This window comes from Pseudomonas sp. NPDC099000, assembly GCF_044759925.1.
Classification (GTDB): domain Bacteria; phylum Pseudomonadota; class Gammaproteobacteria; order Pseudomonadales; family Pseudomonadaceae; genus Aquipseudomonas.
In genome coordinates, this window is record NZ_JBIWAF010000013.1 from 57,387 (window position 1) to 114,741 (window position 57,355).

52 protein-coding genes are annotated in these 57,355 nt (G+C 58.2%); 17 read left to right on the top strand and 35 right to left on the bottom strand.

Features of this window, described 5'->3' with window-relative positions:
* Positions 1–135: 135 nt before the first annotated feature.
* From ACIQV9_RS16765 to ACIQV9_RS16805, 9 genes are all read right to left on the bottom strand, one after another.
* On the bottom strand, positions 136–1,395 hold the full coding sequence (locus ACIQV9_RS16765; protein ID WP_403103496.1) for a hypothetical protein: 1,260 nt from the start codon (positions 1,393–1,395) through the stop codon (positions 136–138).
* A gap of 53 nt (positions 1,396–1,448) precedes the next feature.
* On the bottom strand, positions 1,449–2,483 hold the full coding sequence (locus tag ACIQV9_RS16770) for a zonular occludens toxin domain-containing protein (RefSeq protein ID WP_403103499.1): 1,035 nt from the start codon (positions 2,481–2,483) through the stop codon (positions 1,449–1,451).
* Between the two features lie 3 nt (positions 2,484–2,486).
* Complete coding sequence (locus ACIQV9_RS16775; RefSeq protein ID WP_057709999.1) at positions 2,487–2,771, bottom strand: DUF2523 domain-containing protein; 285 nt, start codon at positions 2,769–2,771, stop codon at positions 2,487–2,489.
* A gap of 28 nt (positions 2,772–2,799) precedes the next feature.
* A complete protein-coding gene (locus ACIQV9_RS16780; RefSeq protein WP_403103503.1) occupies positions 2,800–3,837 on the bottom strand; it encodes a hypothetical protein in 1,038 nt (345 codons plus the stop codon).
* Positions 3,838–4,167: 330 nt separating this feature from the next.
* The gene (locus ACIQV9_RS16785; protein WP_159935446.1) at positions 4,168–4,392 is read right to left on the bottom strand and encodes a hypothetical protein; all 225 of its coding nucleotides are present in this window, start codon (positions 4,390–4,392) and stop codon (positions 4,168–4,170) included.
* A gap of 9 nt (positions 4,393–4,401) precedes the next feature.
* Positions 4,402–4,626 carry a hypothetical protein gene (locus tag ACIQV9_RS16790; RefSeq protein WP_403103506.1) on the bottom strand — a complete coding sequence of 75 codons (225 nt, stop codon included), beginning with the start codon at positions 4,624–4,626 and terminating at the stop codon, positions 4,402–4,404.
* Entirely contained in the window at positions 4,626–4,922 is a 297-nt protein-coding gene (locus ACIQV9_RS16795) for a propanediol utilization protein (RefSeq protein ID WP_403103508.1), read from the bottom strand. The genes ACIQV9_RS16790 and ACIQV9_RS16795 overlap by 1 nt, the downstream gene beginning before the upstream one ends.
* A gap of 269 nt (positions 4,923–5,191) precedes the next feature.
* Positions 5,192–5,404, bottom strand: coding sequence for a hypothetical protein (locus tag ACIQV9_RS16800; RefSeq protein WP_403103510.1), 213 nt, complete (start codon positions 5,402–5,404; stop codon positions 5,192–5,194).
* A complete protein-coding gene (locus ACIQV9_RS16805; RefSeq protein WP_403103513.1) occupies positions 5,401–6,531 on the bottom strand; it encodes a phage/plasmid replication protein in 1,131 nt (376 codons plus the stop codon). The genes ACIQV9_RS16800 and ACIQV9_RS16805 overlap by 4 nt, the downstream gene beginning before the upstream one ends.
* Positions 6,532–6,661: 130 nt before the next feature.
* Between ACIQV9_RS16805 and ACIQV9_RS16810 the strand changes: the two genes are divergently transcribed.
* The gene (locus ACIQV9_RS16810; protein WP_159935451.1) at positions 6,662–7,069 is read left to right on the top strand and encodes a helix-turn-helix domain-containing protein; all 408 of its coding nucleotides are present in this window, start codon (positions 6,662–6,664) and stop codon (positions 7,067–7,069) included.
* 544 nt (positions 7,070–7,613) lie between these two features.
* On the opposite strand, the gene ACIQV9_RS16815 is transcribed toward ACIQV9_RS16810, so the two are convergent.
* The 8 genes from ACIQV9_RS16815 to ACIQV9_RS16850 all read right to left on the bottom strand — a co-directional run bounded on the left by ACIQV9_RS16815 (position 7,614) and on the right by ACIQV9_RS16850 (position 19,412).
* On the bottom strand, positions 7,614–7,844 hold the full coding sequence (locus ACIQV9_RS16815; RefSeq protein ID WP_403103516.1) for a hypothetical protein: 231 nt from the start codon (positions 7,842–7,844) through the stop codon (positions 7,614–7,616).
* Positions 7,845–7,989: 145 nt separating this feature from the next.
* Positions 7,990–8,514, bottom strand: coding sequence for a cupin domain-containing protein (locus tag ACIQV9_RS16820; protein WP_403103519.1), 525 nt, complete (start codon positions 8,512–8,514; stop codon positions 7,990–7,992).
* 111 nt (positions 8,515–8,625) lie between these two features.
* Positions 8,626–11,523: an EAL domain-containing protein gene (locus tag ACIQV9_RS16825; protein WP_403103521.1), complete on the bottom strand. Its 2,898-nt coding sequence runs from the start codon at positions 11,521–11,523 to the stop codon at positions 8,626–8,628.
* 122 nt (positions 11,524–11,645) lie between these two features.
* Complete coding sequence (locus ACIQV9_RS16830) at positions 11,646–14,135, bottom strand: RND family transporter (RefSeq protein ID WP_403103524.1); 2,490 nt, start codon at positions 14,133–14,135, stop codon at positions 11,646–11,648.
* 31 nt (positions 14,136–14,166) lie between these two features.
* Positions 14,167–15,237 (bottom strand): YCF48-related protein, encoded by a 1,071-nt coding sequence (locus ACIQV9_RS16835; protein ID WP_403103527.1) that lies wholly within the window; start codon positions 15,235–15,237, stop codon positions 14,167–14,169.
* 68 nt (positions 15,238–15,305) lie between these two features.
* The gene (locus tag ACIQV9_RS16840; protein ID WP_403103530.1) at positions 15,306–16,664 is read right to left on the bottom strand and encodes a DUF1329 domain-containing protein; all 1,359 of its coding nucleotides are present in this window, start codon (positions 16,662–16,664) and stop codon (positions 15,306–15,308) included.
* Between the two features lie 38 nt (positions 16,665–16,702).
* Positions 16,703–18,718, bottom strand: coding sequence for a DUF1302 domain-containing protein (locus ACIQV9_RS16845; RefSeq protein WP_403103533.1), 2,016 nt, complete (start codon positions 18,716–18,718; stop codon positions 16,703–16,705).
* A gap of 127 nt (positions 18,719–18,845) precedes the next feature.
* Entirely contained in the window at positions 18,846–19,412 is a 567-nt protein-coding gene (locus ACIQV9_RS16850) for an RBBP9/YdeN family alpha/beta hydrolase (protein WP_403103536.1), read from the bottom strand.
* A gap of 259 nt (positions 19,413–19,671) precedes the next feature.
* Here ACIQV9_RS16850 and ACIQV9_RS16855 point away from each other — a divergent pair, with 259 nt between their 5' ends.
* A complete protein-coding gene (locus ACIQV9_RS16855; RefSeq protein ID WP_403103539.1) occupies positions 19,672–20,688 on the top strand; it encodes an AraC family transcriptional regulator in 1,017 nt (338 codons plus the stop codon).
* Between the two features lie 267 nt (positions 20,689–20,955).
* Here ACIQV9_RS16855 and ACIQV9_RS16860 read toward each other — a convergent pair whose 3' ends face one another.
* The 11 genes from ACIQV9_RS16860 to ACIQV9_RS16910 form a co-directional block, all read right to left on the bottom strand.
* The gene (locus tag ACIQV9_RS16860; protein WP_403103542.1) at positions 20,956–21,966 is read right to left on the bottom strand and encodes a YeiH family protein; all 1,011 of its coding nucleotides are present in this window, start codon (positions 21,964–21,966) and stop codon (positions 20,956–20,958) included.
* Positions 21,963–22,289, bottom strand: coding sequence for a Rieske (2Fe-2S) protein (locus ACIQV9_RS16865; RefSeq protein ID WP_403103545.1), 327 nt, complete (start codon positions 22,287–22,289; stop codon positions 21,963–21,965). Before ACIQV9_RS16865 ends, ACIQV9_RS16860 begins: the two co-directional genes overlap by 4 nt.
* Entirely contained in the window at positions 22,286–22,948 is a 663-nt protein-coding gene (locus ACIQV9_RS16870) for a DsbA family protein (RefSeq protein WP_403103548.1), read from the bottom strand. Before ACIQV9_RS16870 ends, ACIQV9_RS16865 begins: the two co-directional genes overlap by 4 nt.
* Positions 22,945–24,264 (bottom strand): MFS transporter, encoded by a 1,320-nt coding sequence (locus ACIQV9_RS16875; protein ID WP_403103551.1) that lies wholly within the window; start codon positions 24,262–24,264, stop codon positions 22,945–22,947. Before ACIQV9_RS16875 ends, ACIQV9_RS16870 begins: the two co-directional genes overlap by 4 nt.
* Positions 24,265–24,356: 92 nt before the next feature.
* Positions 24,357–25,409, bottom strand: a complete 1,053-nt coding sequence (locus ACIQV9_RS16880) for a 3-keto-5-aminohexanoate cleavage protein (RefSeq protein ID WP_403103554.1) — start codon at positions 25,407–25,409, stop codon at positions 24,357–24,359.
* A gap of 86 nt (positions 25,410–25,495) precedes the next feature.
* Positions 25,496–26,344 (bottom strand): TauD/TfdA dioxygenase family protein, encoded by an 849-nt coding sequence (locus tag ACIQV9_RS16885; RefSeq protein WP_403103556.1) that lies wholly within the window; start codon positions 26,342–26,344, stop codon positions 25,496–25,498.
* 14 nt (positions 26,345–26,358) lie between these two features.
* The gene (locus tag ACIQV9_RS16890; RefSeq protein WP_403103559.1) at positions 26,359–27,339 is read right to left on the bottom strand and encodes a quinone oxidoreductase family protein; all 981 of its coding nucleotides are present in this window, start codon (positions 27,337–27,339) and stop codon (positions 26,359–26,361) included.
* A gap of 114 nt (positions 27,340–27,453) precedes the next feature.
* Positions 27,454–28,269, bottom strand: a complete 816-nt coding sequence (ppk2, locus tag ACIQV9_RS16895; RefSeq protein ID WP_403103562.1) for a polyphosphate kinase 2 — start codon at positions 28,267–28,269, stop codon at positions 27,454–27,456.
* A gap of 82 nt (positions 28,270–28,351) precedes the next feature.
* Complete coding sequence (locus tag ACIQV9_RS16900; protein WP_403103565.1) at positions 28,352–30,133, bottom strand: SulP family inorganic anion transporter; 1,782 nt, start codon at positions 30,131–30,133, stop codon at positions 28,352–28,354.
* 240 nt (positions 30,134–30,373) lie between these two features.
* Complete coding sequence (locus tag ACIQV9_RS16905) at positions 30,374–30,571, bottom strand: YbdD/YjiX family protein (RefSeq protein ID WP_109631600.1); 198 nt, start codon at positions 30,569–30,571, stop codon at positions 30,374–30,376.
* A 15-nt stretch (positions 30,572–30,586) separates the two neighbouring features.
* Positions 30,587–32,644, bottom strand: coding sequence for a carbon starvation CstA family protein (locus ACIQV9_RS16910; protein WP_403103569.1), 2,058 nt, complete (start codon positions 32,642–32,644; stop codon positions 30,587–30,589).
* 353 nt (positions 32,645–32,997) lie between these two features.
* Between ACIQV9_RS16910 and ACIQV9_RS16915 the strand changes: the two genes are divergently transcribed.
* Both ACIQV9_RS16915 and ACIQV9_RS16920 read left to right on the top strand, forming a co-directional pair.
* Complete coding sequence (locus ACIQV9_RS16915) at positions 32,998–34,365, top strand: cache domain-containing protein (RefSeq protein WP_403103572.1); 1,368 nt, start codon at positions 32,998–33,000, stop codon at positions 34,363–34,365.
* Between the two features lie 33 nt (positions 34,366–34,398).
* Positions 34,399–35,031: a response regulator transcription factor gene (locus ACIQV9_RS16920; RefSeq protein WP_010460104.1), complete on the top strand. Its 633-nt coding sequence runs from the start codon at positions 34,399–34,401 to the stop codon at positions 35,029–35,031.
* Positions 35,032–35,041: 10 nt separating this feature from the next.
* Here ACIQV9_RS16920 and ACIQV9_RS16925 read toward each other — a convergent pair whose 3' ends face one another.
* Positions 35,042–35,566, bottom strand: a complete 525-nt coding sequence (locus ACIQV9_RS16925) for a transporter suffix domain-containing protein (protein ID WP_403103576.1) — start codon at positions 35,564–35,566, stop codon at positions 35,042–35,044.
* A 116-nt stretch (positions 35,567–35,682) separates the two neighbouring features.
* On the opposite strand from ACIQV9_RS16925, the gene ACIQV9_RS16930 reads away from it, so the two are divergent.
* The 3 genes from ACIQV9_RS16930 to ACIQV9_RS16940 are packed head-to-tail and all read left to right on the top strand — an operon-like array spanning position 35,683 to position 39,356.
* Positions 35,683–37,224 carry an efflux transporter outer membrane subunit gene (locus ACIQV9_RS16930; RefSeq protein ID WP_403103578.1) on the top strand — a complete coding sequence of 514 codons (1,542 nt, stop codon included), beginning with the start codon at positions 35,683–35,685 and terminating at the stop codon, positions 37,222–37,224.
* The gene (locus tag ACIQV9_RS16935; RefSeq protein WP_403103581.1) at positions 37,217–38,341 is read left to right on the top strand and encodes an HlyD family secretion protein; all 1,125 of its coding nucleotides are present in this window, start codon (positions 37,217–37,219) and stop codon (positions 38,339–38,341) included. Before ACIQV9_RS16930 ends, ACIQV9_RS16935 begins: the two co-directional genes overlap by 8 nt.
* A complete protein-coding gene (locus ACIQV9_RS16940) occupies positions 38,331–39,356 on the top strand; it encodes a DUF2955 domain-containing protein (RefSeq protein WP_403103583.1) in 1,026 nt (341 codons plus the stop codon). The genes ACIQV9_RS16935 and ACIQV9_RS16940 overlap by 11 nt, the downstream gene beginning before the upstream one ends.
* On the opposite strand, the gene ACIQV9_RS16945 is transcribed toward ACIQV9_RS16940, so the two are convergent.
* The 4 genes from ACIQV9_RS16945 to ACIQV9_RS16960 form a co-directional block, all read right to left on the bottom strand.
* A complete protein-coding gene (locus ACIQV9_RS16945) occupies positions 39,341–39,793 on the bottom strand; it encodes a hypothetical protein (RefSeq protein ID WP_403103585.1) in 453 nt (150 codons plus the stop codon). The genes ACIQV9_RS16940 and ACIQV9_RS16945 overlap by 16 nt on opposite strands.
* A gap of 173 nt (positions 39,794–39,966) precedes the next feature.
* A complete protein-coding gene (locus tag ACIQV9_RS16950; protein WP_403103587.1) occupies positions 39,967–40,263 on the bottom strand; it encodes a hypothetical protein in 297 nt (98 codons plus the stop codon).
* A gap of 160 nt (positions 40,264–40,423) precedes the next feature.
* Entirely contained in the window at positions 40,424–41,200 is a 777-nt protein-coding gene (locus tag ACIQV9_RS16955) for a transporter (protein WP_403103686.1), read from the bottom strand.
* A 266-nt stretch (positions 41,201–41,466) separates the two neighbouring features.
* Entirely contained in the window at positions 41,467–42,744 is a 1,278-nt protein-coding gene (locus ACIQV9_RS16960) for an OmpP1/FadL family transporter (RefSeq protein ID WP_403103589.1), read from the bottom strand.
* A gap of 522 nt (positions 42,745–43,266) precedes the next feature.
* Between ACIQV9_RS16960 and ACIQV9_RS16965 the strand changes: the two genes are divergently transcribed.
* Positions 43,267–44,880: a DUF1254 domain-containing protein gene (locus ACIQV9_RS16965; RefSeq protein ID WP_403103591.1), complete on the top strand. Its 1,614-nt coding sequence runs from the start codon at positions 43,267–43,269 to the stop codon at positions 44,878–44,880.
* A 46-nt stretch (positions 44,881–44,926) separates the two neighbouring features.
* Positions 44,927–47,314, top strand: coding sequence for a DUF3772 domain-containing protein (locus ACIQV9_RS16970; RefSeq protein WP_403103593.1), 2,388 nt, complete (start codon positions 44,927–44,929; stop codon positions 47,312–47,314).
* Here the strand turns inward: ACIQV9_RS16970 and ACIQV9_RS16975 are convergent.
* Together ACIQV9_RS16975 and ACIQV9_RS16980 are read right to left on the bottom strand one after the other, a co-directional pair.
* On the bottom strand, positions 47,259–47,660 hold the full coding sequence (locus tag ACIQV9_RS16975) for a hypothetical protein (protein WP_403103595.1): 402 nt from the start codon (positions 47,658–47,660) through the stop codon (positions 47,259–47,261). The genes ACIQV9_RS16970 and ACIQV9_RS16975 overlap by 56 nt on opposite strands.
* Positions 47,617–48,537 (bottom strand): helix-turn-helix domain-containing protein, encoded by a 921-nt coding sequence (locus tag ACIQV9_RS16980; protein WP_403103597.1) that lies wholly within the window; start codon positions 48,535–48,537, stop codon positions 47,617–47,619. Before ACIQV9_RS16980 ends, ACIQV9_RS16975 begins: the two co-directional genes overlap by 44 nt.
* 161 nt (positions 48,538–48,698) lie before the next feature.
* Between ACIQV9_RS16980 and ACIQV9_RS16985 the strand changes: the two genes are divergently transcribed.
* The 8 genes from ACIQV9_RS16985 to ACIQV9_RS17020 all read left to right on the top strand — a co-directional run bounded on the left by ACIQV9_RS16985 (position 48,699) and on the right by ACIQV9_RS17020 (position 57,355).
* Positions 48,699–50,057: a glutamine synthetase family protein gene (locus tag ACIQV9_RS16985; RefSeq protein WP_219097407.1), complete on the top strand. Its 1,359-nt coding sequence runs from the start codon at positions 48,699–48,701 to the stop codon at positions 50,055–50,057.
* Positions 50,058–50,200: 143 nt separating this feature from the next.
* Positions 50,201–51,289, top strand: coding sequence for a polyamine ABC transporter substrate-binding protein (locus ACIQV9_RS16990; protein WP_403103600.1), 1,089 nt, complete (start codon positions 50,201–50,203; stop codon positions 51,287–51,289).
* A complete protein-coding gene (locus tag ACIQV9_RS16995; RefSeq protein WP_403103602.1) occupies positions 51,286–52,578 on the top strand; it encodes an NAD(P)/FAD-dependent oxidoreductase in 1,293 nt (430 codons plus the stop codon). Before ACIQV9_RS16990 ends, ACIQV9_RS16995 begins: the two co-directional genes overlap by 4 nt.
* A 219-nt stretch (positions 52,579–52,797) precedes the next feature.
* Entirely contained in the window at positions 52,798–53,394 is a 597-nt protein-coding gene (locus ACIQV9_RS17000; RefSeq protein WP_403103604.1) for a paraquat-inducible protein A, read from the top strand.
* Positions 53,391–54,050 (top strand): paraquat-inducible protein A, encoded by a 660-nt coding sequence (locus ACIQV9_RS17005; RefSeq protein ID WP_403103606.1) that lies wholly within the window; start codon positions 53,391–53,393, stop codon positions 54,048–54,050. The genes ACIQV9_RS17000 and ACIQV9_RS17005 overlap by 4 nt, the downstream gene beginning before the upstream one ends.
* Positions 54,031–55,686: an intermembrane transport protein PqiB gene (locus ACIQV9_RS17010; RefSeq protein WP_403103608.1), complete on the top strand. Its 1,656-nt coding sequence runs from the start codon at positions 54,031–54,033 to the stop codon at positions 55,684–55,686. Before ACIQV9_RS17005 ends, ACIQV9_RS17010 begins: the two co-directional genes overlap by 20 nt.
* A gap of 16 nt (positions 55,687–55,702) precedes the next feature.
* Positions 55,703–56,263: a membrane integrity-associated transporter subunit PqiC gene (locus ACIQV9_RS17015; protein WP_403103610.1), complete on the top strand. Its 561-nt coding sequence runs from the start codon at positions 55,703–55,705 to the stop codon at positions 56,261–56,263.
* A gap of 87 nt (positions 56,264–56,350) precedes the next feature.
* Positions 56,351–57,355 carry an iron ABC transporter substrate-binding protein gene (locus ACIQV9_RS17020; RefSeq protein ID WP_403103612.1) on the top strand — a complete coding sequence of 335 codons (1,005 nt, stop codon included), beginning with the start codon at positions 56,351–56,353 and terminating at the stop codon, positions 57,353–57,355.

The window sequence follows — 57,355 nt, forward strand, 5'->3', positions numbered from 1 at the left end:
GATCAGGAGAGTGGTTCGCATAATGGACGTTACATTAAACGACCCACGGAGGCTGGGCCAGTTTCCGTAGGCCGCTCAACGTAACGCCCGTCATTATGCGTACCCTTGGATGCGAAGCCTGGGAGCTACTGTTGATCATTTGCGCCCAGGCTGGTCGACCAATACCGGCGTCAGAAAAAGAACGAGCTCAGTGCTGGTCGATACTGTCGAGCTGCTGGTGAACAACCATTTGAAGCCAGGGATTTTACCCAGGAACGGCACGCTCCTAACGACGGTTGTATCCAGATCCGAATAAACACCACCCACAGCAATGGTCTGGCCAAACGGTGAAAAAACCCGGGAAGTCAGCGAGGTTGTGTTGATCGGTGGCACGCCATTCATGGCATTGGAATAATCAGGCTCATCCTTTGAAAGGATGACATCCAGCAGCACGCCCTTATCGTTAACGATCGGAGTCACGTCGAGCGACAAAGCAGCCTGCTTGAAGGATGTCGACGTTGCACCATCGCCGGCCGATTGCTGATAAGGAACCTGAGAGCCTTTAACAATTTTGGCTTGATGACGGTCAGAGGTATAAACGCGAGGACTGGAAATCACCCTGCCCTTACCTTCCTGCTCCATCGCTGAAAGCCTGGCATCGAGCGTCAGAGCGCTTGAGACAATGCCAACAGCCCCGATGGCACCAGAGGCAAAGCCAAGCGGCACAGAGCCTGAAACAGTGCCAGCACCGCTGCCTACAGTGCCACCCCATTGAACACCCAGATTCTTGGAATACGAGCGATCCACCTCGACAATACGAGCCTGGATCATCACTTGCTTCCTGGAATAATCAACAGCAGCAATCAAGGTTTTGAGCTGCTCTAAACGCGCCTTGCTCATCCTGGCAACGATGACAGAAGAACCGTCTTCAAAATTCAGAGTCTCTCCAGGATCGAGAGGAAATGCTTTTATTGCGTCGGACGCCAAAATGTTATGCACCTTGAAGATCGAAACATCAAAAGAGTTGACGCCAAAGGAAGGACTACTTTGAATTTGCTGGTCTTGGGCAGCAACATATGAATTTGTTGAATATGAATCACCTGGGCGTGGATAACCACTAACACGAAGAAACTTACCTTCAACGGTATATAAAAGCCCCTTTGCCGAAGTCACATACTCAATGGCTTCATCCCAGGTCACATCCTTCATACGCATAGAAAGTGAACCACGGACATTTTCGTCCAGCACAAGATTCAAGCCCCTGTAATCGGCAAGAAGCTGTAAAGCGGACGAAACCTGAATAGTTTGAAAATCAAAAGTCAGTTGCTGAGGGACTGTTTCCGCTTGTGAAAAGGAAACAAAGAAAAACAGAAAGACAGAGACATAGAGGCCGCGAAGAAACTTACAGGTATTCATGGGATGAGTTCCGGCTGATTGGTCAATTAATTGGGCGCGGTCTTAGCGCTACGCTAAAGACCACCCCCAATTAATCCACCTGTGATTGGATTAGGTTTTTTTAATGACCAATTAGTGATCTTGAAACCATCAACCAAACAATAAGCCTCAGTAAAGTCTGGGAAATATCGACAATGAGAGAAAGAAATGTAACGAGTATTTCCATTGTTATCAGCTACCAGGGCAAGAGCTTCAGATACAGCCTTTGAAGATGGATCAGGCTTTGACGGATGAACAAAGCCAACAAGCCGCCAAGTGGTTGAAATCGGAAGCTCAGCAGGTGAACTAGGTTGCTTTAGTGTAGAAACAGACACTGAGTGCTTCACACCAGGTTGATCAGTAGTAAAGAACTTTTTGACAAAATAAACACCCAGGACAATGCAAACAACAAAACAACCCAGTGCCGACCACAAACCAAAAGAACGCAAAATACTTGAACGACCATCTGCCGAAGATTCATCACCCACGGCACCAGAGTTTGATTGAGTAGCAGACTTATAGAATGAATACACAGACTGCTTAAAGGTTCCGGCAGTGGTTCTGATTAACTTTGTTTTTGAAGGTGCATCACCAGTAACAGCACCATTGTAAATATCTACCTTGAAAGTCTTTTTTGTGATTTTTCGAATTCGATAGGTGGTCTCAATCAAAAGACGTACCCATGACGAAATTTGAGCAAGGTCTTGAGTCACAAGAACCATACGCATCGAATTGTTCTTTGCATCAACACGGTGCCTATGTTCAGCAAGCAAGGACTTATCAGTAAGGTTGGCTTGGTTCACATTTTTACCTGCGGGCCACCTCCTCCAACATTCGTCGATAATCGCAACAGATCCAGGTGGAATAATCTCGGAAAGGTCATCAAGCTCAAACCAATTATCAGGCAGTTGAGTAATGTTTCCTCCATAAACAGACAACAAATCATCAATGGACAACGGAATATTAGTAACCACATGCCTGTCTTGCTTAAGAGACGGAATTACAACGTGCTCAACGACGCCGTAGCTTTTACCGTGACCTGGTTTACCAACATAAGCATGGATTGCCATAAATCACCCAATAAACGGAATGCGACGAACAAGGAAGCGCAACAAATAGGCGCTGCTAACAACAGTAATCCCAAAAGGTAACTGCATCAAATTCATGAAGTACCAAACAGATGGAGAAATGTTAGTAAACAACTCTCCCGCACTTGTAAGTAATCCCATGATGAAACTGGAGCTAATCAACTCTAAAAGTGATTGCCAAAGCCAATCAGCAACTTGAATTATCAGGTCAACAAAAAATTGCAAAATCTCGCGGAGAATCGATAGAAGCCAATCACCGAAAGCAGACATAAACACCTCAAATTTTTAGCGGCTAAAATTACGCGGACAGGAAAATACGCAAGGCAAGGATTGACCAGGCCGCCAGAAATACAGCTGCAAGAATTGAGGAAACCGAATCAAACAATGCGCAATGCGCATCGAAAGTAATCATGGTTCCAAGGAGCTGAACAGTGGCGGTGGGACAGGCTGCCAGAGAGCCACCAGCAGCCATTTTCTGATTAAATTCAGTAAGAGCCTTACCGAATCCTGACTCATTTAAATCGGCTTCCATGCCACGGACAAAGGCATCGTAGTGAACAGCGTTAACCTCACTATCAAGAATTGAGTCCCCCACTAGTGATCCTGGATTATTGAAAGAAAGCTCACCGTCAAAACCGGAATCACCATCCCCACCGTTACCACCATCGCCATCGCCGCCGTCATTCCCACCACCAGGATTGGTGCCACCATCGCCGCCGTCGCCAGGATCAGTACTGGGAGTGAGAGGATCTCCAACGGACGGCGACTTATACCCGGACTCAGCACCGCACGAAGGACTCGCGGTATTAAGACCCACGAAGTAGTTACAAAAACCAGTGACTGTAGAGCCTGGAGACAGATAGCAGGTGCTACCGGAGGCGGAACTAGCCAGGTAAGAACAAGAGTTGTGACAAACATCAGCAGTAACAGAGCCAACTGACCACGCGACATAATATTTATCTCCTGATTTTATTGCAGCAGCATCGGGACCACGAGTCTCGACTGTTTCAGGGCAAACGGCAGCCTCCTTAACAATACCGACACTATCATTAAAAGGAGACCCATAAAAAGTCCAGGAATAAGCACAGCTAGCATTTGAAGTACCATTCATGGTGCAAGAGCCAGCAGTGTACCCAATTTTATTTGGGTTTGTATTAGCCGACTTAACCGCATTTACGAATGCGGTTATAAACGACTCAGGCGTGTCCTGGACACTGGCGGCAGAACATTCACTGGAATAAGAGGCCGCATATGAAGAATTGCACTTCCAGCCAGCAGAAGCGGTCGATGAGAACGCAGCGAGAAGTAAGAAATAAATGAGATAAAGATACTTCATATCACCACCCGGAAAAGACGGCAAACGAGCAACCAGATCCAATGCAGAACATGGCAAAATAATAGAGCTGATCCATTAGGAATATAACCTCAATGCCCAAGCAAGACCTGCGTAAAAAAGCCCCGTCATAAGGGCGCCGGATAAAAACGAAAAAATAAATGTTGTGGCAATAATCCTCTTAATCAAAAGTAAAGAAATAACACCTCTAGAAAAACGATTTGGAAATCTATGTAACGCAGTGTGCTTATAGAAACGGCGCATAATTCAACCCATTATATTAAGCAAAAAAAAGGACGCCCGAAGACGTCCAGGTCGAACAGGGATAAAGCCTTAACCGCGCAGGAAGCCCAGAACGATACGAGCGCCTTTGATACCGGCGTAAACACCAGCAAGAATGCCAGCAACAGCCAGAACACCAACTGAAATGGTGCTGAAGTCGATGGATGAAGTCAGACCGCTGTAATCCCAGGCAACAGGATCAGCAGCGAAAACTGAAGAAGCCGAAACAGCGAGAACAACAGCGGAAACAGCTACAGCACTAGATTTTTTGAACATGGGAAATCCTCAGGATTGTTTGATGAAGTTTAAAAACGCACGTATTCCCATCGACATAACCATAAAGCTGGCTACTAATGTGAATCCGGCGCCAAAAGCTTGAGCCAAAATAACTGGATCAAGTTGTGAAGGATCAAAAGGGACAGCATAAGGAACAGAAACCCAATCGACCGAGCACGAAGGAGCACCGCCCTGAATGATTAAATCACCAGGGCAATGCAATAAACCGGACATTACGTAGACTTCTGCGGTGTCGAAGAACCAGGAGCACCGGAACTAATACGACGACCTTGACGAGGATCGACTTCAAAAATCAGACGATCATCGCGAACTTGCGCGTTCACATCACATTCATACTTTCCAGGCTGAGGAACCTGCTGGGGAGTGTCAGCGTAAAAAGTGCATTTCTGCGGGTATGGAATATTTGGCAAGTGAGCATATGCTTCAAACATGCAATATGGTTTTCCCGACTTGGCAGCAGTACCACTGCGGTGATTGCCGGTTACTTCAACTACGATAACATTAGACATGTAATGCCCTTATCTCAGTGTTGGAAAGCCTGGAACGGTGCCGGGCTTACGGTATGCCCAACTGGGCGCAATAGCCTCAGGGTTACGCCTGAAGGTTTTGAATTTTCGTGAAGAGCGCTGACGTTCTACTTCTTGCTGAGCCAATGCAGATAGAAACAAGCGCATAAGACTATTAATCCCAGCACGTTCATCACATTGAGGGTTGTTGAGAGCATTTAGAAACTCCATTTCTACTGCAAAGCGTAGATTTTGATAAGCAACCCTATCCATCAGAAATTCACCCAGTCGACAATGCAGAGTGTTCCTTTTTCTTCGTAATCAAAAAACCACCGCTCTTTTAGAGCTTCTACAGCCTTGATCGCTTCTTCAACCTGCTGAGCAAGAATAGGATTGATAAAAGAGCTGCGCACTTGCTGCTGTTCAGCTAGACGACGACGCTGGCCAGCAGTAAGTACGGTGGCATCAAACTTAACTGTTTTCATGCAGCGACCTGCTGGAGATGATTTGCTCGTTGATACCAGGACGGAATAGCCAAGGTGGACTTAGTGACCTCACGGCACTGTCGCACAAATATTGGAGCAAATCGGCTGGTGTCACAGGCATTACGAATATTAATACCTATGCGATTAAGGCGAGCCGCATGATCCTGGACTTGTCGTTTCTTAAAATCGAAGCGCTGGCCATGCATCCATTGAATGGCATAAAGGGCAGTTGTATTCGCGGCGCGAGTAGTATCAACAATTTTCTCTGCTAACAGCTGCTCGCTAATACTAACGATATCCATCGCAGTCACCTTCAGCTTTTCATCAATTTTAAGAAACTCACAGTGGAGCTGGGCTAAACGCCCTTCATCAAATAAGCCCCAGTAACAAAGGGATTCACGCTGCAAGAATTCACATTTAAGCTCTTGCTCTAAGCGAACTACGCCTTCAATAAAGCAGTAATCACGAACACGCTGGACATACTTGTATTCAGCAGAGTCCTCACCAAAAATTCGCTTTATTTTTGGCAGACAGTTTTGATCCATTTCAAAAGTCTTGTCATAAGCCTTTCGATACTGCAAACGGCCACCCTGACCATTTCCTTTCGGAGTCCAGGCAACAGTACGACCATTCGGATATAAGAATCCGATAGAGTGACCAATGCGTTGACTTGATACACCACGCAAGTAAGCCAAAACATTGCCTTCGCCCAACGCAAAATTGGTTGTTAGGTCGATACGTTCGATTTTTGCGCCGTCAGCAATCCGATCGCCAGAGCTGGCACCCGAAGCGCCTTGGCGAATATCGAGGCGAGTACAACGAGTAAAACCAGGCAAGCCATATTCGCGAAGAAGCTGGTTGTAGACAGAAACGCACTGCTCAATGGTTGTAAAACCAAAAAGATTGTCCAGCCGCCCTACTCTGCTTGGATTGCCCTCAACTCGAATCTTTCGGCCTTGGACATGAATAGTGACGGAGGTCGAATAACTGGCTTCGTGTTTGAAACGAGGCTGCTTGGTGCTCAAGACTTCGTTGGTGTTCGAATCGACAGTCAGCGTAAAGATTCCGCATACGATCGGTAGATCATGCTGATGCTCCTGCGAAATTGTGAGCCAATCGATGAACATCCGAAATCCTTGTCAAGCCAATACACGACGCAGGCAAGACTACGTCATGTGTTAGGCTATTTGCAAGAGATACGTAGCAGCTTAACCATCGATGTGTGTTAGCTGTACAAAAACACAGGAGGTATAGTCAATGACTCATGAGCATTCAGATGAAGCGGCGATGAACATCGGAGAGAACATCAGAAACAAGCGAGCACTCAAAAAGGTGTCGCAAAAAATTGTGGCTGAGGCGGTTGGAGTAGCAGAAAACACAGTTGCCAGCTGGGAAAAGGGTAAAAACCTGCCGCCACCTGACAAAGTGATAGCGATTGCAAAGTACTTCAAATGCACCACCGATGAGATCTTGCTGAGCGATGAGGAACGAGGGTTGGAGATACAGATGTTGGGCCTACTCCGACGATTCGGAAGCCTGAACGAAACCCACAAACCTATAGCCCTCAATGTGATCGGCTCGATTCTCCAAGGCCTGGAAATGGAAGAGTACATGAAGGGTGAACGCAATGAAGGCAGCAAGAGATTAGGTGTGTTGGGGGACTAAGGATCGCGGGAAACCGCGGTAAAGTGGGGGTGTAACAGCACCCCCACTCGCTTCGCTCAAAAATCGCTGGAGGCGTCATGCTGGCAAAATGGATTTTCGTCCTCATGATCGACGGCAAGGTCACAGAAACGGCAATGCTGCCGTCTGAGAGTGAATGCCAGATTCGTTTAGTAAGGGTCGTGCCGCGACTAAGGGCTGTCGGGCAGAATGCGCTAGGGGCCTGCTACATCCGGGCAACCGAGCTGCGCTAGAAAATCGGACCTGTCGGGACCTGTCCGGCGATAGCGCTGGACGTCAGGGGACCGCGCAGGCTTCGCGGCAGACCGAGCAACAAGCCTTGGGCTGAACATGGCGCGAAGTGCCACCAGAGCGATCCTAGATGCTCTGGACGCGAAAGAAACCCTCAGTGATTTAGCGATCGCTGGGGGTTTTTTATTAGGCGTGAGAAAGGCCGGCGTTGCCGGGTATCGGCGCGGGGGTTGATTAGCCTGGCTGCCGATCGGCGAGGCGCCTAATGCCCTACGGGCGTCGAGGTATGGCGAATTCAGAGGTTCAGGATGGCAGCGCAGGCGTCCTGCAGGGCCTGTAGACGCTGGTCAAAATCGGCGGTTTCTCTGTCGATTTCGGCGAGTCGTGAGCGCATTTTTCTGGATTCAGCTATGACGCGCGGGTAATCGGCAAGCACGTAGGTGACAGCATCGAGAGGATCGCGGGACGGGGCATAAAGCGTGGCATCGCGGATAAGGTGATCGGGTATCAGGAGAGTGGTTCGCATAATGGACGTTACATTAAACGACCCACGGAGGCTGGGCCAGTTTCCGTAGGCCGCTCAACGTAACGCCCGTCATTACACGTAACAACATGTTTCGGAATTAGCCCGGTTGCACGCGGATTTTGAAGCGCTCAATCCACCAGGCCCCTCATTCTTGTGCCAGCTCTCCAATCAGCTGCGAATGCTCTGGGAACTGTTCGCTGAGCGTCTGCCGATTACCCAACTCCATATCCTCATAATCAAACCCAGGCGAAACCGCTTCGCTGATCAATCCGTATCCTGCCAATCCATCCATAAGCCGCGAAGCTTTCCAGACACCACCGGGTACGTGCAGCTGCAAACGTTGTCCGGCGATTATGTCGTTGCCCATCGCCACAGTTTTCAACGTACCGTCTGGAAAAATCAGGCTGTACTGAATCGAGTCGCCCAAATGGTAGTAATGCACGATGTCTGATTGGTTGAGATGAAAATGGCCTATTGGCGAATCCTTGGTCAGCAAATAGTAAATGGAGGTCATCAGGTAACGCGGTCCGCTATCAGTTTCAACCATGGCGTGGTGATCCGATTGGAAGGTCCTGCGGTAGAAACCACCTTCCGAATGAGGCTCCAGATCCAATGCTGCGATTAATGCTTCAGCGCCAGGAACGAGGGTCTTTAACACGGTACTGGTCATCTGGATTGAGCCCTGTCATAAAAAGTGTTTTTTATCTCATAAAGTTATAACTAAGCTAAACACTCATTTAGTTTAGTTATATGCCTGACTGCTGTAGTGTCGAAGACGCTATCAACACCCAACCAGTGAAGTTTCCAACAACGCCTCCAACCCCATCGGCTTGGCAAAATAATACCCTTGGGCCTGGCCTGCCCCGATTTCACGCAGCAAGACAAGCGTCGCTTCATCCTCGACACCTTCGGCCACCACGCTCAGGTCCAGCGATTCTGCCATCCGCACAATCGCCCGCACGATCGCACGACTACGGGCACTGGTGGTCAGTTCGAGGATGAATGACTTGTCGATCTTCAAGCCGCTGAAACGGTATTGATGCACATAGCTCAAGGATGAAAACCCTGCACCGAAGTCATCGAGCACCACCGACATGCCATTGTCGGCCAATTGCTGCATGTTCTGCCGGGCAATAGCCGGCTCGGCCACCAATGCACCTTCGGTCAACTCCAGGCAGATCCGCGACGGCGCGACCCGGTGCTGCGCCAACAGGGCAAGCACATCACTGGCAAAGTCCGGGCGCGTCATGCTGTAGCTGGAGCAATTGACGTGCACCGCAGGCCAATTGGCGTGCCGAGGTTGTGCCAGGATCACTGCAACGCTGCTGAGCATGTACAGGTCCAGTCGACCGATCAGCCGCAAACCCTCGACGTTCGGCAAAAAGTCACCCGGTGCGATCACGCGGCCGCCCGGCTGATGCCAGCGGATCAGCGCTTCAAGGGCCAGCAGTTCGCCAGTTTCAACGCTGACAATCGGCTGGAAATACGGCAGCAGCTCATCGGTACGTTTGAGCGCATTGCGCAAGGCCCCTTCTCGCTCGACCTGGTCCGAGACTTCACGGCGCACTTCCTGATTGAACACCGCGTAGCTGTCGCGACCGGCACTCTTGACCCGGTACATCGCTGCATCCGCGTCGCGCAGCAAGTCGGCCGGTTCGTGATGGAACTGATTGTCGGCGCTGACAATACCGATGCTGCAGGACGAAAAAACCTCATGGCCATTGATAAAAAACGGCAGGTCAAACGCCACCAGGATCCGTTCGGCGATTTCGATCACCACGTCCAGCGGCGCCTCGGGAGCGAGTACTGAAAATTCATCGCCCCCCAGTCGCGCAAGCATGTCGGTCTCACGCAGGCAATTGCGCAAACGGTGAGCGGTCTGCATCAACAGCAGATCGCCGAAATGGTGGCCGAGGCTGTCATTGACCATCTTGAAACGATCGAGGTCGATGAACATCACCGCCAGGTGCCCGCCTTCGCTGCCGAATCGCGACCAGGCCAGATTGAGCCGCTGTTGCAGGTAGGTTCGATTCGGCAGCCCGGTCAACGCATCGTGGGAGTTTTCGTGTTGCAGCTTGGCATTGGCGTGATCGAGTTCGCGGGTGCGGCTCTGCACCCGGGCTTCGAGCTTGAGGTTGGCGGCATGGATGGCTTCGGCGGCCGTGCGGCGCGACAACGCTGTATCGATATGCCGTGACACGAACGTCAGCAGTTCCTGGTCACGCAGGGTATAGCGCACCTGCGAGGTATAGCTTTGCACCGCCAGCACGCCACGCACCACATCGCCATCGAACAATGGAATGCCCAGCCAGGAGTAGGCTCGGACAGACTCATGGCCCAATTCGATTTCGCCCTGCGCAGCCAATCGCTCAGCCTCGCAGGGGTCCATCAGGCAAGGTCGACGCTGACGGATGACGTACTCGGTCAAGCCCCGGCGACCACGTCGTGCCTTCGGACAAGTCGTCTGGCGCTCATCAACATAATAAGGAAAGGTCACTTCACCGGTCGCGTCGTCGAACAGCGCGATGTAGAAGTTCTGCGCGAACAGCAGATCACCGACGATGCCATGCAAGGTTTGAAACAGCTCGGCCATATCGCCAGGCTGGCTCGACAGTTCAGCAATCTGGAACAGCGCGCTCTGCAGATGTTCAGCGCGCTCTCGCTCTGCCACTTCCTGCCTCAATGCTTCGTTGAGTGCCGAAAGTTCCAGGGTACGACGCATGACGATCCCTTCCAGGTTCTCGCGGTGCAGAATCCGGTCCAGCGCCATGGCCACGTGACGGGCCACCACCAGAAACAGCGCGCGGTCTTCAGCGCTGTAGGTACGGGAAACGTCGTAGACCTGCATGGCCAGCATGCCAAACACATCATCCGACGCATTTTTCAACGGTGCGCCCATCCAGAACTCGGGACGATCCCCCACGCAGTAGAAGCGGCCCTCCGCCTCAGCCGCGCGAATGCCGGCAGCGTCGATCAGCAACGGCTGGCCAGTGGTCAACACCTGGCCGGTCAACGACAGGTGCGAGACATCGAGGTATTCGTAGTGTTCGGCCTCCACGGCATCAACGTCGATGATGTCGACGTAATACGGGTAGTCAATCTTGCCGGTGTGCGGGTCATACAGTGCCAGATAGAAGTTCTCGGCATCGATCAGACTGGCCAGCAACCGGTGGACGCCCACCAGAAATACAAACCGGTCGCGGGTCGAACTGGCGAGGTAGGTAATTTCATACAGCACACGCTGAGTAATCTGCGCACGGGCCAGGGTGTTGGTCTGCACCTGAATGCCCAAGCGCTGGGCAAACTCTGCGAGCGCCGGCTCCTCGGCGTTATCGACTGGCGCGAGTAGCCAACCCAGCACACTTTCGCCTCTGCCGGTTGGCCAGCGGTGCAACTGCCGAGTCAGGCAAAAGGCTTCGAACTCTTCATTGGCAACGCTGGATGGCCACTGCGCCTGCGGGTCGCCCTGCCCGACCCAATGCATTTGTTCACCGGCGCGATAGACCACCCATGCGGTGGTGTGGCACCAGTGGCGCGCAGAGGCCAGCAATTGTTCGAACGCGTCGTCGTTATTGGCGTGGGCCATGCCGACAGTTTCCGAATTACCTTTTAGTTGAGCGGCGACAACGTCGCAATCGATCGATTGCCGCGGGGAGTCGGTCAATGGACGAACACTCATCAGCGCTCCCTGAGCCAAAACTGGCGATACTCATTTTTTATTTTCCAGCACGATGCCAGAGAGCCTCCCGTTTAAAGCTTATATACGTTTTTATCAATCGTTTTATTCGCTTAAGTGCCAACCTACGGGTGTGCCCCTACAAGTTCCGCCGGGCGTTCAGTGGCCTTTGATGGAACAGGCGCAATGTTCCGCAGCAGGAAATGCGACAGCGCCGGGATAAGGATCAACGCCCCGAGCATGTTCCAGAGGAACATGAAGGTCAGCAGGATGCCCATGTCGGCCTGGAACTTGATCGGCGACCAGGCCCAGCACACCACGCCGGCGGCCAGGGTGATGCCGACCAGCCCCACCACCCGGCCGGTGAACGACACCGCGTTACGGTAGGCCTGTGCCAGCGGCAAGCCCTGGCGCTGGTATTGCAGCTGCACGCTGAGCAAATACAGCGCGTAATCCACGCCGATCCCGACCCCCAAAGCGATCACCGGCAACGTCGCCACTTTCACGCCAATGCCCATGACCACCATCAAGGCCTCGCACAGTATCGAGGTCAGTACCAACGGCAGCAGCGCCACCAGCGTGGCGCGCCAGCTACGGAAGGTGATCAGGCAAAACAGCGTCACCGCCGCGTACACGTAAAGCAGCATCGTATGGTTGGCTTCACGTACCACAATGTTGGTCGCCGCCTCGATACCGGCGGTGCCGGCGGCCAGCAGAAATTGTCGGTCCTCGGTGCTGTTTTCCCTGGCGAATCTGTCCGCGATGGCGACTACCGCGTCCAGGGTTTCTGCCTTGTGGTCCTTGAGGAAGGCAATCACCGGCATGACCGAACAGTCGGTATTGAACAATTCCGGCGCATTGACCGAGGCCTGCTGCGCGGCATAGTTCAGCACGTTCTGGTTACGCTGGATGCTGTTCAGCTTGGGGTTGCCCTCGAACGATCCAGCGGTGATCTGGCGCACCGCGTTAACCAGCGATGAAGTCGCTTGCACACCCGGGAATTGTTGCAGCTCCCAGGCCAGGCGGTCAGCCAGGATCAACGTCTGATAGTTCAGGCAGCCTTCCGGCGGGGTCTTGATCATCACCGCGAACAGGTCGCTGGACAGCGCATAGTGGCTGGTGATGTAGGCGTTATCGCGGTTGTAGCGCGAGTCCGCGCGCAACTCCGGGGCGCCACTGTCGAGATCACCGATCTGCAGTTGCAGACTGACCACGAAGCCTGCGATACCCAACGCCACAGCACCGAGCACGATACCCATGGCCCACTTGCGGGTGGTGAAACGGTCGAGCAGATCCCACAGTCTGCCAAAGCCGCGACTCTGCGCAGCGCGGTTGTCGATCTTCAGTGCGCGCTCGGCAGCCTTGGCGCCAACACCGACATAGGACAACGCCACCGGCATCAGCAACAGCGATGTGAAAATCAGCACCGCGACGCCGATACTGGCGGTAATCGCCAGGTCCTGGATCACCGGAATGTCGATCAGCATCAACACCGCAAAGCCCACCGCGTCGGCCAGCAACGCGGTGACACCGGCGATAAACAAACGCCGGAAGGTGTACCGCGCCGCCACCAGTTTATGGGTGCCGAGGGCTATGTCCTGCAGGATGCCGTTCATCTTCTGCGCGGCGTGGGACACGCCAATGGCGAAGATCAGGAACGGCACCAGCACCGAGTACGGATCGATGGCGTAACCCAGCCAGGCCACGATACCCAACTGCCAGACCACCGCCGTCAGCGAACAGAAAATCACCAGCAACGTGCTGCGCAGGCAACGGGTGTAGAGGTAGATGATGACGAACGAAGTGACCACGGCCAAACCGAAAAACATCATCACCTGGATCAGGCCGTCGATCAGGTCGCCGATCAACTTGGCAAAGCCGATCACGCGGACCTTGTACTTGCCCTGCCCCTCCTCCCCCGCCTGGCGTGCCTTGCTGTCGCCGGCAAACTCGATCTTGTCGCGCAGTTGCTCTTCAAGCATCTGCGCGAACGCGTGGTAATCAATGCTGTGACCGGTTGCCGAGGTCTTGTCCTGCAGCGGCACGATCAACATGCTCGATTTGAAATCGCTGGCCACCAGGCTGCCGACGACGCCCGCGCGGTTGATATTCTGGCGTAGTTGTTCGATGTCTTCGGGGGAGCCCTGGTACGCATCGGGCATCACCGGGCCACCCTGGAAACCTTCCTCGGTCACTTCGTTCCAGCGCACCGAAGGGCTCCACAATGACTTCAACCAGGCGCGGTCAACGCCTGCGGTGAGGAACAAGTCGTCGTTGACTTGCTTGAGCACGGCCAGATATTCGGGGTCGAAAATATCGCCCTGGGTATTCTCCACCACCACCCGCACTGAGCTGCCCAGGCCGCGCAACGATTTGCGGTTCTCCAGGAAGTTTTTTATGTAGGGCTGGCTCTGCGGAATCATCTTTTCGAAGCTGGGACGCAGTTCCAGGCGGGTAGCCGCCATATAGCCCAGCACCAACGTGATCAACGCCATGAACAGCATGAACAGCGGGCGGTAATTGAATACCCAGCGCTCCAGCCGGTTGCCGGAGTGCCGATCGAAGTCACGCAAGTGGCGGATCACCGGCATGGTGTCTTGCTTGATGTTTGCCATGTCTGGGTACTCGCTCTTAGGGATCCGGTGATTACTTGATGTTCAGTGCGCGTGCACCACGACTGCCAACCAACACCAGGCTGCCGTCGGGCGCCTTGATGGCGCCGGCTGATGGAGACAGCTTTTGCTGAGGCACCAATGTCAGTTGCGTGCCGTCTACGTGGACCAGCATTTGCCCTGCCTGGCTAAACAGCAGGTATCGACCCTTGGCGTCCACCGTGGCAGTGGAGATGCTGACCTGCAGGCCGGTCTTGAGCAGGGTCCAGCTGGAACCGCCGTCGAGGCTGCGAAACACATGCCCGCGCAGACCGTAGACAAGCACTTCGCCGGGCCGGCCAATCGCTCCGAAAAAGCTGCCCTGATACGGCGAATCGAGTGCCGCGAAACGCTGGCCCGGGTCATCCCACTTGAGCAACAACCCCTGTTCGCCAACGATGTAGAGCGCATCCTCCGTCGAGGCGATGGCATTGAGGTGCAACCCTTGCGGGTTGTCGGTGCGGTCCTGGAACGGTGTCCAGTGATGACCGCCATCGTCGGTACGCAGAATCAGGTTGAACGCACCGACCACATAACCGGTTTTTTCGTTGGCGAACCAAACGTCGAGCAGCGGCTTATCGGCGCCCTCCTCGGTCAGCCGCTGGCCGTCGGCGGCGAGCGTTGCCCATTGTTCATTGGCCGGTTCGGCACGGGCCAGCGCACCGTAATGTTCAACCAGCAACGCACCGATCTGGCGGCCGTCCAGTTGTCTGGTCCAGGTTTCACCGGCATCGCTGCTGTGCAACACCACGCCATCGTTGCCGACCGCCCAGCCCTGGGTTGCTGAAGGAAAACTGACGGCATTGAGGTCGGCACTGACCGGTACGGCGGCCTGTTGCCAGTCTTTGCCGCCATCATCGGAATAGAGAATGTGGCCACGTTGTCCGACGGCGACCAGCCGCTCTCCTGCACGGGCGACGCCCAGCAACGGGCTGCTGACCGCCAGGGCGCTGGCCTTGGCCGGCTGGTCCAGCACATCGACGAAGCTGGTGGCGTGGGTGAAGCCCTGAAAAAGAGCAAGGGCCATGCCCAGCGCCAACTGCCGGTACTTTTTGTACGAACACATACGGCGTCCTCATGAAAAAACTGCGCCGGGCGCACGTCGCGTGCAGCCCGGCGTTGAAACAGGTCGCTTTAGCGAATACCGGCGCCCGCCAGGGACTCCGGCGACCACTGCGCCTTGGACAGCGAGTCGATGTAACGGATGCCGCCGTAAGGGCCCACCACACCGTTGATGTTGTAGGACCCGCCGATCAGGTCGTAGATCATGAAAGGCGTAGAGTCCGGTACCTGCTTGTCATAGCTCTGGCTGAGGAACGCGAAAGAACCACGGTAGAGCTGACCGCGCGCGTCGTACTGGTCAGAAGCCAGTGCGGCCCAGCTGTCTTCATCCAGGTAGAAGCGGCGCTTCTGATAGACGTGACGTGCACCCGCCTTGAGGTTGCCTTCCACCACCCACACGCGGTGTTTCTCCCAGCGTACGAAGTCGGGCGCAAGGTGATTGGGCGTGGTCAGGCTTTTCGGATCCTGGGCGTAGGTCAATTTGTAGGTGTTGTACGGCACGATCATTTCTTGCTTGCCGACCAGCTTCCAGTCGTAGCGATCCAGTGCGCCGTTGAACACAAACACATCGTCGTAAGTACCGGCGCCGGCAGTCCCCGGGTTCGGCGTGTCATACGCCAGGTTCGGTGCCAATTTCACCCGGCGCTGTCCCGGCAGGTACTGCCAGGCGCGGCGCGGCTGCTCCAGCGGGTTGGCCGCGTCCTTGAGCATGATCGACTCGCCGGCCCGACGCGCCGGCCCGGTGTAATACAACTTCATCTGGTAGTACACGTCAGTGCTGCTGATGGGCTGCGCCATATTTTCGTAGATCGGGTAAGTGATGAACGCCTGCCCCGTGGTCGCCAGGCTCGCCACCCCGGCCGAGTCGACGTTCCAGGAGTCGTACTTGGAGTTGATGTTGACGCCCTGATAACGCAGCAGGAAATTCCACATCGCCTCGCTGCCCGATTGCGGAATCGGAAACGGCACGCCAGGCAATACGTTATCGATGGCCAGCCCGCCTTCCAGGGACTTGGCGCCATTGGCGTTCTTCAGGCTGTTGTCCAACACCGCTTGCGGCAAAGCGACGGTGCGATGGGTCGGGTAGACATCGACGCGGTAGCTGGGGAAGCGCTTGGCCAGTTCAACGGTTGTGGCACTGAGCATGCCCTTGTACTGATCAACGTTCTTGCCATCGATCACCAACACCGGTTTCTCGCTGGCGAAAGGGTCCGGACGCATGCTGTCGCCGGCCTTGAAACTGGCCGGAGCCGTGGTCAACCCGCCAGCATAGGCAGGAATGGAACCGTCGGCGCTGGCGGCTTTTTCGGCGCCGATCAGGGTCAGGCTGCTGCCCAGCCGGGCGGCTTCTTGAGTCGAAACGGCGGCTTGTAGATGAACGGCAGCGGCCATGGCCAGGGACGCGGCCAGCAGAGTTGGGACGAATTTCATGGGTCATACTCCTGCTTAGTGACTAAGCATTGGGTGAATCAGAAGGTGGTTTTCAGCGTCAGGTACAGCGCGCCACGGTCTTCGGTGGTCGCACCGCCGCCCGAGAGGGCTGAATAGCCACCGGCGTAGCACGCATAGTTTTCGTTACCGCTGAAGGCGTTCGGTGTGGAGCCATCGCCACTTCCGGCGTTGGCGGCACCGGTGCTGTTGCCGCTGACATTGCACTTGTCAGCCTTGCCGAAGGCGTCCACGTACTTGAGGTCGACGAAGTACTTGTTGTAGATCGCCGCACCGACGCCAAGCGCATAGTTGCCGGTGTCTTTCGCGCCGCCGCCCGAGACCGGTGAAACCCCATCGAGGCCCACGTTGACGGACATCGGCAGGCTCATGTCCACGCCCGGGAATACCTGGTACCAGGTCGGCGTGAAGTTGACCGCGATGCCCCAGTTGTCACGGGTCGGTGCATCGAGACCGCGGTAAGTGCTCTTGCCCTTGTAGAGCGCCTCGTTCTTGCTATCGAGCTTGAGCAGGTTGCTGTAATACAGCTCGGCGAGCAGCACCGCCGAGTCGAACACCGGAGTCTTGGGCAGGGTCATCAGGCCGTTGATCGTCCAGTGCAGCGTGTCGCCGGTGGCGCTCATGCTGTCGCCATCGTGCGGGGTGTCGTAGATCACACCGGTAGCCGCGCTACGTGGAGGCAACAGACCGAGACCTCGCCCCAGCCCAAGCGGACTGCTGGTGCTGACAATCGCCGGGATACTGGCCAGCGGCATGTTATGGCGGATGTTCAGGTCACTGCCGACGCTGATACCGCCGATGTCCTTGGACAGGCTCAGGCCGACGATGTCGATCTTGTCGGAGTACGCCAGTTGGTAGGTGGTGGTGCTCAGCGAGTTCAGCGTGTTGACCACCGCCGGCACTTGACCTGCCGGGGCGGTGCCGTTGGCATTGGCCGAGCTCAAACCTCTGGCGTCGAGCCAGGCCTGAGGCAAAATGTCCGACGTCTGGCGGTAGTAAACGCCGAGGGTGCCGTCCAGCCAGGCGGGCGACCATTTGGCCATAAAGCCCCAATCGCCAGAGTTGCGCGGAGTCAGGTCATCGCCACGGCGCACGTTGGTCAATGCGTTGCAAGGTGCCAGGCCGCAACCCAACGGGCTGCCAGGGACTACTGAGTTGGTGTTGCCCAGCAGGAACGACTGCGCGCCGAAACCCACCAGATCAGAGCCGCCATAGTAGGTGCCCGCCTCAGGCAGGCGCGCGGCATCCCAATCGAGGAAATACTGGGCACCCACCGTCAGCTCGGGATTGACCGTGAAGGACATCGACACCTGATTGCGTGGGACAAACAGCTCCTTGGCCTCGGTGCCGGGCGATGCCGCCAGCTTGGCCAGGTCCAGGCCAGCCTGGCCGTAGCTGATCGAATGCACCGGGTTCAGGATGGTTTCGCCCCAGAACACGTTGTGTTGCCCGGCCTTGACGCTGAACAGCGACTCCTCGCCCACTTCGGTGCTGTAGAACACGAAGGCGTCGAGGATTTCACCGGAGGGACCGGTGTAGTAGCGCTGGGCGTAGTTGCTCAGGTGTGGACTGCCGTTGCCGACATTGTCGCGAGTCACGGGCGCCAGGCGCGGGTCATTGGCGACCAGGCCCGAAGTGCTGCCATTGCCGTTGACGAACGGATTGGAGTTGGAGCCGGTGTTTTCATAGGCTTTGTCGTACCAACTCGCGGCACTGACACGAAAACCCACGTGGTCTTTGTAGACCACATCCATCTCGGTCAGCAGGTCGACACGGTGGGTGATGTTGGTCCCGGCCTTGCGAAAGTTGTAGTCGCCGTCGTTGTTGTTCGGCGTTCCCAACATGCGCTTGTCCGCACTTTCGGTGCGTACGCCGTAGTTGTACTTCACGGTGTTATCAAAACGCACGGCCCAGTCAGGATTGCCGGTATCCAGCTCGACGGCGTGGGCCGCCGGCATGGATGCAGCGAGGATGGCCAGGGCCAACAGACTGTGACGCGAAGTGTGTGTGTGGCCGTGACTCTTATTGTTATGCATTACGGTGTCTCCGCCTTGTTGTACTTATTTTTAAGCGCAGCTTTCCTTGCACAGGCCCTGGTGAAGGGGCCGGCGTTTTTTTGCGTCAGAGCAGTTGCCGGACATGTCGCGGCCGGCCGATGCCTGACTAGCGATCCAGTTCGAGAATGAGTGCTTCGGCTTGTGGGCAATGGCCAAAGCCCGACGCAGGATTGAGGTGGCCGACCTCGCCGAGGTTGACCAGTTCGCTGCCCCAGTCGCGGGCCATCCGGGTGACGGCCTCGAGACTGGCCAGGTGATCGTTGGTGCTGCCCGCCACGATGCTGCGAAAAGGCAGCGCGCCGGCAGGCAGAGGGTCCCAGCCGTGGGTTCGAAGGGTTTCAGCGGACGGATAGCCCTGGGGCCAGGTGGCATCGAGGTCCGGCGGCGTGGCCAGCAACGCGCCCTTGATCGGGGCGCGATGCCGGGCCGCCCAGTGCGCGACCATCAGCACACCGGCGCTGTGGGCGACGAGAATCACCGGGCCGTCGATCTGCTCCAGTTCATGCTGGATCGCCCGGACCCGGGCCGCGCAGTCGAGCTTGTCGGTTTCAAGCGGCGGGACGCTGCGCACGTTGCTCAACCGGGCCTCCAGCAGCGTTTGCCAGTGCTCGGCAACGTGGTCGCGCAGACCCGGTACGATCAGAACGGTTGCGGCAGTTTGCAGTTTGTTCACTTGAACACCTTCGCCTTCACGATGACTCGACTGGCTGTGTTGCCAGAATCTTTTTGTAGGTCCGACATTAAAGAGCCCACACCCGGTTCGCTTTTCATTTGACGACAGCGATTTTACTTTTGATGACACCGGGTTTGCCGCTGATGGGTCGTCGTGGAGCAGCTGCAAATGCCTCTGCAAAAACTTTTCATTTCATGACGTGCTGGCTATAGTCGGCCACGCTCATTTCCATCGAGTCCCCACCAGGAAAGACTTCTGCATGACCAAGCTTGTTCGCGCCGCCGTCTTGACCAACTACCTGGAAGTGGCCCACTACCTGGCGCTCAACCCCCATGATTTGCTGGCGAACGTCGGACTGAGCAAGGCCCGCCTGCAAGCCCCCGAGCACCGTATTCCGATCGATTCGGCGGTGCGCCTGCTGGAGGATTCGGCGGCGGCCAGCGGTTGTCAGACCTTCGGCCTGAGCATGGCCGAATCGCGTCAACTCTCGGATTTCGGCGTCGTCAGCCTGCTGCTCAGCCATCAGCGAACGCTGCGCGATGCGTTGCACGTGTTGGTGAATTACCGCCATCTGATGAACGATTCCCTGGCGATCTTTGTTGAGGAAGCGGGCAGGATGGTGATCATTCGCGAGGAAGTGGTCACCGAGTCCCCCATGCCCTGTCGCCAAGCCAATGAACTGGCAATCGGTGTGATGTTCCGGCTCTGCGCCGCCCTGCTCGGTGCGCATTGGCACCCCTACAGCGTCAACTTCACTCATCAGGCTCCGGACAATCTGCAGCTGCATCGGCGCCTGTTCGGTTGCAACCTGGAGTTCGGCAGCGAGTTCAATGGCATCGTCTGCCCCGATGCCAGTCTCGACATGACCAACCCTCAGGCCGACCCGGCCATGGCCCGTTACGCCCAGCGCTACCTGGATTCGCTGCAGAGCCCCGAAGGACCGTCGACCCTGTTCGAAGTGCGCAAAGCCATCTACCTGCTGCTGCCCATGGGGCGCGCCACCATCGAGCAAATCGCCCAGACCCAGGGCATGAACGTGCGCACGCTGCAGCGTCGCCTTAAAGACGATGGCTGCGCGTTCAACGACCTGATCAACGAAGTGCGCCGCGACCTGGTGCTGCGTTATCTGGAGAACCCGAATTACTCGCTGGGTCGGATCGCCGACATGCTGGGCTATTCCATGGCGAGCTCTTTTACACGCTGGTTCATCACGCAATTCGGCATGCCGCCCGCCACCTGGCGCAGCATGCAAAAGCCCGATCCGACTAAACGCTGAACTCCTGTTGATCGTTCCCACGCTCCGCGTGGGAATGCCTCAAGGGACGCTCCGCGTTCCAGTGGGACGCAGAGCGGCCCGGGCTGCATTCCCACGCAGAGCGTGGGAACGATCTAACGGGTCGGCACCGCCACCTCAAAAAAAAACGGCGACTGCTGGTGCAGTCGCCGTAAAAAATCGGTGCTTGTGACACCGATCGAGTGCCGCACGACGCTGGAGTTAACGCAATGCGGCGGCTGTGGAACAGGGTGCGGCATGCCGTGGGACTTACATCCCCCAGCGCAGCAAAAGCAGCACAAGAACCACAAGGAACACGGTCTCCCCCACCATCAGCAGGATCGGCTTGAGGCCAACGGCGGCCAGTTCCTTGAGTCGGGTTTTCATGCCCAGGGCGCTGATCGAAACCACAAGGCACCAGCGCGACAATTCATTGATCGCCCCCTGCACCTGTGGCGCGACCCATCCGGTGCTGTTGATACAGGCCAGAACCAGAAAACCGACAGCGAACCACGGCAATAGCGGCGGCCGTTTGCCTGTGGGGTCGGCACCTTGCATTCGCGTAATCATGGCGGCGCAGACGATCACTGGCAGCAGCATCGCGACACGCATCAACTTGACGACCGTGGCCGTATCGCCGGTCTCCGTCGACATGCTGTAACCGGCGCCGACCACCTGGGCGACATCGTGGATAGTCGCGCCCAAAAACACCCCGGCCACCTGCGGCGACAACGACAGCCAGTTGGCAATCATCGGATAGACGATCATTGCCAGGGTTGAAAGCGCCGACACCCCAATCACGGTAAATAACGTGGCGCGTTCTTTCTGCGGATGGTTTGGCAGCGCCGCCGCCAGCGCCAATGCCGCCGAGGCACCACAGATTGCGGTCGCCCCGCCGGTGAGCATGCCGAACAAGCGCTGAAAACCCAGGGCCTTGGCCGCAATCACCGAGACGCCGATGGTCACGACCACCAGAATCACCACCAGGGCCACTGGCTTCCAACCCAGCGCCGCCATCTGTTCAAGGGTGATGCGCATGCCCAGCAACGCCACGCCGATGCGCAACACAGTGCGCGCCGTGAACTCGATACCGGCCTTGCACACGCCGTCACTCGCCAGGAAGTTGAGCGCCATACCCAGCAACAAGGCAAACAGCATCACCGGCGCACCGTAATGCTCGGACAGAAAGGACGCGGCCGCCGCAACGATCAGGCTGACGATGAAGCCGGGGGCCAACTCGCGCGTTCGGCTATGGAGTCGGGTTAGAACAAGGGCGCTCATGGCGCGGGCTCCTCGGGGACGATGACAATAAAGGCCTGGCCGTCGACGACCTCGACCGGGTAGTTGGCTACCTTGAGCTTGTTGGAGTTGAGCAAGTAGCCGCTGGCCAGATTGAAACGCAGGCCATGGGCGCAGCATTGAATCGTTCGCCCGTCGAGGCGCCCGCCACACAGCGAGGCGCCCTGGTGTGGACAGCTGTCATCGATGGCGAACAAATGCCCGTCAATGTTGAACAACGCCAGACTTTTGTCTTCGAACTCGAACAGCGCACGACCACCGGCCTGCGGGTGTTTGCCGGCAGGTACGGGAATGCGTCTGATCATGCCGGCTGCCGCTCGCGATCACTTTCCTTGAGTGCTTCATTCATGGCCCCGAGCAGCGCCTGAGCCGGTTGTGCTCCGATCACTGTCATACGGCCGTCGAACTGAAAGCCCGGCACGCCACTGGTCGCACCGGGGAATCCGTCAAAAGGCGTGGCGTCGCCCTTCAGGCAATCGAGCACCGTGTTCGTATCGACGCCGCAGGAGCGGGCAATCGCGAGCAACGTCTCACGGCAACCGAGGTTTTCGCCTTTGCGCAAATAAGCGGCGAACAGTCGTTCGAGCAACATTTCACGCTGAGTAGCATTGCCCAGCGCGCTGACACGCTCGAACAAGCGATGGGCGTCAGCGGTGTTGGGCATCGTCTCGATGCGGCCAAGGTCGATGGCTAGTCCAACTGCCCAGGCAGCCTGCTGAACCTGGGCCTGACGCACGGTCATGGCGCCGGCATTACCCAGACGCTTGCGATAGAAATCGGCGAAGGGTTCCCCTTCTACCGGCAACTGAGGCAGCAACTGCACCCCATGCCACGCCGTGGTGATCTGCACACCCGGATGGCGACTGCGAAACTGGACCTGCGCATGCTCCAATTGGCGCTTGCCGATCAGGCACCAAGGGCAAATGAAATCGAAAAACACGTCAATCCGTAAACGACCACTCACAACTTCACCTCGCACGCTGCTGTACCGGGCACGTCATCGACGCGCTCATCCCTCATCCGAGCGATGTCTTTGTGGTAATGACACAGGGCATAAAAGAACACCGCCGCCGCCAGGACACTGACGAGGGGCACCAGTTGGAAGGCGCCGTGCAGGCCGATCACATCGGACACTCGGCCGGTGATGAACGGCCCCGGTGCCAGGCCCAGCATGTTGTTGGCCAGGGTCAAGGTGGCGAAAGCCGTGCCGTGGACCGAGTAATGGGTCAGATTGGCAACCATGGCCCCGGCCGGGCCGGTGGTGCCCGCGGCAATCAGCATGCCCAGACAGATCATCCCCAGTTGCGCAGGCCCCGCCGGCAACGCGAAGGCCAGCGACAACAGCACGCAGCTGCCCAGGCAGTACGCGATGGCCAGGGACACCTTGCGCTCCGGTGAATGACGACACAGACGGTCACTGAGCATGCCGCACAGAATCATCCCCACGCCGCTGCACAGCACGATGATCGCCGCCATGCCCCCGGCTTTGTCCGTGCCCATGTCGTAGTAGCGATTCAGGTAGCTGGGCATCCACACGATGACCGTGCCGCCGACGAACAGTTGTAAGCCGCTGCCAACATAAGTCGCGATCACCGAGCGGCTGGAAAACAGCGTGCGCAACGGGTGCTTGATCTTCGCGGCGGCCTTGTTGACCAAGCGCTGCGGGGCGATGCGTGCTTCCTTGACGATGATCGGGTAAAGCATTGCCAGGACCAGGCCGAACAGCGCCATGCCGGCAAACGACCAGCGCCAGCCAAGCTTGGCCGCGATGGCGCCGCCCAGGGCCATGCCCAATACCGATCCAAACATACCGCCCGCCATGAAGGCACTGGCCAGTGTGGCTCGCATGTGTTTGGGAAACACCGAAATCACGACCGCGATGCCGACGCTGCCGTACGCCGCTTCGCCGACGCCGACCATGAACCGTGCAATGAACATCTGCTGATAGTCCTGCGCCATTGCGCAACCCAGCGTCGCCAGACTCCACAGCAAAGCCATCAGCGCCAGGCTCTTGACCCGGCCGAAGCGATCCGCCAGCAAGGACAGGGGAAATGTCAGCAGCCCCACCATCAGCGCGACAATGCCACTGAGCAGGCCGAGCTGACCGTCGCTCAGGGCCCATTCGCCCTTGAGCATCGGGAACACCGCGTTCAGCACCTGGCGCGACATGTAATCGGAAATCAACAACCCGAACGTCAGTGCGAAGACGATCCAGGCATACGGGCGCGCAACACCGACAGCACCGTCGTCATCGTCTGCGGCGATTGGGTGAAAGGCCATGCAGCCTCCTCAAAGCTTTGTTTTATTGTTGTTATCAAGCGTGTTGCAGTGCAGTGAGCGGGAGGCCACTGACCTCCCCCTTCGTCTGTCGATCAGCCGCGTTGCGGAACACCTTTCTGCCCAGCCTTGCGGTTGGGGGCCATGCCGTTGGCCAGCAGCGTTTCTTCAATGCTCTGGTACTGCACGCCGATGCGGTAGATCTCACGGGCTTCTTTGCCGGTGGCGATTTCGCGACCCAGTTCATGGGCGATGCGCACAGTCTGCTGGATCTGCGCAACTGAGCCGAAACGATCGCCCTTGTGATCAATGATAGTGTCTTCATTGCCCACACGCGGGTGCATACCCATGGCCATCGACATGGTGTTGAACGGCATGACGTTCTTGAGCAGCGACTCGGAGGTCAGGGTGCAACCGTCTGGCGCGCGGTGGATGAAGTTGAAGAAGTTGAACGGATTGGGGCCATCGAAACCGCCACCGATGCCGATCCAGGTCAGGTTCAACGGGCCCTTGTAGATGCCCTTGCGCACCAGACGCTCGAGGGTTTCCATCGCGTGCATGCCGGTCAGCTGGAAGTGCGGCTGGATGCCGTTGTCCATCAGACGCTTGAGGTGCTCGGCGACCCAGGCCGGGCCTGCCGGCACGGTCATCTCGCTGTACGCTGCCTGAAAAAGGGGGTTAGCCAGGGACGTGCCTTCCAGGTATTCCGGATAGAGCAGTTCCATGATGTTCATCTGGGTGGTGTTGATCGCCACGGTGACCTGATCGGGTTTTGGCGTCAGCTCGGCCAGCATGTGTCGCGTATCGTCAGACAGCCACTTGGCCGCTTCGCCATCGCTTTCCGGCGCGAAGGAAATCGAGCCCCCAACCTGAATGATCATGTCCGGCACGGCTTCACGCACACCGGCGATCAACTCGTTGAACTTGGACAGGCGCTTGGAGCCCTTGCCGTCCAGTTCGCGCACGTGCAGGTGCAAAACCGTTGCACCTGCCTCATAACAATCGACCGCCTTCTGCACCTGCTCGTCCATGGTCAGCGGGATGTCTTCGGGGAAGTCTTCCGGCATCCATTCCGGGCCATACGGGGCCACGGTGATGACGACCTTTTCCATGTTTTCCGGGTGCAGGGAATCGTCGAAGAATTGCATGGGTTACTCCTGTTCTTATTGGTTATCCGCCCAGCCGGGATCGTGCCCGGTGGGCGCAGTGACGAGTGCGTATGCAGAGGGGTCGATCAGTAAGTCTTGTCGCCGATGATCCCGGCGCGCTCCATCTTGCGGTGACACGGCGGGTAATCCATGACCGCGTAGTGCTGGGTGCTGCGGTTGTCCCAGATGGCGATGCTGTTCGGCTTCCAGCGCCAGCGCACTTGGTACTCGGGGATGTACGCCTGGCTGATCAGGTAACGCAGCAATTCACTGGCGCCCGGGTTCGCGTCCTGGCCGAAGCGCACGCGCTCGGGAGTGTGGTAGTTGCTGAAGTGGGTGGTGAAGGCGTTGACGAACAGCACCTTTTCCCCGGTTTCCGGGTGGGTGCGCACCACCGGGTGCTCGGCGTCCGGATACATGGCCTTCAGTGCCAGGCGCTTTTCCATCGGCATGGCCGCACCGAAGCTGGCCTCGATGCTGTGCCGGGCGCGCAGGTCGGCGATCTTGGACTTCACGTCATCAGGCAGGTTTGCGTAGGCTTCGACCATGTTCGCCCACATGGTGTCGCCGCCCACCGGTGGACATTCCACGCAGCGCAGCACACAGCCCATCGGTGGCGCCTCGCGCCAGGTTGCGTCGGTGTGCCAGGCGTTTTCGTAGCGGTCTATCGGTTGGTCCGGCTTCTTGTAGATGCGCACCAGACCAGGGTGATCCGGGTCACTGCCGGCCACCGGATGATCCTCTAGCTCGCCGAAACGACGGGCGAAGGCCACGTGCTCGGCACGACTGATGTCCTGATCGCGCAAAAACACCACGCGATGCGTGAGCAACTGGGCACGAATCTCGGCAAAAAGACCGTCGTCATGGATCGCGTCGGCGAGGTTGACGCCGATCAGTTCCGCGCCGATGTTGCAGGTCAATTGTTCGACTTTCATGGCTGGCCGCTCCCTTAAATGACGAAAATCGACGAGCCGGTGGTCTTGCGCGATTCCAGGTCGCGATGGGCCTGCACGGCATCCTGTAGAGCATAGTGCTGGTTAATCTCGATCTTGATCCGGCCGCTGCCGACGTGATCGAACAGCTCGCTCGCCAGCGCGGCTTTTTCCGCAGGATCGGCGATGTAATCGGCCAGGGCCGGGCGGGTCAGGAACAGCGAGCCTTTCATCGCCAGCATCACCGGATCAAAGGCCGGGATCGGGCCGGAAGCCGTGCCCACACACACCATCAGGCCGCGCCGTTTGAGCGAGTCCAGGGAGCCCATGAAAGTATTCTTGCCCACACTGTCGAACACCACGTTGACGCCGACGCCGTCAGTCAGTTCACGAACGCGCTGGGCGACATCTTCATGGCTGTAGTTGATGACATGGTCGCAGCCATGGGCGCGGGCGATTTCGCCTTTGACGTCCGTGGATACGGTGCCGATGACCGTCAGGCCGAGCAACTTGGCCCACTGCGAAACGATGAGCCCCACACCCCCGGCGGCGGCATGCAGCAAAATGCTGTCGCCGACCTTGAAATCGTAAATGCGCCGCATCAGGTACGACGACGTCAGGCCGCGCATGGTCATGGCCGCGGCGGTTTCGAAGCTGATGGTTTCCGGCAGTTTGATCAGCGGAGCGGCCGTGATCAGCCGCTCGGTGCTGTACGCGCCCAGCGTATTGAGAAAACCGGTGTAGGTGACGCGATCGCCGACTTCGACGTGGGTAACGCCCTCGCCCACTGCCTGGACGACGCCAGAGGCTTCAACGCCCATGCCGTTAGCCAACGGGATCGGGTAGGTGCCATTGCGAAAGTAGGTGTCGGCATAGTTCAGGCCGACGGCCACATGACGCAGACGAACCTGACCCGGGCCAGGTTCCCCGACCTCGATGTCTTCATAACGAAGGACTTCGGGACCACCGGTTTCGTGGAAGCGGATGGCTTTGGCCATGTTTTCTTATTCTCCAGTCTGCAATGCGTCGATTTACGCTGACTGGACTGTAGGTCGCCGCCTGATGAGACGCTTCTCATCAGACGACAATGACTTTTCATTTCATGACAATTGTCAGAACTTCTCAGCGACCCGTTTGAGCGGGTAATCCGGTTCACGGTAGCCCCCCGGCCGCTGCCGCTTGGGCAATTTCACTTTCTCGCGCGGCACCTCCTCATAGGGAATACGGCTGAGCAAATCGGTGAGAATGTTCAGGCGCGCCCGCCGCTTGTCATTGGAGTTGGCCACCAGCCATGGGGCATGTCCGGTATCCGTCGACTTGAACATGTCATCGCGTGCGCGGGAGTAGTCATACCAACGGCTGTAGGACTTCAAGTCCATGGCGGTGAGTTTCCAGATCTTGCGCCCATCCTTGATGCGTTGCTCAAGCCGACGGGTCTGTTCCTCCGGGCTTACTTCCAGCCAATACTTGAGCAGGATAACGCCCGAGTCGACGATGGCGCGCTCCACCAGAGGGATGGCCTTGAGGAAACCGGCGACCTGCTCTTTGGTGCAGAACCCCATCACCCGCTCGACGCCCGCACGGTTGTACCAACTGCGATCGAAGATCACCACTTCGCCCGCCGCCGGCAGATGCGGCAGGTAGCGCTGTACATACATCTGGCTTTTTTCCCGGTCGGTGGGCGCAGGCAGCGCCACGACCCGGAAGATCCGCGGGCTGACCCGTTCGGTCAAGGCCTTGATGGTCCCGCCCTTGCCTGCCCCGTCGCGGCCCTCGAAGACAATGCAGATCTTGATGCCCTTCTGCTTGACCCACTCCTGCAGCTTCACGACCTCGACATGCAGCCGGCGCAGTTCGCTCAGGTAGTCCTTGTTTGACATCTTCACGCTGTTGTCGCTTTTTTTGCTGCGTTTTTTGTCCTTTGCCATGACCCAGACCTCACGAGTGCCTCTTTCGTTTATCACCGTGAACCAACCGCGTCAGTCTAGTCCATGGCGCAACTGTCTACCTTCATCGAGCCTCTTCTTGCCGATCCACCGGGTGGGTCAGCAGATAGCTGTCGACGGCGGCCCCTATTGTTGGAAAAAACGCCTGCTCGCCCAACTGCGCGAAGAGTCCGAACCGCTTGAGCTTGTCCTTGACCGGGTCTTTCATTTCGGCAATGCATAACTCGATGCCAGCGGCGTGCAACGTTTCGGTCAGTTCAACCAGCATGTCAGCAGAAGTCACGTCCACGCTGGTGACCGGTTCCGCCGTCACGACCAGCCAACGCACTGGCGTCGGCGATGCAGCCAAGGCATTCAGCACTCGGTCCTGGAACTGTTCGGCATTGGCGAAAAACAGCGGCGCATCCCAGCGAAACAGGACCAGGCCGGGGATAAGGCGCGCCTCGGGATAGCGCTGGATATCATGGTAGCCCTTGAGACCTTCCACGCGACCGAGCACCGCGGAATACGGACGCCAGCCGTCCCACAAGAATTCGATGACGGCAATCGCGATTGCCAGGCCAATGCCCTCAATCGCTCCGAACACGGCCACACCAACCGTACAGGCGATCGACAGCCAGAACTCCCAGCGTTGCATGCGATAAATCCGCCGCAAGTCGCTGACCTCGATCAAGCCGATGGCCGATGCAATGACGACAGCTGCCAGTGCACTGGTGGGTAAATGCTGCAGCAAGTCCGGCGCCACCATCAGCAGCAAGGCGACACACAGCGCGCCGACCACGCCGGTCAGCTGGGTTCTGGCACCGGCGGCCTCGGCCACGGGAGTGCGCGAAGAACTGCTGGACACGGGAAACCCCTGAAAGAATCCGGCGGCCAGGTTGGCGATGCCCAGCCCGACCATTTCCTGGTTCGGGTCGACATACGTGCGAGTCCTCGCGGCATAGACACGGGAAAGCACGCTGGTGTCGGCGAACGAGATGAGGGCCACGGCGCAGCCACCGATCAACACGGGGACGATATCGGCGGTCGTGATCCAGGGGATGGCAAAAGAAGGCAAGCCCTGCGGGAGGGAACCGAGGATCGACACATTTGCCCGCTCGGCGAGGTCCAGGACACCCACGGTGACGGTCGCCCCGACCACGGCAATCAGAATACCCGGCACGCGCTTCTGGCCCTTGAGCAGCAAGATGACTGCCAGGGTGGATAGGCCGACGGTGAACACGGTCCAGTTGGTCTTGCCCTCCATCACTGCGGTAGCGATGGCCCACAGGTTTCTCAGCGGTCCGTCCGCTTCGATCGAAAAGCCGAAGAGTTTCGGCAGTTGGCTGATCAATACGGTCAGGGCTATCCCGTTCATGTACCCGTAGCGGATCGGTTTGGACAGCAACTCAGTGACGAAGCCAAGACGCGCGACCCCCGCCAGGATGCAGACCGCCCCCGACACGATGGCCATCATGCCCGCCAGGGCGACTGCGCGCTGCGGATCGCCTCCGGAGAGTGGCAGGACGACAGCGAGGATGACCGCAACCAATGAGGAGTCCGGGCCCAATACGAGAATCCGGCTAGGCCCGAACAACGCATAAGCGAGTAGCGGGACGATCGTCGCGTAAAGACCATAAATGCCGGGCAGGCCTGAAGCTTGCGCGTAGGCGATGCCGACCGGCACCAACATTGTGGTCAGCACCAGCCCGGCCATGATGTCGTGCCGCAACCCGGCAATCGGATATCCGCGCAGCGTCAGCAGTCCCGGCATCCAGCGACTCCAACCGGTCTGATCGCCCGCCTTCACTCGCGGTGCAATACGTCCCGACTCCGGGACTGGGGGCGAAACATTGGAGTCGCTCATAACTCGGTGGCCCCCCCGTTGGGCAGCCTGATGAATTGAAGGCAATGCATCCGCGCATTGAATGGCTGAAAAACAGCATAGCCGCTGGCGAAAGCGTATGCCTCTCCGGGGAGCAATCAGGTAGTGCGACGACGGCGATGGCAAAGAAAAAGCCCGGATGACCAGCGATGACGATCTTGAGATCGCTATCGCTGGTCATCCGGGCTTCATGAGAGCGACCCGTTACCTAAGTGTCATTATTCAACAACACTTCGGTCCAGCCTTGCTGCCGTAACGCGCTTCCTGACGTTCGCGGAAGAACACCTCATAGCTCATCACCGGTTTGTCCGGGTGTTTGCTCTGCATATGTTCGACGTAGGTGTCGTAGTCCGGCATACCCACCATCAGGCGCGCGGCCTGACCGAGGTATTTACCGAGGCGACTCAGGTCATTGAACATGGGCGCCCTCCTCCCTCACGCTTGCGGCAGCGCCTGGTACGGTGCTTCTTTATCCGTACGTTCCTTGGTGCCCCAGGCGGCAATGCCAACCTTGAGCGCAAAGAACAGAATGCTGAAGACCACCAGCAGGAACAGCGCCGTCAGCGTTGCGTTGGTGTAAGCGTTGTAGATCACATGGTGCATCTGGTCGATGCTTTTGGCCGGGGCGAGGATCTGCCCGTTGGCCAGCGCATCGCTGTACTTCTTGGCCAGGGCCAGGAAACCGATCGCCGGGTTGGCGTCGAACAGCTTGATGAAGCCTGCGGTGGTGGTGCAGATCAGCAGCCACACGGCTGGCAGCATGGTCACCCAGACGTAGCGCTGGCGTTTCATTTTGATCAGCACGACGGTCGCCAACATCAGCGCGATACCGGCCAGCATCTGGTTGGAGATACCGAACAATGGCCACAAGGTGTTGATGCCACCCAGTGGATCGATCACGCCCTGGTACAGCAGATAACCCCACATCGCCACGCAGCCGGCCGTCGCGATCAGGTTGGCGGTCCAGGATTCGGTGCGTTTCAGCGCCGGCACGAAGGAACCGAGCAAGTCCTGCAGCATGAACCGTCCGGCACGGGTGCCCGCATCGACGGCCGTCAGGATGAACAACGCTTCAAACAGGATCGCGAAGTGGTACCAGAACGCCATGGTGTTTTCACCCGGCAGAAGTTGGTGCAGGATCTGCGCGATACCAACCGCCAGGGTCGGCGCACCGCCGGCACGGGCCAGGATCGTGGTTTCACCGATGTCCTTGGCCACCGCTTGCAGCGCTTCCGGGGTGATTGCAAAACCCCAGCTGCTGACGGTCTGAGCAACCGAAACAGCATCGGAGCCAACCAGCGCCGCCGGGCTGTTCATGGCGAAGTACACGCCAGGCTCAATCACCGAAGCCGCGACCATCGCCATGATGGCGACGAAGGATTCCATCAGCATGCCGCCGTAACCGATGTAACGGGCATGGCCTTCACTGGCCAACAGTTTCGGCGTGGTGCCGGACGCAATCAGCGCATGGAAACCCGAGACCGCGCCACAGGCGATGGTGATGAACAGGAACGGGAACAACCCGCCTTTCCATACCGGCCCGGTGCCGTCGATGAACTGGGTCAGTGCCGGCATTTTCAGGTCGGGCATGGTGATCAGGATGCCGATCGCCAGCGCCACGATGGTGCCGATCTTGAGGAAGGTCGACAGGTAATCACGCGGGGCCAGAATCAGCCACACCGGTAATACTGCCGCGACAAAACCGTAGCCGATCAACATCCAGGTAATCTGCACGCCACTGAAGGTAAAGGCTTTGGCCCAGACCGGATCAGCGGCAATCTGCCCACCGAGCCAGATCGAACCCAGTAGCAACAGCACACCGACAATGGAGATTTCACCAATGCGGCCCGGGCGGATGTAGCGCATGTAAATGCCCATGAACATCGCGATCGGGATGGTTGCCATCACCGTGAACATCCCCCATGGGCTTTCGGCCAGGGCTTTCACGACGATCAACGCCAGCACCGCGAGGATGATGATCATGATCAGGAAGCAGCCGAACAGCGCAATGGTGCCAGGGATGCGGCCCATTTCCTCACGGACCATGTCGCCCAGCGAGCGGCCGTTGCGGCGGGTGGACATGAACAGGACCATGAAGTCCTGCACCGCACCGGCCAGCACCACGCCGGCAATCAGCCACAGCGTACCGGGCAGATAGCCCATCTGCGCCGCCAATACTGGACCGACCAGCGGACCCGCGCCGGCGATGGCCGCGAAGTGGTGACCGAAAAGTACGTGTTTGTTGGTCGGCACGTAGTCCAGGCCATCATTATTGATGACGGCGGGCGTGGCACGATTGGGGTCGAGTTGCATCACCTTGGTGGCGATGAACAGGCTGTAGTAGCGGTATGCGACAAGGTAGATAGCGACTGCTGCGACTACGATCCACAGGGCATTGATCGCTTCGCCGCGGCGCAAGGCCACGACACTTAGCGCAAACGCTCCCAGGACAGCCACGGCAAACCAGGCGAGGTGTTTAGCCAGACGGGGCATAGCGTGTCTCCTGCCGACAGCCAGTGGACTGCGGCGGTAATTTTTATAATTGTGTCCGCGGTGCGGAGCTGGCCCAATATCCCCGCATGCCGTCTACAAATAAATCCGCGTTACTACGTACGTGGCTTCTACGTAGTTCTACGTAGGCGCACACAATCTGTAGGAGCCGGCTTGCTGGCGATCCAGGCGGCGCGGTGTATCAGTCCCGCCGCTATCGCCAGCAAGCCGGCTCCTACCATTCAGTGTCGCCCAGAAAACTGCAGGTCATCCCGTCCAGCACCGCTACTGGACGCGCGTATCTTTGGCATATGATGCCGGGCCATCGACTTCCCTCGGTCCGGTCAGGAGCCAAGATGCAGCTCAAACACAAAATCGTCGCGCTCGGGATTCTGCCGCTGGTATTGGCGATCGCCGTGATCTGCGCGCTGGTGATTTCCCTGAATCGCCAACTCGGCGATCAACAGGCGCAACTGATCGAAGACAGCATTCTGGCGAGCAAGCGCGCCGAGCTTAAAAACTACGTGGAAATGGCGCAAAGCCTGATCGCACCGCTGTACGACGACGGCCACGGTGACGAGCACGCCCAGCAACAAGTGCTGGAAGAACTGCGCAAGCTCAGCTTTGGCATCAATGGCTACTTCTTCGTCTACGACCGCGAGGGTCGCAGCCTGATGCATGCGCGCCAGTCGGAACTGGTGGGCAAGTACCTCTGGGACATGAAAGATCCGCACGGTTTGCCGGTGATTCAGGCGCTGCTCAAAAGTGCGCAGTCCGGCGAAGGTTTTCAGCGCTACGCCTGGAACAAGCCCTCCTCCGGTCAGGTGACGGATAAGCTTGCTTACGTGGTGATGCTGGACCGTTGGGGCTGGATGCTCGGCACCGGCATCTACCTGGAAGACGTTGAGCGTGCCACCCAACAGGCCCGTGATGAAGTGGCCCAAGGCATCCGCAAGACCATGCTGGCGATTGCCGCGGTGGCCCTTGTGGCCGTGCTGTTTGTTTTCGCCAGCGGCATGACACTCAACGTCAGCGAACATCGACTGGCGGACAAAAAGCTCCAGCGCCTGACCCAGCGGATCGTCAGCTTGCAGGAAGAAGAGCGGTCACGGGTTTCCCGGGAGCTGCACGACGGCATCAGTCAACTGCTCGTCTCCATCAAGTTTCAGTTCGAACTGGCCAGTCTGCTGCTGGAGAATGACCAGGGACAAGACAAGGGTTTAAACACACTAAAAGACGCCACGGCGCGCCTCGGCGACGCGATTGGCGAAGTTCGCAGCCTCTCCCACGACCTGCGCTCGTCGCTGCTCGACACCTTGGGCCTACCTGCGGCGATCGGCCAGCTCGCCGCGGAATTCGAGCAGCGCAGCGGTCTCACCGTGACTTACGACGACAATGAATTCGACTGTGACCTGGTCGACGGCGCAGCGGTCTCGCTGTTTCGGATTGTGCAAGAAGGCCTGACCAACATCGAACGCCACGCACAGGCTAAAAACGTTTCGATTACCCTGCACGGCTCGGATGAGTCCGTGCGGCTGACCGTGGTCGACGATGGTATCGGTTTCAACGTGGCCCAGGTCGAACGTCGCCACGCGGGTATTGGCCTGCGTAATATCCGTGAGCGTGTCGAACATTTTGGCGGACGGTTCGACCTGATATCGATGCCTGGAAGAAGTGAGCTGGACGTGCTGCTGCCAATGAAAATGCCCGGCGCAAAACGCTGAACCACCCCATTACAACAAGAGTGAATACCCGCGATGAACCTGCCCTACCCGATCCGCGTCGCCCTGGTCGACGATCACTCCCTGGTCCGCGACGGGATCAAAGCGCTGCTTGCGGTCATGGCGCCCCTGGAAGTGGTGGGCGAAGCCGAGAGTGGCGCGCAGGCCATCGAGATGGTCGGGCGCTGCCAGCCAGACTTGTTGCTGGTCGACATCAGCCTGCGCGACATGAACGGGCTAGAGTTGACCCGTGTGCTGCGCAGCCAGTACCCGTCGCTGAAGGTGTTGATGCTGAGCATGTACGACAATTATGAATACGTGAGTGAATCGGTTCGCGCCGGCGCCAGCGGCTACGTGCTGAAGAACTCACCGTCGCGGGAAATCATTGCGGCCATCGAAGCCATCGTCAGTGGCGGCACGTTCTACAGCGCTGAAATCGCCCAGCGGCTGATTGCCGACAAAAGCACCGACAACGAGCTGACACCCCGCGAAAGCCAGGTGTTGTACAAAATGGCTCAGGGCTTGAATAACAAGGAAATGGCGCGCGAGCTCGATATCAGCGTGCGGACGGTGGAAACCCATCGGCTGAGCATCCGCCGCAAACTCAACATCGACAAACCCGCAGCGCTGGTCAAATACGCGATCGATCACGGGATCATTTCGCGGTAACAGGCGCGCCTCACGCCGCCTCTGGATTGACGACCTTAGCAGTGCGGATAAACAACGCCCGCACCTTCTCCCAGAAATTGCCCCCCAGCACAAAAAAGCTGCCGATCAGCATGGCGTCGCCCAGCACCTGCAACTGCCACAGGTTAGGTCTGAACCCCGGCCAAAACGTGTCGACGTAGGGTTCAAGAAAGGCCGAGATCAGCGGCAGACAAAACATCACGATACCGATCCGATGCCGAATCGGCCCCACTTCGGCATCCATAGACGGCGCTAGCCCGGAGACATAACCGAACAGCTTGCTTTTCAACTGCTGGAACCCGGATTTGCCCATGACCGCAATGACGAGGATCAGCAGGACTTTATTACTGATGAACAACACGCCGGTCAGCGCGGCGATTCTTGAGCCTGGAATGTCGAGCGCTGCGGCGATGGGCACCATCAGCCACGAGCCCAGCATGACGCAGATAATGGCGATGCCCAATTTGAAGCGCCAGCCAGCGGAATGGGGTTCAGCATAACCTTGGGGGCTACTCATGAGTGTCCTGCCTATAAGTGGTCGCAGAAGATTTGAGGGTGCTTGAGAAGCTTAGCAGCCAGTTGTTCATTTGGACGGCTATGCTCCAGTGACCTTTCCTGGTTGGATGATATGCAATGCATCGAGGCCGTTCCTTGCCGAGACTGCCAACCCACTTGCTCTTGCTCGGCGTACTTGGCCTGAGTGGCTGTGTGCGGCTTGGGCCGGATTTCCAGCCGCCGGGCGAAGCCTGGGTTGAACACTGGAACACCGCCGCCCTTGAGTACGCCAGCCAACGCGGGACGCACCCGGATATTCGCCAGTGGTGGCAAGTCTTCAACGATCCGCTGCTTAATCAACTGATCGCCGCGTCCGATGCCCATAACGCCAGCCTGAAAATCGCCGGCCTGCGCGTGATGGAAGCCCGTGCCCAATTGGGCATTGCGCAAAGCGGACTGTACCCGCAACTGCAGCAGGCCAGCGCCGACAGTTTGTATTTCAACCGCCGGCAATCCGGTGGCACCAATCCTCAGGACAGCCATTTCTGGCAATACAGCGCCGGGTTTGACATTGGCTGGGAGCTGGATTTCTGGGGGCGTTTCAGTCGAGCCATCGAATCGTCCGACGCCAGTTATTTTGCGGCCCAGGCCAACTATGAAGACGTGTTGGTATTGCTGCGTGCCCAGGTCGCGGACACTTACTTCTCGTTGCGCACCACCGAGGCGCGGTTGCGTGTTGCCCGGGAAAACGCCAAACAGCAAAAACGCAATTTCGAGATCACCGAAAAACTGTTCAACAGCGGCCAGCAAGCCGAACTCGACCTGCAACAGGCCAAAACTCAATACCTCGGCACGCTGAGCACCATCCCTACCCTCGAAGACCAGTTGCAACGAACGCGTAATGCCTTGGCCGTGCTGATCGGGCAACCGCCTGGCGCGTTACCGCATCTGGTGGAAAACGAAGGATTGATCCCGCTGGTCGATCGCGCCGTGCTTCAGGATGTACCGGCCAATCTGTTGCTGCGTCGACCCGACGTGCGCGCCGCCGAGCTGAATGTCGCCGCCCAGTCGGCATTGATTGGCGTGGCCGAAAGTGATTTTTATCCGTCGCTGACCTTGCTGGGCAGTATCGTCTGGTCAGCCGACACGCTCAACGGTACGTCCAGAAGCCTGGACCTGATCGGCGGCCCCAGCCTGCGCTGGAACCTGTTCGACCATGGTCAGATCAGCAACAACGTGCGCGTCCAGGATGCGCGGTTGCAACAACTGATCGAGACGTATCGCGACAAAGTCCGCCAGGCCGCGCGCGAGGCTGACGATTCCGCCACTGGCTTGATCAAATCGCTGGAGCGCGAACGCATCCTGAGCGAGGCCGAAGTGGCCGCCAAACGCTCGCTGGTGCTGGCCAGCGCGCAGTACCGCGAAGGTTACTCGGACTTTCAGCGCGTGCTGGATGCCCAGCGCGCACTGCTCGAACAGCAGGACAATTACCTGGTCGCCCGCAGCAACGCCGTGAGCAATCTGATTGCCCTGTACAAATCCCTGGGCGGCGGTTGGTACAGCGCCCAGCCCAAAGTCGATCAAGCCACCCGCCAGCAGATGGAAAAACGCACCGACTGGGGCGACCTGCTGAGCGAGCCCGCCGCCCCTGTGCCCTACAAGGTAAATAACCATGAGTGAAGCTGCGCAGCCCGCACCCAAGCCTCCAGAACCTGCCGCCGACCCGGCGAAAAAAGGCATCAAATGGGTGCTGCTCCTGATCCTCCTGAGCCTGGCGTGGTACCTGGCGGCCGACCGTTTCACGCCCTATACGCAACAAGCGCGAGTAGGTGCCTTTGTCATTCCGGTTGCCTCGGAGGTCGCCGGCCGGGTGATCCGCGTCAACGTGCGCAACAATCAGGACGTCAAGGCCGGCGATGTGCTGTTCGAAGTGGACCCACAGCCGTATCAGATCGCCGTCGACCGCGCCCGCGCCGACCTTGAATCGACACGTCGGCAGATCGGCGCCAGCACCGCAGGTATCGCCTCGGCGCAAGCCAACTTGCGCGCGGCCCAGGCCAACGAACTCAAGGCGCGGCAGGACAATCAACGCTTGGAAGGTTTGTACCGCGAAGACCCCGGCACCATTTCCGTACGTCTGCTCGAAGTGTCTCGCGCCAATCGTGAACAGGCGGTCAGCCAGGTTGCGGCCGCCCGCGCCGAAGTGCAACGAGCCCGCGAGCAAGAAGGCGGCAGCGAGGAAGACAACGCCCTGCTGCGTAGCGCCGCCACGGCGCTGTCGAAAGCCGAGCTGGACCTGTCCAACACGCAGATCCGCGCCCGTTCGGCGGGGCTGATCACCGACCTGCGCACCGACGCCGGGCAGTTTGCTGCGGCCGGTGGGCCGGTCATGACCCTGATTGCCATCCACGATGTATGGATCAGCGCGGACATGACCGAAAACAACCTCGGTCTGGTGAAAGTTGATACGCCAGTGGCGATCGTTCTGGATGCACTCCCGGGTGAAGTGTTCGACGGACGCGTGCGCAGTCTCGGTTATGGGGTAAGTGTCGGCCAGACACCCGCCCCTGGCACCTTGCCTGGTGTGCAAAACAGCCGCGACTGGCTGCGACCGGCCCAGCGTTTTCCGGTGATCATCGAGTTCTCCGAGGACGCCCGAAAAACCTTGCGTGAAAGCCGCGCCATCCGTGCGGGCGGGCAGGCCGAAATCATGGCTTTCCCCACTCAAGGCAATCCGCTGAACCCGCTGGGTCGGCTGTTTGTGGGTTTCATGAGCTGGTTGAGCTATGCCTACTAAACGCACGCCCCGGGAACAGCGCGCATTGCGCCTGGCTACTGGCACGGCGCTGTGCCTTGCCGCGAGCTTCGGCCTGGGATTGCCGATCCCCTTTCTTGCGCCGGTGCTGTGCCTGATCCTGCTGGCTTCGATCAATCGTCCGTTGCCGTTCAAGGCGGCCGTGGTGCTCGCACTGGCCGCGATGTTGACCACGAGCCTCGGCCTGTTGTTGATCCCGATCCTGCGTTATTACCCCGTCAGCGGCGTGCTGCTGGTCGGCTTGAGTCTGTTCCTGGTGTTTCGCTTCGGTCTGCGCGGTGGCAATGCCCTGATCGTGACCTTTCTGGTGATTGGCCTGACGATGATTTCCTCGGCCGGCGTCGCCGAATTCGATCTGGCGGCGATGGTCATCGGTGCCCTGGTCAAGGGTTTGCTGCTCGCCGTTGCGGTCGTGGCGCTCAGTCATGGGTTATTCCCGGATCCGCCGAATGCCCCTTCGCCGCCCCCCGCCCCCACCCTGCCCGCCGAAGAAGTCAGTCGGGTGGCGCTGCGTGCAACCCTGATCGTGTTGCCGACGTTCCTGCTGGGATTGATCGACCCGGCCGGTTACCTGCCGATTATCCTCAAGGCCGTCAGCCTGGGTCAGCAAAGCTCCACGACCAACGCCCACACCGCCGGCCGTGAACTCGTCGGGTCGACCTTGCTTGCCGGTCTGCTGGCGATCCTGTTCTGGAGCGCCCTCAGCCTGTTTGTGCACCTGTGGATGTTCTATTTGTGGATGCTGCTGTTCGGCCTGGTACTGGCGCGCAAGCTCTACGCCCTGAGCCCGACCCGGTTCACTCCGGGGTTCTGGCTCAACACCCTGATCACGCTGATTATCCTGTTGGGCCAGTCGGTTCAGGACAGCATCGCCGGCAAGGACGTGTACACCGCGTTTGCGGTGCGCATGGGGTTGTTCCTCGCCGTCACGTTGTATGCCTGCCTGATGGTTTATCTGCTCGAGCAACGGCCGCAAAAAGCTCAGGGATTAACCTGATAGCCCTTGCCTTGCAGGCAACTGGTGTACGCCGTAGAGGTGGTCGCAGCGCTGGTTTTTTCTTGTGCCCGACGCTCCTGACGCTGACGCGAACCGCCCACCACCGCCCCCGCCGCAGCGGTCTCTTTGGCGCGATTCTGCCGATAGTCCTGCTTCACGTCGTCATCGACGCGATCATAAGCCTCGTCACGCTGATTCCCACGCACTTGGGCCCCGGCCGCTCCGGCGGCGGCCCCTACGGCTGCACCTTTCAGCCGCCCTCCGGAGGGAGCCGTCGTCGACGCAGCCTGGCTGGCCGCGATGCTATTGCATTCATTGATATCCAGCTGTGTCTGTTGCGAACTCTGCCCTTTCATCGGAACGACCGTTGTAGCCCAACCCTGGGTACAGGCAACCGTCAATGCGATGCTCAGGCTGATGGATGACACCTTGCTCATAATGACCTCCAACGCAGCTCGTCACTCTGCAGAACACAGGCTGGGTAAAACGCTGACGGCTGATGACGGGCTTGATTCAGCAATTAGAAGTGTAGATCACCCAGCAATTGCTCTCTGTGGATGTTGCTCTTCAGGCAGGTGCAGACCCGCAAGTTGTATGCCTGATCCCGCCCTTAAGGGTTGACCTGATAATCCTTCCCTTGCAGGCAGCTTATAAATGCCGTCTTCGAGGTGTCATCGCCTCCCTCATAAAACTCGTCATGCTGACGCCCGGGCTGTTCCGCCACGGTTGTTCCCGTAGCAGGCGCCGGCGGAGTGCCCTGGCTGAGCGCTACGTCATGGCAATCGTCAATGTCGAGTTGGGTTTGTTGCGACGTCTGCCCCTGCATCGCCACGACCGTTTCGGCCCAGCACGGGGTACATGAAACTGACAACAGGACGCACAGACTAATGGATGACAGCGTGTTCATGTGACCTCCCACAGGGTCGCTCCACTTGGTTGAGCAACAAAAAGTGTAGATCACCTCCAGCGCTCCCCATCCCCAATGGGGGGGGCAAAACATCAAATCACGTGCTTCCCGTGATACCCGATTGATCATTTAGGAAAGGCTTCCCGTGATACCCGATTGATCATTTAGGAAAGAGTAGCGTGTATGCCACGCGAAAACCCCAGCCATGGGCGCCATCTTCGGGACTGTCTGCCCAATAGCGCGGCCCGATCTGCAGGCTCATGGGTTGCTTGCCGACCTTGAAGAGCTGCGTCACAAACAGGTTGATCGGCACGTTCCACTCCTTGGCCTCCCAGTCGTAGGTGGATTCGGTATTAATGCCAAAACTGGTGTAAGTCGTTGTGGTGAACACCAGGAAGGGTTGCATAAACGTTTGATTCACTTTCTCCTTGTCGTTGGCCGGGCTGTTGTCCAGCGACCAGATGTGATTGGCGAGAATGCCCGTGGTCCAACCATGTTCCTGCTTCAGCGCCACGGCTGTCGGGCCCAGTCCCCATTGTTCGCTGCTGAGCAACTCGTCGCTGCCGGTCGGCAACAGCAGTGCGGGCCCCACGCCCCAGATCCAGCCGTCCTCGGTGGGCTTTTTCGGTGAGAAAAAGAAACTCTGCGAAGTGTCCCCTACTCCGTTTTTATCAGCGATACCGCCCGGCGCCAGACCGTGCTGATCGATGATCGGCAGGATCGTGCGCGAGATCAGGTTCCAGTCCTCGTTGAGCGAGAAAGGTAAAACCGGCTGGATATTGGTCACGCTCTGGATGCCTTCGCCGGAAGGCCCCATTTTCTGGTTCCAGTTGTACTGGATCGGCAAGCTGTACAGCGCCGCGACCGGGTTCAGTGCCTGCTTGGCCAACTCGGCCTGACTGTCTGCGTAACTGTTGACGGATAAACTCAACGCCATCAGCGAAAGCAAAGGCAGTTCAATGTGCTTGTTCATGTTCGAACTCCATCCAGCGCGTCTTCTTACTGCCCGGTTGGGCGCTGTTAAAGACGAAATATGCACAGACCTACTTCAGCAGCACCTGCAGGTCGCTGGTCATGGCCTTGATCGCCGCCTTGAAGTCATTCGCCGTGATCTGCTGCAACCCGTCAGTAACAGGCTGCTCAGTGCTGTACCAACGATCCACTTGTTAGAAAAGTTCATGTGTCGGTACTCCTTGGGGTTGATCAGTAACGCCAGGTCATGTTGGCCGACAGGGCCTGAATCCAGGCGTTGTCGAACTCACCGGACACACGACTGCCGGACAGGGATTTGGTCTGATCGATAGACATGTCGCCCATCCAGACGGTGACCCAACTGAAGTTCAGGTCGGTCTCTTTGTTCAGCGAATACGTCAGGCCGGCGGCGAAGCGCCAGGCAGCGCCCATGGGCACCGTCAACGTGCGGTTGCCGTCGGACACCGCGGACGTGTCGTAAGCGACACCAAAGTCCCAGAGCAAGTCCGGATTCATCTGGTATTGCGCGCCCAGTGCCACTTGATAAGTGTCTTTGTAATGCGCGTCGATGGTGGTCGCCCGCGCGCCACCGGCATTGGTGTCGACGTCGATCTCGACTTCGCCAAATTTCGACCAGTCCTGCCAATTGACCGAGGCCAGAAACGCCCATTGCGAGTCCAGTTGCTGGTATAGGCTGAGGGTGGCGGTTTGCGGCACTTTCAGATCGATCCCGAGGTTGGTACCGTCCAGCCGACTGACCAGCGGGTCACTGTTCTTGATATCCAGGCCGTCCTCGAAGTCCAGGTCAACCTGGCTGGTGTAGGCCAGACCGATTCGGGTCCCCGGTTGTGGCGCATAGATCACGCCGACGTTGGCGCCGTAACCCCAATCGCTGTCCTTGTATTTGTATTGACCGTCCACACGATCCGTCAGCCCGAGCGGCGCCTGATTGATCGCCGCCTCGGATTTCAGCATGCCGTACATGGCTTTGACGCCGAGGCCGACCGACCATTGCTCGTTGAAGCGATACGCCACGCTGGGCACCAGTGACAAACCGGCGATGCTCGCGTTCTGCACGAAATAACGCCCGGACCAGTCATTGTCGTAGTTCTCCGCGAGGCCGAAATCGCCATAGGAGCCGAAACCGACGGACCACTGGTCATCCAGTTGATGGCTGATAAAAAAACTGGTGCCGGGTATGGGGTCGAGCACATTCCCGCTCCCGGTGCCCGGGGTGTTGGTGTCACCGTCCCGTTCAAAGGAGAGATCGCCGAAGAGAATCTGCGCACCGGCCGTGATCTGAGTGCCGCTTAGATAGCTCAAACCTGCAGGGTTGCTGGCAATGGTCGAAGGGCCTTGCGCCCTGGCTGCGGCGCCGGCATTGGCCAGACCCGCATTGTCCGTTGCGATTTCATACAACATCAGTCCGCCGCAGACACTGCGTTCGCTGGCAAAGAGACAGAACAATCCAAGAACTGAAACAGACAATGCACTTTTATTCGACTGCATGATGTCCCTCTCAAATGATGTTAATCACTTTCGAACAGGTAACAGCGCAACCGGTTTCTTATGGCGAAGTGAAGTATTGCTGAGGATTCGACATTGTCCATTTGCGCACTGTCATAACCGCAATCAGGCGGCCAATCAGGGTTTTACCGGACAGATGACAGCATTAGAGGCCGTTGAAGCGCGTCTTACACCCCCCCACTCACGGGGGGTATGGCTCAGTACATTTGAAACAAAACCATTCTTCCTGATTACATTTAGTCAAAAGCGGCCGGTCGCTGGAGCGATAGCGAATGTGCACCTATGCTTGGATTTGCCGGAAGAACGGATCGAGCACTTCATCATGCTCCATCAACTGTGCGCAATATCTGTAAAGGGTCATCCAGGCGTACTGATTTCAACGCCCCCTGGAGATTTCCCTGGAGCCAGGTATGCAGCTTGCCTAACTCTTTGAACATCCCCTTGCGCCACGCCCTTCCTCAGTTTGAGTCGTCAATGAATCAGACATCTTCCCGGGAGAACAACATGGCGCACCTGCTCAAACCCTTCGCCTTTATGACGTCCTTTTTCACGCTGATGCTGCCCACAGCGCAGGCGGCGACGCAAATCCCCCCGGGATTGAGTACGCCGGATCGCGTCGAAACACGAATCGGTGCGCTGGAATTCAAGGATGGCGCGCCGAGCGAAAAAACCGCACAGGCTGTGTATGACACGCTGGATTTCACACGCGGTGTCGACGCGTTCATGAACAGCTACTCGGGGGCGTCGGCTTATGCGATTCGCGAGGGTTTTCACAGCATCGGAGCCGAGGACAATTCGGTAGTCATCTTCTCCGACTTGATGGATTCCAATTCGCTGTTTCTTACTGCCAACGCGGATACCATTTATTCACTCGCCGTTCTGGATCTGTCGAAAGGACCGTTGGTGGTCGAGGTGCCACCGAAATCCCTCGGCACGCTCAATGACATGTGGTTCGGCTGGGTTATCGATATCGGCGCGCCCGGTCCTGATCGAGGTGAAGGCGGAAAATACCTGATCTTGCCGCCGGGCTACGACGGTCCTGTTCCCGATGGCGGTTTTTTCGTCAGCCGCTCGAAAACCAATCACGTGCTTTACGCCGTGCGTGCGTTTATGGAGAACAATGATCCCAAACCCGCTGTCGACCTGATCAAGGAAAAGCTGAAGATCTACCCCTATGTATCGGGCGGCTATGGCACCAGCATCGCCACCGCACTCGCAGGTCAGGTCAGGTTGGAGCGCACCCCGGCAGTTCCACCGACGAAGTTCGTGGAGGGCAGTAGCAAATCCTTCAACACTATCCCCCCAAACGACTTCTCGTTTTTCGAGACACTCGACAAACTTGTGCAACTGGAGCCAGCCACCTCATTCTCCGCGGAGCTGCTCGGCCAACTGGCGGCCATCGGCATCGTGAAGGGCAAGCCGTTCAAGCCGGACGAACGGATGACAAAGATCCTCACCGATGCCGCGGCCGTGGGTAATGCAGCAGGACGGGCGCTGAACTGGCGCGCCGCCGAGTATCCCGGTTGGGCCTTTTATCCCGGCTCGATGTGGGCCAACATGCTCTGGCAAGGTGGTTTCGACTTCGAAACACCGCCGCCAATGGTCACGCCGGAAGGCAAGTTCAAGGCGTTACCGCCAACCGGAGCGCGGACGCTCGATTCCCGTGCGGCCTTCTATTACGGCTACACCATGGATTCGCCCGGCATGATCATGCGCCTGCCGAATGTGGGCTCGCAGTACCTGATGGGGTTTTCCGATGCCGACAAAAACGCGTTCGATGGTGCCAAGACCTACAAGGTAACCCTGCCGCCCAAGATCCCGGTGGCCAACTTCTGGTCCTTCACTCTCTACGACAATCAGACGCGCTCCATGCTCCAGACCCCCCAGCGCTACCCGCGCGCAGGCAGCCAGACCTACCCTTCACCCGCCGCCGTCGAGAATGCCGATGGCTCGACAACCATTTACTTCGGCCCTTCCAAACCAGCCGACGCCAAGGCCGGCAACTGGGTCCAGACCACCCCCGACCGGGGTTGGTTCACGATTCTGCGCCTCTACGGTCCACTTGAACCGTTCTTCACCAAAGCGTGGCGGCCTGGTGAAATCGAGCTGGTCAAGTGAGGCAATCCCACAGGCTGAATGACTGACCAACGAGTCGAACACGCCTATGCGAAATACTCTGAAGTTAATGTTTGTGATCGCACTCACTCTGCTCGGTGCGAGCAGCGGAGTGCTATCGGCCGCCGACTTGCCGACACCGCCAACCGCGGTATCAAGCACTCCGTCCATTGCAATCTCCCAGAGTGATCTGCAGGAACTGCAAATCCGCCTTGACCGAATCAAGCAACAGATTTCGCTGGCCAATAACCTGACCCAGATGGTCGGCCTGCAAGATTCCGTTCAGTTGTTTATCAATGACGTGGACAGCCTGCAGTCCTCCCTGCTGCCCGAGCAGAAGCAACTGCAAGCGCAATTGGATGTATTGGGCCCGGTATCGCAAGAGGATGTCGCGTCCGAGGAGTCGGATATTGCGACGCAACGAGCCTATCTCTCCGAGCAAAAGACCAAAGTCGATTCCAATTTGAAAACCCTGACGGCGCTGAGAAACAATGCAGCCGGTCTCATCATTCAAATCGCCGGCATTCGCCGCAGCCTGCTGGAAACCGAAGTCACGCTGCGCAGCGGCAGTATTCTGGGGCCGGGGTTCTGGGCGCCGTTGTTCAATCCGGTGAGGGAGGACCGCCAGCGGCTGAACGATTTCATCCAGCAGGCTTCCAGCGCAATCAAGGCCGCCTGGCAACCCGGCGAGCGCCTGTTCACCGCCGCACTGATCGTGCTGGCCCTGGGGATTTGGTCCTGGGGCAGAAGAATCGCGGAGCGCGGGCTGACCTGGGTGTGTATTCATCGAATGCCGGAAGGACGTTTGCGTCGAAGCTCGCTCGCACTGGCCTCAGTCGTGGCCACGGTGCTGACCACCGCTTTTGCGATGCAACTGCTGTTTTATGCGCTCACCCGGCAATTACCGTTGACGCCCCTGATTCAGAACTTTGCCGATGAATTCGAGAAAGTCATCTATGTCTGCATCCTGATTACCGGTCTGAGCCGGGCGATGCTGTCGACCCAACATCCCTCCTGGCGGCTACCGGCGATCGCCGATCCCGTGGCACTGGCGATCCAGCCCTTTCCCAGAATACTGGCCGTCACGCTGCTGATACTGGTAGGCCTGGCGCAAATCACCAACCTCACCGGCATGAGCCCACCCGCCATTCTCTTTGGCCGTGGTTTTATCGCGCTGGTGGTCACGCTGATAATCGGTGCGTTGTTCCGGCGTGCCAGCAAAGTCCGAAGAGCCGTTGCGGCCACCGGTGAGGCGCCCGAATCGAGTACCACCCTCGCCGGCCTGATTTACTCGTTCGCCGGTATCTCCGTTGTTGTAGCAATGTTTGCGCTGCTGATTGGCTATATCTCCCTGGCGCGATTCATCACGTACCAACTGGTCTGGGGATTTATCATCCTGTCGGGCTTCTACTTGCTGATTGAATTGTTTAAAGACAGCTGTGAGTACCTGTTTTCACCCAAGAGTCCCAGCGGAAAAGCGCTCAAACAATTGCTCGGGATCAGCGATGTGCGCCTTGAGCAAGTGTCGATCATTCTGTCCGGAGTCGGTCGCGCCGGTTTATTGCTGCTCGCCGTCATCTCACTGTTTGTCGGTGGCGTCGGCACAACGCTGGGGCAATTGTTCACTCAGACGTTCGCCATCCTCGGCGGCGACGGCCTGCGCAAACTGAACATCATTCCGGGCCACTTGTTGAATGCGCTGTTGGCCCTGTTTATCGGCATTTACCTGATTCGCTCATTGCGCCGATGGCTGGATAACGAGTTTCTGCCGAAAACCGACATGGACCCCGGCATGTGTGCCTCGCTCAGCACACTGTTCGCCAACATTGGCTACGCCCTGGTGATTCTGCTGACGTTGTCATCCCTGGGCATCCAGTGGACCAACCTGGCGTGGATAGTCAGCGCCTTGTCGGTGGGGATCGGTTTCGGCTTGCAGGAAATCGTCAAGAACTTCGTCTCCGGGCTGATTCTCCTGACCGAGCGCCCGGTCAAGGTCGGCGACCTGATCAGCATCAGCGGCGTCGAAGGCGACATCCGTCGCATCAACGTCAGGGCCACCGAAATACAACTCAGTGACCGCTCGATCGTCATCGTGCCCAACTCACAACTGATTTCGCAAAACCTGCGCAACGTCACCCTCGGCGGCAGCGCACAAGGGGTGGCGACACTGGAGCTGATGTTCCCGCTGGACATCGATCCCGAGCAGGTACAAAACCTGCTGTACACCACCTACGCCGAGCACGAGACCATCCTCGATAAACCAGCGCCCTTCGTTCGGTTCAGCAAACTGAGCCCCGAAGGCATCACGTTGACGGTTACCGGTTACGTCAGCAGCCCAAGAATCGTCGGCACGACCAAAAGCGATTTGCTGTTTGAAATCCTCAAGCGATTGGGTGCGGCGGGTATTGAACTGGCCAAACCTGCGTCGACGGTCTGAACAAGAACCAGAGCAATGCAACGGCAAAGTCATAAGATCGCAGCCTCGTTTCACCCGACAGGTGGTACAAACCAAAGACGCGCTTACCGCCAGACAACTCGCCGCCCGACAATTCGATCTTGAAGTTGGACAGGCGATCTTTCAGCGCTTGGGTCGCGCTCTGCTGGCGTTTGATATCGACCTTCATCAGTTCGATGATTTCCGTCACGGCAGACGCTACATCACCGTCGTCGGACGTATAGCGGATACCTTCGAGATCATTGCTGCGTACAACAATTTCAAGTTCGCAATAACCGGCTCTTTTAATAGTGCGATCTGCACGGATTATTGCGTTTGAGCGTTTCACTCGGCAGTTCCTTGAACAACGCTCGGTAACTGCTGGAAAACCGCCCCAAATGCCAGAACGACCAATTCATCGCCACTTCGGCAACGGTGGTGTCATTCGGCGTTCGCGCGAGTAATTCGCGGCGTGCGCTGTTGAGTCGGCGCAGGCGCAGCCAATGGGTCGGCGTCATCCCGGTGAAGGCCTTGAACGCATGCTGCAACTGCCGCAAGGAAACCCCGGCGACCTGGGAAAGCTCCAGCAGGTTGAGGGTTTCTTCCGGTAAATCGGCGGCCCATTCACCGATGCGTTTCATCACCGCGCGTTCTTCGGTGCGGCGTTGCAGGCCGCCACGATCGAGGCACACGCAGGCGTTGTCGAGGATGTACAGGCAGTCTTCGAGCAGTTGCTGGGTCAGCGCTTCTTTGCTGGGTGGGTCGAGCGTTTCGGCGAGCCGGGTCAAGGTGCCGCTCAACCAGCGACTGAACAATGCGTTCTGCCCTGAGTTCAGCGGCGACATGAACAAGCCTTCCAGCCGCGCGACATTCAAACCGTGACGCTGCACGAACTCCGGACCGAACACCACGGCGATTTCCTGGTAGTTCTCCGGGGTGATCCAGATGTTGCGGCTTTCACCATTCAACACGTACAGCGCGTTATCGCTGCGGTCGAAACAGAACGCCAGCGAACCCTGGGGCGCGCTGAAATTCTGTTCGACCCGGGTGTTCATCTGCTCTTCGTAGATCTCCACGCCTTGCAGGTCCAGGTAGCGCACGCGCCCGGCGAAATGCCCCGGCGACATCTGCTGATAATGCTGGACCCAACCCGGCGTGGCGCGGATCTGCGCGGCGACATCGTCGGTGTTGAACGCTTGAACCTGGATCGGACTGGACGCTGACATGAATGACCTTACGCACTCGTTTGGTGCGTTTTGGTGCTGCTGAAAGTGGATAGATGGAACTGCAAGGCTCGCCCAAGATAGTCGTCAACGCGTCTCAGGGGAAGTGTGTGGTGGATGAAACCGCCCTCCCCGGCGTTAAAAAAACCAATAACGAGGTCTTTATGAATGCCCCTTTCGATCAGCTCCTCACGTGGCTGAAAGATCACAAGATTACCGAAGTCGAGTGTGTGGTCAGTGACTTGACCGGCATTGCACGCGGCAAAATTGCACCCACCAACAAGTTCCTGCATGAGCGAGGCATGCGCCTGCCGGAAAGTGTGCTTTTGCAAACGGTAACCGGGGACTTTGTCGACGACGACATCTACTACGACCTGCTCGACCCGGCCGACATCGACATGGTCTGCAAACCCGTCGCGGACGCGGTCTATGTGATTCCATGGGCCATCGAGCCGACCGCTATCGTGATCCACGACACCTTCGACAAGTTCGGCAACCCGATCGAACTGTCGCCGCGCAACGTGCTGAAGAAAGTCCTGCAGCTGTACACCGACAAAGGCTGGCGGCCGATTGTCGCGCCGGAAATGGAGTTCTACCTGACCCAGCGCTGCGAAGACCCGGACTTGCCGCTCAAGGCGCCGCTGGGTCGTTCGGGCCGTGCGGAAAGTGGTCGTCAGTCGTTTTCCATCGACGCCGCAAACGAATTCGATCCGCTGTTCGAAGACGTCTACGACTGGTGCGAACTGCAAGGCCTGGACCTCGACACGCTGATCCACGAAGACGGCCCGGCGCAGATGGAGATCAACTTCCGGCATGGCGACGCGCTGGACTTGGCCGACCAGATCACCGTGTTCAAGCGCACCATGCGTGAGGCAGCACTCAAGCACAACGTCGCGGCGACCTTCATGGCCAAGCCAATCGGTGACGAGCCGGGCAGCGCCATGCACATCCATCAGAGCGTGGTCGACATCGCCACCGGGCAGCCGATCTTCGCCAATGCCGACGGCACCATGAGCGAGCTGTTCCTGCACCACATCGGCGGCCTGCAAAAGTACATCCCCAAAGTGCTGCCGATGTTCGCGCCCAACGTCAACTCGTTCCGCCGCTTCCTGCCGGACACCTCAGCCCCGGTCAACGTCGAATGGGGCGAAGAAAACCGTACCGTCGGCCTGCGTGTGCCGACCTCGACGCCGGATTCGATGCGCGTGGAAAACCGCTTGCCGGGGGCTGACGCCAACCCGTACCTGGCGATCGCGGCCAGCCTGTTGTGCGGTTACCTGGGCATGGTGGAACGCATCGAGCCGAGTGCTGCGGTGCAGGGTCGAGCCTACGAGCGCCGCAACCTGCGCCTGCCGATCACCATCGAGGATGCGCTGACGCAGATGGAAGAGTGCGAAACCATCGGGCGGTATCTGGGCGACAAATTCGTGCGGGGTTACGTGGCGGTCAAGCGTGCCGAACACGAGAACTTCAAACGGGTGATCAGCTCCTGGGAGCGTGAGTTCCTGATGCTCAGCGTTTAACTCCCTTCATGATCGTTCCCACGCTCCGCGTGGGAATGCAGCCCGGGACGCTCCGCGTCCCAAAGCGGACGCAGAGCGTCCATTGAGGCATTCCCACGCAGAGCGTGGGAACGATCACAAACAAAACAATAAGAGGTGTCGATATGCGTCTATTGAAATCCGTGGTTCCGCTCGCGTTGACGTTGTTGTTCAGCGCCGTTGCCCAGGCTCAGCCCACCGTCAGCGTCTACAACTGGACCGATTACATCGGCGAAACCACCCTCGCCGACTTCCAGGCCACATCCGGGATCAAGGTGATCTACGACGTTTTCGATTCCAACGAAACCCTGGAGGGCAAATTGCTCGCCGGGCGCACCGGCTATGACGTGGTCGTGCCGTCCAACCACTTCCTCGCCCGTCAGGTGAAGGCCGGCGCGTTCCTCAAACTGGACCGCGCGCAGTTGCCCAACTTCAAGAACCTCGACCCGAAACTGTTGGCGCTGCTGGAGAGAAACGATCCGGGTAACGAGCATTCCGTGCCGTACCTGTGGGGCACCAACGGCATCGGCTACAACGTCGACAAGGTCAAGCAAGTGCTCGGCATCGACCGCATCGATTCCTGGGAGGTGCTGTTCGAACCGGAAAACATCAAGAAACTCAGCCAGTGCGGCGTGTCGATGATGGACTCGGCGGATGAAGTGTTCCCGGCGATTCTCAATTACATGGGCATGGACCCACGCAGCGAGAACCCAGAGGACTACAAAAAAGCCGAAGCCAAGCTGTTGAGCATCCGGCCTTACATCACCTATTTCCACTCGTCCAAATACGTGTCGGACCTGGCCAACGGCGATATCTGCGTAGCCTTCGGCTATTCCGGTGACGTGTTCCAGGCCGCGAATCGGGCCAAGGAAGCCAAGAACGGCGTAAACATCGCCTACGCCATTCCGAAGGAAGGCAGTAACTTGTGGTTTGACCTGTTGGCGATTCCCGCCGATGCCGGCAACCAGAAAGAAGCCCACGCCTTCATCAACTACCTGCTGGACCCGCAAGTGATTGCCAAGGTCAGCGCGTCGGTCGGCTACGCCAACCCGAACCCGGCCGCCAAGCAATACATGGACGCTGAACTGGTGAACAACCCTGAGGTGTATCCACCCCAGGCAGTCCTCGACAAACTCTACATTTCGACCACCCCGCCCCAGGCGATCATGCGACTGATGACCCGTTCCTGGAGCAAAGTGAAGTCCAACCAATGAATAACGAACACGCACATTCCTATTACGCGGCCACCGCGCATGGCCTGACGCCCTACCCCTCGCTGGCCTCGGACCTTGTGGCCGATGTCTGCGTGATCGGCGGCGGTTTCACCGGGGTCAACACGGCGATCGAACTGGCTCAGCGCGGGCTCTCGGTGATTCTGCTGGAGGGCCGGCGCATCGGCTGGGGCGCCAGCGGACGCAATGGCGGCCAACTGATCCGTGGCATCGGCCATGACGTCAGCGGTTTCACCCGTTACGTCGGTGAGGACGGCGTGCGCTATCTGGAGCGTGCGGGGATCGAATCGGTGGAACTGGTGGGCAATCGAATCCGTGAACACGGGATTGAGTGCGACCTGCGCTGGGGGTTCTGCGAGCTGGCCAACACCAAGGCGCAGTTCGCGGCGTTCAAGGTGGAGCAGGAGAGTCTGGCCGATTCAGGTTACGCCCATGAAACCCGTCTGGTCGGGCCGGAGCAAATCCGTCAGCAAATAGTGGATTCAGGCGTCTATGCCGGTGGTCTGGTCGACATGGGCTCGGGGCATTTGCACCCGCTCAATCTGGTGCTGGGCGAAGCAAAGCTGGCGCACTCCCTTGGCGTGCAAATCTTCGAACAGAGCCCGGTACTGGAGTTGATCCATGGCAGCACCGTGCAGGTTCGGTGTGCCGGTGGCACGGTGCGCGCCGGCAGCCTGGTGCTGGCCTGCAATGCACATTTGGAAGAACTCGAACCAAAACTCAGCGGCAAGGTGCTCCCGGCTGGCAGCTACATCATCGCCACCGAGCCGATGGCGGCTGAGGTTGCCGCGCAATTGATCCCGCAGAACCTGGCGTTGTGCGACCAGAAAGTCGGCCTGGACTACTACCGGCTCTCGGCGGACCGGCGCTTGCTGTTCGGCGGCGCCTGTCATTATTCCGGGCGCGATCCGGCCGACATCACGGCGTACATGCGCCCGCAGATGCTCAAGGTCTTCCCGCAACTGAGCGATGTGCGCATTGACTATCAATGGGGCGGCCGGATCGGCATCTCGGCGAATCGTTTTCCGCAGGTCGGACGCTTGAGTCAGCACCCGAACGTGTTATACGCCCAGGGTTACTCCGGGCATGGGCTGAACGTGACGCATTGGTGCGCGAAGCTGTTGGGCGAAGCGATTCATGCCGGGCACAGCCGAGGTTTCGACGTGTTCAGCGCCGTGCCGCACATGACTTTTCCGGGTGGGCCGATGCTGCGCTCGCCTTTGCTGGCGCTTGGGATGTTGTGGTATCGCCTGCGCGAAATGCTTGGCTGAGTTGATCGTTCCCACGCTCTGCGTGGGAACGCCTCTTCGGACGCTCCGCGTTCGGCTCTCGATGGGACGCAGAGCGTCCCGGGCTGCATTCCCACGCAGAGCGTGGGAACGATCAGACGCGGTCAATCAGTTGTTTAGGCCTTTCGATTTGCTCAATCGCAAGGCACTTCTATATTGAGGAGGTGCTCTGACTTTCCTGCGTCCTGGCGAGTGCGGCCTATGGCTACGAATGACCAACTGATCATCTGCGAGCACTGCGACTGCGTGTATGAAAAAATCACGCTCGTCAAACATCAAAAAACCCTGTGCACACGCTGCGGCGGTGTGCTCCAGCGCTATAACGGCCTGACGGTGGAACAACGCCTGGCGTTGACCTGGACGGCGTTGATGTTGTGGATTTTCGCCAATTTCTACCCGGTCATGAGCATCAGCCTCAAAGGCCTGAAAAACAGCGCAACCCTCTGGGACTCGGTGCTGGCCCTGAGCCTGGGGCCGATCACGTTCATTGCCATGGTGGCGGCGATCGCGATGATCATCGCGCCGATTTTCCAGCTATTGCTGCTGATTTGGGTGCTGAGCTATGCCCTCGCCTCCCGGCGCTCGCCCGGTTTCAGGTTCTGCATGCGCTGGCTGGAAACCCTGCGGCCCTGGAGCATGCTCGAAGTCTGCCTGCTGGGGGCGATGGTCGCGGTCATCAAACTCGCCGGGTTGCTGGATGTGCTGCCCGGCATCGGTCTGTTTGCACTGGCCGTGCTCAGCCTGATGATGATCCGCATCGCCGGGCGCGATGTCCGTGATCTGTGGGACACCTTATGAGTACGCCTCCGGTCGCCAGCGAACTCAACCTGTGCCTGTGCCACAGCTGCGGGCTGGCCTGTGACATGACACTGGATCCCCACGAATGTGAGCGCTGCGGCGCGCCGTTGCATCGACGCAAAAGCAACTCGCTGACCCGCACCTGGGCCTACCTGCTGACCTCCTTGGTGTTTTACGTCCCGGCCAATCTGTTGCCGGTGATGAACACCAAAATGGTCGGCAACGGCGCTGACAGCACAATCATGAGCGGCGTGCTGGATTTCTGGCAGCACGGCGCCTGGGACATTGCCCTGATCATTTTTATCGCCAGCATCGCAGTGCCGGGCATCAAGTTCGGCGCCCTGATGCTGTTGCTGATCACGGTGCAGCGCGACAGCCTGTGGGCGCGCAAGGAACGCTCGAAGCTCTACCGTTTCGTCGAAGTCATCGGTTACTGGTCCATGCTTGATGTGATCGTGGTGGCCCTGGTGGCCTCACTGGTGAAGTTTCAAGCCCTGGCCGATATCGAACCGCGCCCGGGCATTCTGTTTTTTGGTCTGGTGGTGGTGTTCACCATGCTGGCAGCGATGAGTTTCGACCCGCGTCTGATCTGGGATAACGAGCAGGATAAAAACTCACACACCGAGGAGGACATGGATGAAGTCGCAAGCCACTGACGGGCCGCAAGCCCCTGGCCAAGCCCCCATCAAGACCCGCCGTTTCAGCGTTTCGCTGGTCTGGATCGTGCCGATCATCGCGGTGCTGGTGGGCATTTCCCTGGTCGTCCACAGCATGATGCAGGAAGGCCCGACCATCACCGTCACCTTCAAGACCGGCAGCGGCCTGACCGCCAACAAGACCGAGGTCAAATACCGCAATGTGGTGATCGGGCAGGTCTCGGACGTGGAACTGAGCGACGACCAGAAGAGTGTCAACGCCACGATCAAACTGGCCAAGCAAGCGGAAAGCTTCACCCGCGAAGACTCGCAGTTCTGGGTGGTGCGCCCGCGAATCGGTGCCGGCGGCGTGTCGGGCATCGACACCCTGCTCTCCGGTGACTACATCGGCGCCGATATCGGCCAGGCGAACAACCGCTCGAAGAACTTCAAAGGCCTGGAAAACCCGCCACCGATTACCTATGGCGAGCCGGGCAAGCGCTTTACCTTGCACACCCAGGACCTCGGGTCGCTGGACATCGGCTCGCCGGTGTATTACCGAAAAATCCCGGTCGGCCAGGTGGTGGCCTATGCCCTGGACCCTGACGGCAAAGGCGTGAACATCGACCTGTTCATTCACTCGCCGAATGACGCCTATGTCACCGAAAACACCCGGTTCTGGAACGCCAGCGGCATCGATGTCAGCGTCGGCGCCAATGGTTTTGCGGTGAAGACTGAGTCGTTGTCGTCGATATTGGTCGGAGGGATCGCCTTTCGTGCGCCGGAATACAGCCCCAACGACAAACCGGCGGCAGAAGAGTATGCCTATGAACTGTTCCCCGACCAGCAAACCGCCCTCGCCCCGCCCAGTGGCAAGGGCCAATACTTGAGCCTGCGTTTCGAGCAGGCCCTGCGCGGCCTCAAGGTCGATGCACCGGTGGAATTCCTCGGCGTGGAGTTCGGCAAAGTGGTGTCGATCAATCTGGATTTCGATGCGAAAAAGCGCAGTTTCCCGGTCAACGTTGGCATCATGATCTACCCGCAGCGCCTGGGTCAGGCCCACACCAAAATGCTCAAGGCGCTCAATCATGACCCCAACGACGAAGCCGCTGGTGTGCGCCTGATCGGCTCCTTTATCGAGAACGGTCTGCGCGCCCAGGCCCGCAGCGGCAATCTGCTGACCGGCCAGCTGTACATCTCACTGGATTTCTACCCCAAGGCCGAGAAAATCGCGTTCGATCCGAGCGCCCGCCCGGTCAGTATTCCGACCATTCCCGGCAGCCTCGAACAGTTGCAGGAAAAACTCGAGGGTATGGTCAACAAGATCAACCAGCTGCCGATCGAGCGGATTGCCGGCAATCTGGACAGCAACCTCGTGGAACTGCGCAAAGGCCTCGCCCAGTTCAACGCCAAGACCCTGCCGGGCGTGCAAACCACCCTGGCCGACGTCAGCAAGACCCTGCAATCGGCCAGCTCGACGCTCGCCGAAGACTCACCGCAGCGGGAACAGTTGACCCAGACCCTGGACGAACTCGGGCGCATGTCGCGCTCCTTGCGTGAGCTTTCGGATTACCTGGGACGGCATCCGGAATCGCTGATTCGCGGCCGACCCAACAATGCCGCACCGATAGATCTGCAGGCGCCACCGCGCAACTGACCACAGGAGCAACACCATGGCTTTATCGCTGAAGATCACCTTGGTCACCGCGCTGCTAATGCTCACTGCTTGCCGCAGTGATCCGATTCAGTTTCACACCCTGATTCCGGCGCAATTGGGGAATCAATCCAGAGGCGGTGCTGCGGAGATCCAGATTGAAAGCATCAGCGTGCCGCCCCAGGTCGATCGTCCGCAAATCGTTATCCGCCAGGGCAACAGCGGCCTGGCGATACTCGAAACCGAATGGTGGGCCGCAAGCCTGGTGGATGAATTGCGCAGCGCCATGGTCGATCAACTGCTCAACAACAATCCGCAGCGCAAGCTGTCTGTGCGCCTGGATGTGCAGCGCTTCGACTCGGTTCCAGGGCAATACGCATTGATCGACGTCAAATGGCGTCTGCGCAACCTCGGCGAAAGCGATACCACGCTGGTGAACTGCCGCAGCACATTGCAGACCCCTTCAGGCCCCAGCATCGATGAATTGGTGGTGGCCCATCAGAACAACGTCAAGCGTCTGGCCGCGGCTATCAGTCAGGCAGCCGGCGGAACATCGAAAAGCTGCCCGTCAAGCCAGTGATGACATCGTTTGATTCAGATCCATCGGGCAAGATTGGCCAGCGAATTGACGTGCATGTCTCTAAAAAGAACAGGAGCTGCCGACACAATGATCACCCCTTCCTTCCTCAAAGCGGCCTTGCTGGCCACCGCACTGCTCGGCGCCGGACAGGTGTTTGCCGCGGACGACGGCATCGTGGTCTACAACGCGCAACACGAAAGCCTGACCAAAGCCTGGGTCGAGGGCTTCACCAAGGAAACCGGCATCAAGGTCACCGTGCGCAATGGCGATGATACCGAGATGGGCAATCAAATCGTCCAGGAAGGCGCCGCCTCTCCCGCTGATGTGTTCCTGACTGAAAACTCCCCGGCGATGGTGCTGGTGGACAACGCGGGGCTGTTTGCACCGGTTGCGCCCGCCACCCTGGAGCAAGTCGAAGGGGCTTATCGTCCGGCCCACGGTAAATGGGTCGGGATTGCCGCGCGCTCCACGGTGTTTGTCTACAACCCGAGCAAACTGCCCGATGCCGACTTGCCAAAATCGCTGATGGACCTCGCGGGTCCCGCCTGGAAAGGTCGCTGGGGCGCGTCGCCGGCCGGGGCCGACTTCCAGGCGATTGTCGCTGCCGTGCTGGAGCTCAAGGGAGAAGCGGCCACGCTGGAGTGGCTCAAAGGGATTAAAACCAATTTCACCGCCTATCGCGGCAACAGCTCGGTGCTCAAGGCAGTGAATGCCGGGCAGATCGACAGCGGCGTGATCTATCACTATTACAGCTTCGGCGATCAGGCCAAGACCGGCGAAAACAGCAAGAACACCGCCCTGCACTACTTCAAGCACAAGGATCCCGGTGCGTTTGTCAGCATTTCGGGCGGCGGCGTTCTGGCGTCCAGCAAGCACAAGGAACAAGCCCAGGCGTTGCTGAAATGGATCACCGGCAAGGACGGCCAGGAGATTCTCAAGACCGGCAAATCGTTTGAATACGCCGTGGGCAAAAATGCCCAATCCAACCCAAAACTGGTGCCTTTGCAGCAGCTCGACGCCCCATCAGTCGATGCCTCAAAACTCGACAGCAAAAAAGCCGTGGAACTGATGACTCAGGCGGGACTGCTTTAA

Excerpts from the sequence above, each read along its gene's own strand:
- ACIQV9_RS16800 (WP_403103510.1), bottom strand. The coding sequence starts at position 5,404 with ATGAAAACAGTTAAGTTTGATGCCACCGTACTTACTGCTGGCCAGCGT.
- ACIQV9_RS16790 (WP_403103506.1), bottom strand. The coding sequence starts at position 4,626 with ATGTCCGGTTTATTGCATTGCCCTGGTGATTTAATCATTCAGGGCGGT.
- ACIQV9_RS16940 (WP_403103583.1), top strand. The coding sequence starts at position 38,331 with ATGCCTACTAAACGCACGCCCCGGGAACAGCGCGCATTGCGCCTGGCT.
- ACIQV9_RS16935 (WP_403103581.1), top strand. The coding sequence starts at position 37,217 with ATGAGTGAAGCTGCGCAGCCCGCACCCAAGCCTCCAGAACCTGCCGCC.
- ACIQV9_RS16855 (WP_403103539.1), top strand. The coding sequence starts at position 19,672 with ATGACCAAGCTTGTTCGCGCCGCCGTCTTGACCAACTACCTGGAAGTG.
- ACIQV9_RS16875 (WP_403103551.1), bottom strand. The coding sequence starts at position 24,264 with ATGGCCTTTCACCCAATCGCCGCAGACGATGACGACGGTGCTGTCGGT.
- ACIQV9_RS16780 (WP_403103503.1), bottom strand. The coding sequence starts at position 3,837 with ATGAAGTATCTTTATCTCATTTATTTCTTACTTCTCGCTGCGTTCTCA.
- ACIQV9_RS17005 (WP_403103606.1), top strand. The coding sequence starts at position 53,391 with ATGAGTACGCCTCCGGTCGCCAGCGAACTCAACCTGTGCCTGTGCCAC.
- ACIQV9_RS16995 (WP_403103602.1), top strand. The coding sequence starts at position 51,286 with ATGAATAACGAACACGCACATTCCTATTACGCGGCCACCGCGCATGGC.
- ACIQV9_RS16835 (WP_403103527.1), bottom strand. The coding sequence starts at position 15,237 with ATGTGTTCGTACAAAAAGTACCGGCAGTTGGCGCTGGGCATGGCCCTT.
- ACIQV9_RS16840 (WP_403103530.1), bottom strand. The coding sequence starts at position 16,664 with ATGAAATTCGTCCCAACTCTGCTGGCCGCGTCCCTGGCCATGGCCGCT.
- ACIQV9_RS16765 (WP_403103496.1), bottom strand. The coding sequence starts at position 1,395 with ATGAATACCTGTAAGTTTCTTCGCGGCCTCTATGTCTCTGTCTTTCTG.
- ACIQV9_RS16795 (WP_403103508.1), bottom strand. The coding sequence starts at position 4,922 with ATGTCTAATGTTATCGTAGTTGAAGTAACCGGCAATCACCGCAGTGGT.
- ACIQV9_RS16985 (WP_219097407.1), top strand. The coding sequence starts at position 48,699 with ATGAATGCCCCTTTCGATCAGCTCCTCACGTGGCTGAAAGATCACAAG.
- ACIQV9_RS16880 (WP_403103554.1), bottom strand. The coding sequence starts at position 25,409 with ATGCAATTCTTCGACGATTCCCTGCACCCGGAAAACATGGAAAAGGTC.
- ACIQV9_RS16910 (WP_403103569.1), bottom strand. The coding sequence starts at position 32,644 with ATGCCCCGTCTGGCTAAACACCTCGCCTGGTTTGCCGTGGCTGTCCTG.
- ACIQV9_RS17010 (WP_403103608.1), top strand. The coding sequence starts at position 54,031 with ATGAAGTCGCAAGCCACTGACGGGCCGCAAGCCCCTGGCCAAGCCCCC.
- ACIQV9_RS16775 (WP_057709999.1), bottom strand. The coding sequence starts at position 2,771 with ATGTCTGCTTTCGGTGATTGGCTTCTATCGATTCTCCGCGAGATTTTG.
- ACIQV9_RS16885 (WP_403103556.1), bottom strand. The coding sequence starts at position 26,344 with ATGAAAGTCGAACAATTGACCTGCAACATCGGCGCGGAACTGATCGGC.
- ACIQV9_RS16990 (WP_403103600.1), top strand. The coding sequence starts at position 50,201 with ATGCGTCTATTGAAATCCGTGGTTCCGCTCGCGTTGACGTTGTTGTTC.
- ACIQV9_RS17020 (WP_403103612.1), top strand. The coding sequence starts at position 56,351 with ATGATCACCCCTTCCTTCCTCAAAGCGGCCTTGCTGGCCACCGCACTG.
- ACIQV9_RS16980 (WP_403103597.1), bottom strand. The coding sequence starts at position 48,537 with ATGTCAGCGTCCAGTCCGATCCAGGTTCAAGCGTTCAACACCGACGAT.
- ACIQV9_RS17000 (WP_403103604.1), top strand. The coding sequence starts at position 52,798 with ATGGCTACGAATGACCAACTGATCATCTGCGAGCACTGCGACTGCGTG.
- ACIQV9_RS16970 (WP_403103593.1), top strand. The coding sequence starts at position 44,927 with ATGCGAAATACTCTGAAGTTAATGTTTGTGATCGCACTCACTCTGCTC.
- ppk2 (WP_403103562.1), bottom strand. The coding sequence starts at position 28,269 with ATGGCAAAGGACAAAAAACGCAGCAAAAAAAGCGACAACAGCGTGAAG.
- ACIQV9_RS16965 (WP_403103591.1), top strand. The coding sequence starts at position 43,267 with ATGGCGCACCTGCTCAAACCCTTCGCCTTTATGACGTCCTTTTTCACG.
- ACIQV9_RS16865 (WP_403103545.1), bottom strand. The coding sequence starts at position 22,289 with ATGATCAGACGCATTCCCGTACCTGCCGGCAAACACCCGCAGGCCGGT.
- ACIQV9_RS16930 (WP_403103578.1), top strand. The coding sequence starts at position 35,683 with ATGCATCGAGGCCGTTCCTTGCCGAGACTGCCAACCCACTTGCTCTTG.
- ACIQV9_RS16845 (WP_403103533.1), bottom strand. The coding sequence starts at position 18,718 with ATGCATAACAATAAGAGTCACGGCCACACACACACTTCGCGTCACAGT.
- ACIQV9_RS16860 (WP_403103542.1), bottom strand. The coding sequence starts at position 21,966 with ATGAGCGCCCTTGTTCTAACCCGACTCCATAGCCGAACGCGCGAGTTG.
- ACIQV9_RS16815 (WP_403103516.1), bottom strand. The coding sequence starts at position 7,844 with ATGCGAACCACTCTCCTGATACCCGATCACCTTATCCGCGATGCCACG.
- ACIQV9_RS16825 (WP_403103521.1), bottom strand. The coding sequence starts at position 11,523 with ATGAGTGTTCGTCCATTGACCGACTCCCCGCGGCAATCGATCGATTGC.
- ACIQV9_RS16805 (WP_403103513.1), bottom strand. The coding sequence starts at position 6,531 with ATGTTCATCGATTGGCTCACAATTTCGCAGGAGCATCAGCATGATCTA.
- ACIQV9_RS16960 (WP_403103589.1), bottom strand. The coding sequence starts at position 42,744 with ATGCAGTCGAATAAAAGTGCATTGTCTGTTTCAGTTCTTGGATTGTTC.
- ACIQV9_RS16820 (WP_403103519.1), bottom strand. The coding sequence starts at position 8,514 with ATGACCAGTACCGTGTTAAAGACCCTCGTTCCTGGCGCTGAAGCATTA.
- ACIQV9_RS16785 (WP_159935446.1), bottom strand. The coding sequence starts at position 4,392 with ATGTTCAAAAAATCTAGTGCTGTAGCTGTTTCCGCTGTTGTTCTCGCT.
- ACIQV9_RS16945 (WP_403103585.1), bottom strand. The coding sequence starts at position 39,793 with ATGAGCAAGGTGTCATCCATCAGCCTGAGCATCGCATTGACGGTTGCC.
- ACIQV9_RS16955 (WP_403103686.1), bottom strand. The coding sequence starts at position 41,200 with ATGGCGTTGAGTTTATCCGTCAACAGTTACGCAGACAGTCAGGCCGAG.
- ACIQV9_RS16925 (WP_403103576.1), bottom strand. The coding sequence starts at position 35,566 with ATGAGTAGCCCCCAAGGTTATGCTGAACCCCATTCCGCTGGCTGGCGC.
- ACIQV9_RS16905 (WP_109631600.1), bottom strand. The coding sequence starts at position 30,571 with ATGTTCAATGACCTGAGTCGCCTCGGTAAATACCTCGGTCAGGCCGCG.
- ACIQV9_RS16950 (WP_403103587.1), bottom strand. The coding sequence starts at position 40,263 with ATGAACACGCTGTCATCCATTAGTCTGTGCGTCCTGTTGTCAGTTTCA.
- ACIQV9_RS17015 (WP_403103610.1), top strand. The coding sequence starts at position 55,703 with ATGGCTTTATCGCTGAAGATCACCTTGGTCACCGCGCTGCTAATGCTC.
- ACIQV9_RS16830 (WP_403103524.1), bottom strand. The coding sequence starts at position 14,135 with ATGGCAAACATCAAGCAAGACACCATGCCGGTGATCCGCCACTTGCGT.
- ACIQV9_RS16770 (WP_403103499.1), bottom strand. The coding sequence starts at position 2,483 with ATGGCAATCCATGCTTATGTTGGTAAACCAGGTCACGGTAAAAGCTAC.
- ACIQV9_RS16890 (WP_403103559.1), bottom strand. The coding sequence starts at position 27,339 with ATGGCCAAAGCCATCCGCTTCCACGAAACCGGTGGTCCCGAAGTCCTT.
- ACIQV9_RS16900 (WP_403103565.1), bottom strand. The coding sequence starts at position 30,133 with ATGAGCGACTCCAATGTTTCGCCCCCAGTCCCGGAGTCGGGACGTATT.
- ACIQV9_RS16915 (WP_403103572.1), top strand. The coding sequence starts at position 32,998 with ATGCAGCTCAAACACAAAATCGTCGCGCTCGGGATTCTGCCGCTGGTA.
- ACIQV9_RS16810 (WP_159935451.1), top strand. The coding sequence starts at position 6,662 with ATGACTCATGAGCATTCAGATGAAGCGGCGATGAACATCGGAGAGAAC.
- ACIQV9_RS16920 (WP_010460104.1), top strand. The coding sequence starts at position 34,399 with ATGAACCTGCCCTACCCGATCCGCGTCGCCCTGGTCGACGATCACTCC.